Source organism: Paenibacillus sp. 19GGS1-52 (genome assembly GCF_022369515.1).
In the GTDB taxonomy this organism is placed as follows: Bacteria; Bacillota; Bacilli; order Paenibacillales; family Paenibacillaceae; genus Paenibacillus_AQ.
Genome location: NZ_CP059724.1, coordinates 5,824,468 through 5,882,138 on the forward strand (window position 1 = coordinate 5,824,468; position 57,671 = coordinate 5,882,138).

Consider the following 57,671-nt stretch of genomic DNA (forward strand, 5'->3'; position numbering starts at 1 on the left):
CGCGGCGTTCCCACGCATTACACCTTAGAGCTACCGCCGTACCGCCGTCCGCAAATTTGGAAGACCATTCTCATTTCCTCCAAGGAGAAATCTCTGAACGTCCTCACCCGAGCCATCGTCGTTGCAGCTCCGGCAGGTATTATCACCTGGATACTTGGCAACATCTTTGTTGGCGGAGAAAGTGTTCTAAACCACATGGCTGCCTTCTTCGATCCTTTCGCTCACTTGCTGGGCATGGATGGGTTTATTATTATGGCTTTTATCCTCGGACTGCCGGCCAATGAAATCGTATTGCCGATTCTGCTCATGGGCTATATGTCCTCCGGATCATTGGTTGATGTCGATAGCCTTGGCAGCATCAAGGACATCTTCCTGGAACATGGCTGGACGTGGTTAACCGCGCTTAATATGATGCTCTTCTCCCTGCTTCACTACCCGTGCGGCACAACGCTCGTGAACATTTATAAAGAAACCAAAAGCATGAAGTGGGCGGTGCTCTCAGCCGTCATTCCGCTAGGCATCGCCTTGGTTGTTACCTTTGCCGTCGCCCAGCTTGCCCGTATATTCGGGTGGGTATAACAAATGAGTGCCGTCCTTTTGTGGGCGGCACTCTTGTGTAGTCCAACTAGGGCGTGTCTGAAAACTATATAAGTTGAACTTAAGATTTCCTGAATCGGCTTTAATCGTAACTGCGGTGAATGTTTGGACTTCCGGCCGCTGTTGTCTCCCGATTTCTTGATTTATTCCGCTTTAGCGGATGAAATCCTGAGAAAAAGGCGGTCGCTATCGCTCCTACAGTTCCAAAATTCCCCTCCGTTACTTTTGCCTTTTGCTTAGTTTTCTAGTTTAACTTATATAGAGATTGCTTGAAAAGCGAAACCGTAGCATAATTTCACAAGAAAGAAATCACGAGGGGATTGTAAAAAGATGCTAAGACGCCACAAAATCAATGACGAAGAGAGAAGGCAGACCCTCGAAGTCCAATCGAGTCATGCTAAATGGAATGCTTTGGAAAGTAAAAACAGGCGCTCCTTGGCGTGAATTTCAAAAGGTGTTTGAGTCCTTGACCCGCGATGCGGACATGCAGGATGTCTCTCTGCACCTCCTGTAAAGTTCATTAGCACGCAGCGGGGGCTAAAAAGGGGCCGAAAACGCAACGTTCTGCATCCCGCCCAAGTCCAAGGCGACAGATCCATGGGCCTGTGATTTTTACCATTATAAAGAACGCCATGTGGTGGAATGTTTTTTCAACAAACTCAAACAATTCCGTGGGAAACGCAACACGCTATGACAAGCTTTTCCGAAATTTTTTGAGCTTTGCCTTTCTGGCTTCTGCGATGATTTTGTTGAAGTAGCTCCATTAAGATTAGTTTTCAGACACGCACTAATGTATCAAGAGTAAAACTTAATAGAACATTCAACGATAAGTCTTAACTTGACGCAATCGTCCAACCAACGCTAAGAATAGCAAAACAACCGTGGCTAGTAGATAATAACGATAGAAACCTCCATCAAGTGATTGTTGTGAAGTGCCCATGAAATCCAGAACATCCATTTTGTTAAGAGGACCCACATACCACATTAGCATAAATACCACTTGAAATAGCTTGCCACTTCCCGACCATATACCTAAGGTTACGGCTAGTGTTGGAATAAACAAACCCCCGACTGCCATAGCTCCTAAACTTCCCCATTCACCCGAGACAAGCAGATGAACAATAACCCCACTACCTGTCAAATAAGAAACAATAACACCCGCCAGCCATAATACAACGAATTGATTCCGAACCGGATGTATGGCTGTAAATATCAATTGATGAGTACGATAATACGTTTCATTTGTGCCCATTGCCGACCAAATCAACATAGGCCAAAACCAAGTGAGTGGTAAGATAATCTTTAATACAGAATCCATAGGTAGTAATAAACCTAATAGGATCATAGCAACTGCGACCAAATACCACCAAAGACGCAACCCTTTGAGCATAAGCCGCAATTCCATTACTAATGTTCGAACATAGTTGGATTGCCCTTTTGTATTAGAATAAGGAGTTAACTTCGTTTCAACGTAGTTTTTATTTACGGGCTTGATGTATGTCTCCACTTTTGCGAGATCATTGAATTCAGCTTTTTTATTATTTTTAACCGCGCGCGTTAGATCAAATCGATGAAAAAAGAAGGAGGCTATCACCACAATTATTAATGCCACAGCGATCCATATAAATCGCTCCACAAACATGGATAAATTCCAATCAATGCCGGTCCAGTTGTATGTAGATAATTCGCCCTTTAATGGGCTCATCCCAGAGACATGTCCTCCAGCATTTTGAGGGAGCCTTGCATTGGCCTCGCTTGACATCCTGGTAAGGATGGGTGAAATCCCAAATATGTCCTGACTTGAATGGATCGCCGTAGTCGAGAACTTAAGCGAAATAATCCACAACACAAAATAGATTAAGTTCCCGAACCCCTTACTCAATAGAGGGACAGATTCGAATAAAATCGCAATTGCCGCCACCAAAGCCATCGTCGGCAATGTGGAATAAATAAAGGGAAGCACTAATTTCACCAAATCAATCGTATAAACCTCTCCACGAATGAGCTGCATAACAAGGGCAGATACAATCAATACAACAACAATAGACATCAACAGAACGAAGTTACTCCACATTTTACCCATGGTGTACATCCATCGAGTAATCGGTGTTGTGGCTATAATTTGCCCTACCCCCGTCAACACATCTCTCTCAATCGCATTTTTTATTAGAAAGAACGCTGGAAGACTAAGCAGCATTGAGGCTAAGATAGCAACTGCACTACCTACCCAAGCCGAATTATAAATGCCTCGTATATCGCCTAGAGATAAGGTTAAATAGTGATCGTCACTTGAAGGGATGTACTTGTACACGATAAATATAGATACCATGATTGTCACCAAAAAGCTGTATCTCCGTATCCTTTCCAAATAATCGGCTTTCATCATATGGTATAAAATACGCAGCGATGTCATGCTGTCTCCACCTGCTTATTTGCCGAAATGTAATACAAATACGCATCCTCCAAAGTCGGAGTCACCCTACGACATTCTGCTGAAGGCTGTATATCGGCAATAACCCTAACACGCACCCCTTCATTACTTTGGATTGTATTGCTGATTAACAATTGCTTGCGTTTTTCCATCCAGATATCACTCAGCATCAACCATTCCCATACTTTCCCCTCTGTCGCTGCTAATATTTTGGTTGGTGCTGCCTGTATCACTAGTCGCCCTTGACTGACAATCGCAATATCGGTTGCGGTCGCTTCGACATCCGATACGATATGTGTGGACAAGATAACTATCCGCTCGCCTGACAATTCGGATAAAAGATTGCGAAAACGAATCCGTTCCTCAGGATCAAGCCCAACCGTTGGCTCATCTACGATTAATAGCTTGGGATCGTTTAATAACGCCTGTGCTATACCTACACGTTGCTTCATTCCACCTGAAAAACTATGTAACGGTTTATTGCGAACCTCATGAAGATTAACTAAATGAAGTAGCTCGTCAATTCTTTTTCTGGCAATTTTATAATCCAACCCCCGGATCGCTGCTAAATACTCCAAAAACTCAACTGCATTTAAATGAGGGTATACCCCGAAATCCTGCGGCAAATAACCTAATATGCTTCGTACAACATTGGGTGATTCCTTGATATCGACTCCGTTCCAGCTCACTTTACCCGCAGTAGGTTGTGTAATGGTTGATAAGATTCGCATCAATGTCGATTTACCTGCACCATTTGGCCCTAACAATCCCAAAATACCTGATTTGATCTCTAGTGATAAGTCGTGAAGCCCGTAAAAATCTCCTTTATATTTTTTACTTACGTTTTGAATTATAAGTTCCATAAAAACCTCCTGTTAATTTTATGATGTATTGAATTTATAATAAAATTTTAACTATATCATGACTTTCCATATTTTTGTATAAAGAATATGATTCATATCTATATTCTTTATATACGTGAATCCTTATATTCAAATCCCTCTACTCCAGCGTCCGCGCGAGTGTTGTCAGACGTTTCATTCCTTCACGCAGCACCGTTTCACTAGCGAACGAATAACTGAGGCGAATCCACGACTTCATCTCTCCCAGCGGGTCCAGAATCTCACCGGGGATAAACGCGATGGACTGCTCCATGCTTTTGCGAAAAAGGGCTTCCACAGAGAGCGTCGCAGGCAGCTTCACCCACAAATTCAGCCCGCCCTGCGGAGCTGTCCACTCCCAGCCTGCCGCCGCCAACTCCTCCTCCATAATTTCCTTATGTACCTGAAGTGCAGTGCGCAACTTACCTAGATGCTGCTGCAAGCGCGGTGAGGTGTAATAATGCAGAAATATTTTCTGATTGAGCAGCGGAGTGCCGTTATCCGCCAGTGATTTGGCTGTGATCAACCGCTCCATGAACGGGAAACGGCAGGCTACCGCACAGATCCGCAAGCCCGGAGCGACATATTTGCTGAAGCTGCTAATATAAATGACCCAGCCCTCCGTATCGTAGGCAAATAATGGCGTCGGCGGCTCCTCTACAAAATACATATCGCGAAAAGGATCATCCTCCACCAGCATACAGCGGTAGCGCTCGGCTAGTTCGACCAAGAGTTTGCGCTGACGCGCCGGAACCGAGTACCCGGTCGGATTATGGTGAGTAGGATTCATATAGAACATCCGCGGCTTATGCTTGCGCATTAAAGCTTCCACTTCCTCCAGATCATACCCCTGCGCAGTAATCTCAACTGGAACCAGCCGCGCACCCTCCCGCCGAAAAATATCCATAGCCACGCTGTAAGTCGGACGCTCCACCAGCACAGTGTCCATGGGTCCAAGCAGAATTCTGGCCACCAGATTAATCGCCTGCTGTGCGCCGGAGGTGATTAACAGCTCCGCGGCTGACAGCTGCAGCCGATGATGCTGCCTGAAATGCTGACTCAGCGTCTCCCGCAGCTCTTCATCTCCTTGTACACTCGAATACGTCCCCATCACCTTCGGATAGAGGTCGAATACCTTTTTCACATAATCCGACAGAAAAAGGTTGGGCAGCAAATTGGGATCAATCAGCGCCTGTGAGAACTGGTATTTGGCCGGAATTCGCTGGATATCGGACAGCGGATTAGTCAGTTGATAAGAGGCAACCACAGCGCCCTCACCAACATCTGCAGGTAGCAGGCTGTCTGGGGACACATAATAGCCGGATTTATCTTTTACATACACCTTCCCGTTCTCAGTCAGTGCTCTGTAAGCCTTAAATACCGTCAGCCGGTGCACCTTGGTTTCCTCAGCCAGCAATCGGATGGAAGGCAGCTTGTCATGCGCTCTCCACTCCCCCCGCTCGATACGGTTTAAGATAAACTCATACACTTGACGGAATAAGGGATGACTCTGCTCCATTCCAACGGCTTTTTTCATCAACTTAAGCTCCTCTGCGAATAACCTATTTATCGTATTGTACACGATTTCTGCGAGGATCTGTTCTACTCTATGTAATCTGTTCTGTCTTCTCCCCTATATGATTAAACGAATTACCAATGGACTTCCGGTCTCAACCACATCATAAAGGGGAAATGAACATGATTCTTGTTGCCTATGCTCTCGTATGTCTTATCTTCGGTACAACCTTTCTTGCGATCAAAATCGGCGTGGATGCCGGTGCGCCTCCCTTCTTCTCAGCGGGTCTGCGCTTTTTCGTGGCTGGTGCTGTTCTATTTCTCTGGATGGTCTGGAAACACAAAGCCAACTTTTCCCTACTGCTGCGCAAAGAACTGCTGTTTACCGGGGCTGCACTGACCTTCGGAACCTTCTCTGCTCTGTACTGGGCTGAACAATATGTATCTTCGGGGCTCGCTGCAGTGCTGTCGGCCACCGGTCCAATCATGATTTTGTTGATGCAAGCCACAGTTCTTCGGCAAAAAGCTTCGTCGATCTCGCTCTACGGCTGCATCATCGGCTTCATCGGTGTCCTGCTGCTAGTTCTGCCTAACCTAGCACTCGATGTTTCCCCGCTCTGGATTGTCGGCTGTGTTGTCGTTCTGATCGGAGAATGCTGCTATGCAGCAGGTGCCATCTATTCCAAAAAAGTAATTACCAGCATGCCCGAGGTGTCGCCCATCGCGCTCAATGCTGTTCAGATGATGTATGGTGGGTTGTTGCTGTCCATTTTGTCTATGGCTACAGAGAAGGTACACCCTGAGTTCCTCTTCTCGATCAAAACAGCGGGGTCGTTGCTCTATCTGACCGTGGTCGGTTCCATGGTTGGACATACACTATTCTATTGGCTCGTCGCCAAGACGAATCCGGTCTTCCCCTCTACGTGGCTCTATATTTCTCCTCCTATTGCTGTTGGCGTTGGCTTCCTGTTCTACTCGGAGACTGTCTCTTGGGTAACCCTGCTTGGAGTGTTCACGATCATTGGCGGAACCTTGCTGGTGAATGCTGCCGCCTTGAAGCAATTAATCCAGAAACCGCGGCCCAAGACAAAGACGGCTGATGCACTCCTTCCGAGGCAAGCAGAATAGAACTGTCGATAGTAAGCTGGAACGTGACTTCGGGTACGTGATGTCGGGCACGTGGCGTACTCTATTTGGTTTAACATGAATTTATGCCTCTAATTCTTCTATTTTCACGTTTTTCAAGAGATTATATTACAATTATGCTGTTAATTCTCTCCACTACGGCTGATTACTCTCATTCCCACCGATTTAGAGGCATAAATGTCAGCTAAATCAGTCTCGCAGCGCAAACAGCCATAATTAACGGCAAAAATGGATGTTAAATTTAAAGACATCCGCTCACCACGCTGAGGTATATGAGGATCTTAAGAACTATGTATAACAGTGCAAGCCACGGTCCTTTCCCGTAAAAGCACAGCGGAAGCATGCAAATTATTATATTTCTTAAAAACATTTGATATATGACGTACTATATCTTGCATTAATGACCACTATTGCGTATTATATAAGCATGCAAAGGGAAAAATATTCTAATATGACTCATATATGAAAGGAGGAATCGGCATCCGGCGCTCCTTTCCTAATGAGGGTCACCTTGCTGTATTCGGAAGTGGAGGGAAACTGTGATCGAACTGACATCCCGTCAATTGCAAATTATTGATATTGTAAAAAAAAGATCGCCGATTTCCGGCGAACAAATTGCCGAAAGCCTGCTTCTTAGCCGGCCCACGATCCGCTCCGATCTGTCGGTTCTGGTCATGCTTGAGTATATTGATGCCAAACCAAAGGTCGGGTATTTCCCCGGCAAAAAAGCCTCATCCGGCTTAGGCAGCAGTTATCTGCTGCAGGAAACCAAGGTCAAGGCTATTCAAAGCTTGCCTATTATTATCCGGGAGACCACAACGATTCAGGATGCGGTCGTTACCCTGTTTCTCCAGGATGTTGGCACTCTTATTATTTGTGACGTAGACGGCAAGCTGACTGGTGTCGCTTCCCGCAAGGATTTCTTAAAGGTCACGCTTGGCAACCCCGGTGCTGTTTCCATGCCTGTAAGTATGGTCATGACGCGTCAGCCCAAGGTAGTGACGATATTCCCTGATGACACGGTGCTTGATGCTGCGCATAAGATGATTTTTCACGAGGTAGACAGTTTGCCGGTGGTTGTTCCGAGCAGTGCAGAGGATGCCGGCACGAAGCTGGATGTGGTTGGGCGCCTAACGAAGACTTCCATCATAAAGCTTCTCCTCGAACTTGAACCCAAAGGATAACAGGAGGAATCAATGAGCATGGAGGAACCTTCTCACTTCATTACGATATGCTCGGATTCTTTAGGAGATACGGCGGAGGCTGTCGTGCAGGCCGTCTTACACCAATTCCAGAATCAGCGTGTCACGATTAGACGATATGGCAATGTAAGACATGAAGACGAGCTTAGAAAGCTGATGGAAGAAGCGGCTAAGCATCAAGGCTTTGTCGCTTACACCCTGGTACAACCAGAGCTTAGGGAGATGATTCGCGAGGAATCCGTTCGTCTCGACCTGCGCATCGTAGATATTATGGGCCCGATGATGCAGACCTTTATCGACACTTTCGATGATGCTCCGCAAGCAAGACCGGGCCTGCTGCACCAGCTCGACGAGAACTATTTCCGCCGGATTGAAGCGATTGAATTCACCGTCGCCTGCGATGACGGGCGTGATCTTGGCGCTATGCTGAAGGCGGATATCGTACTCTTGGGCATGTCCCGTACCTCCAAGACGCCGCTCAGCATCTTTTTGGCCCATCGGGGTAAGAAAGTGGTCAACTATCCGATCGTACCGGAAATCGGCCCGCCGCACCAGTTGTTCAGCCTGCCGCCGAACCGACTGATCGGACTGACGATGGACCCGGAGCATATGCTGAAGATCCGTTCCGAACGCCTGAAGGTGCTGGGCTTGCCAGTAGGCTCCCAGTACGCAAGTCTTGCACGGATCATGGAAGAAATGGAATATGCCGCAGTGCTGTTCACCAAGCTAGACTGTCCTATCATCGACATCACTGACAAAGCTATTGAAGAAACCGCTGGGATTATTATGGGTTACATTTAACCTCGGTAGAAATAATACAACATACAAGTGGAGGGATAAGCTATGGAACGCGAATTGGCTCTTGAAATTGTACGGGTAACAGAACTGGGTGCTTTGGCTTCAGCCCGCTGGATTGGCCGGGGCGATAAGAATGCAGCTGATGATGCGGCTACAACCGCTATCCGTTCCATGTTTGATTCCGTCTCCATTGATGGGACCGTAGTGATTGGCGAAGGCGAGATGGATGATGCGCCGATGCTCTATATCGGAGAAAGAGTTGGCAATAAGAAGGGTCCTTCGGTAGATGTCGCCGTTGATCCTCTAGAGGGCACAGAGGTAGTTGCTTGCGGACTGCATAACGCTCAATCTGTCATCGCTATTGCCGACAAAGGCAGCCTCCTCCATGCCCCTGATATTTATATGGAGAAGCTGGCCTGCGGCCCTGAACTGGCTGGCAAACTCCGTATTGAAGATTCTGTTGAGGTCACTCTGCAGAAAGCAAGTCTCATTACCGGCAAATCCCTCTCCGAGTTAACAGTGATGGTGCTGGACCGCAAGCGGCATGAAAAACTGATTGCCAGCCTGCGGCAGGCGGGTGTACGCATCAAACTGCTCGGACATGGCGACGTGGCCGGCGCAATTGCCGCAGCGCTGCCTGACAGTGATGTTGATCTGTACATGGGCTCGGGCGGAGCGCCTGAAGGCGTACTCGCCGCCGCTGCGCTGAAGTGCCTGGGCGGGGAAATGCAAGGAAAGCTGCTCCCTGAGGGTCCTTTCGAGATGCAGCGTTGCCTGCAGATGGGTATCGCCAATCCGACACGAGTGCTGTACATGGAGGACATGGTCGGCACTGGCGACGTCATCTTCGCCGCAACCGGAGTCACTTCAGGTGAGTTCTTAAGCGGTGTTCGCTTTATCGGCAAAGAGCGGGCCGAGACGCATTCAGTAATCATGCGCGCGCAGAGTCGCACCATCCGCTATATCCGCAGCATTCATTTTCTTCCCGGCAAAGAAATACCGGATACCTGGACAGGTAGACAAAACGTAGCCTCCTTATAGTTTAAGAGTCTTTCATAGGAAAGGGGATGTTCCGCCAGCCAGAATTATGGCCTGCGGGACATCCCCTTTCTTATAATCCATTCAGTCATCAGTCTCCTCAACCGCGCCTGTCATCCCCGGCCTGTGGATATCATGCTCTGCTCTGTCCCCAGTCAATTCAGGTTCAGGTGCGATACCGAGACCATCATCCTTTCTGTCTTCCAGTCCTGAGCCGTTAAAGGAAGCCTCTACTGTGTTCTTAACAGAATTGCCCGCAGCTACCTCTACCTGCACATTACGGTCGCCCTCTCCCCCTGCGGCGTTATCACTTTTGCCCTCAAAACGATCTCCATTCAGGGAATGATATTGCTTGAAAATACGATAGACATCCTGTTCATGCTCACCTTTCGCCTCCACCATTACAAGAATGTGGCCTTGGCCCACATACCGGTCATAACTTTCCGCCTCATCTTCTGGAATGCCTAGCCCGACCAGACCTCCGACCAAACCTCCAGTCCCCACACCCACGGCTACTCCAGCCAAAGTGGCTGCTATTGGCCCAGCGGCAATAATAGGCCCGATCCCGGGAATCGCCAAAGCGCCAATACCCACCAATAACCCTGTTAGTCCTCCCAGTAGACCGCCTGTTGTAGCTCCTGAAGCCATTCCTTCAGGTGCCTTTGTCCCTGTATCCTCATGGATGGAGTTAGAATCTTTTTTATTTTTGGTGATTACGGAGATATCATCTGAGCGGAACCCATGACGCTTTAATTCCTCAATCGCCCGTGAAGCATCAGGTTCTGCAGTGAAAACACCCACAATTTTCTTATCCATATCGTTTGCCTCCTGATTTAGTGATTGAATTAGTTTGCCCTGTTTCATTGCAAAATTAACCAAGGAATTCAACACTAAAATTCGCCATTATTCACCTAACTACGTTAAGTTGAAGTCATCTTAGCTTTCATCAATTTCGCCTAAAATGCCTCTTTGTTAATCCTTTGAGAACATTTGCCTTAAGCGCATTACAGATATTCTAAAAGGAGCTATACTCCCATTAGATATGTGAACAAAAGCAACATATATAAGGAGGCATAATCATGAATATGCGTTTGAAGGTTCTGAAGAAGCATCTCTTCTTCTGCTGTAGTGAACACTGTAATAATCAAGATGTCGAGGAAGTTATGCAGACGTTCAAGGAACAACTTGTGGAGAAAGGCATCAATAAAACAGTCAAAATCAACAAAAGCAGCTGTCTTGGCCTTTGCGGCAACGGTCCTTTTGTTATTGTGTACCCAGATGGTATTTGGTATTACAACGTAACTACTGATGATGTTGAGCGAATTGTAGAAGAGCATTTGATCAATGGAGTGCCTGTGGAGGAACTGGTTATGTTGAAGATGGAAGCCTGATATTCGCTAATTCATTTATGCTACCCAGGAAATTATGGAAGTCCCTTCTCTATTTTAGAGGATGGGGCTTTTTGCATGTTATCCGTCTTTTAAAGGTATAATGGAGATTACTCTTGAACAACCTTGTTCAGAAAAGAGGCTGAAGCAGCCATGGCTATATTTCATTATAATTCCGAACGTCCTTTCCGTGGCAATCCCGATTTACACCTTCATTATTGGGGTCAGGAGCAGTGTGCTCCAGGGCACTCGGTTGGACCCGGTGTACGTGACTTATACAAAATTCATTTTATTCATGGAGGAACCGGCACCGTTTCTGTCGGAGAACATTCCTATACCCTGCGGGCTGGTCAGGCTTTTCTGACCTATCCCCATATCGTTACTTTCTATGCAGCAGACCACTCTGATCCCTGGAATTATTCATGGGTGGCTTTTACTGGCGAACAGGTCGAATTTATGTTGTCCAAAACCTCTTTGTCGCCGGAGCAACCCGTCTTTCCAATGGACGAACACTTGATGCCAAGTCTGTACGAACGACTAATCCAAGCGGCAGAGCCAACAGATTGTCTTGATTTGCCATTAAAAGCGCTTATGTATGAGTTCTTTTCTCTATTACTGCAGACCGTGCCAGCCGCACCTGATATCCTTCCTTTACCAAAGCAAAAAAGTATTTACGTTGAGCAATGTCTCCACTTCCTGCATGCCCATTATTGCGAGAACGTTACGGTAGAGATGATGTCTGCAACGCTAAAACTGGATCGAAAATATTTATCAACCCTCTTCAAACGGACCATTGGCCTGCCTCCGCAGCAGTATTTATTGAACTTTCGGGTCGCCAAAGCCTGCGAGTTGCTGACAGAAACCACATGTACGATTGGTGAGATTTCACGCTCTGTCGGCTATCAGGACCCCTTGCTATTCTCGCGTATGTTTAAGAAGGTACGAGGCTGCTCACCCAAGGAATATCGTCTCCGTCATCTCCACAAAGAAGACATTGTTCTATAAAAAGCTTCCTTGCTGACATACGCTTCACTCTGTTCTTTCGCTACAATTAGAACGTAGCAACCGCTCACAAAACTTAAGCCCGTGCTTACGAAGTAGTTTTGCGAAGTAATCCATGTAGCGTATGCTACAAAACTAAGCCTATGCTTTCGAAGCGAGTTTTATTGCGATGCGTCTCAAGTAGTGAAGCTTCATAAAACTTTTAGGAGGAAACATAATGTACAATGCAAGTGCTACTAGATATGACAATATGACATATAACCGCACAGGCAAAAGTGGTTTGCTGCTTCCGGCAATTTCGCTCGGACTATGGCATAACTTCGGCGGAAATGATGTCTTTGAGAATGGTAGAGCGATGGTCAGAAGAGCCTTTGATCTCGGGATCACCCATTTTGATCTTGCCAACAACTACGGTCCACCCGCAGGTTCTGCGGAAGAGACTTTCGGGACTATTCTGAACAAGGATCTTACTGCCTACCGCGATGAATTGGTCATCTCCACTAAGGCCGGATATTATATGTGGCCAGGGCCTTATGGCGAATGGGGCTCCAAGAAATATCTGGTCTCGAGTCTGGATCAGAGCCTGAAACGGTTGGGACTTGATTATGTCGATATTTTCTACCACCACCGTCCAGATCCAAACACACCATTGGAAGAAACGATGGCTGCGCTGGATCTTATTGTCCGTCAAGGTAAGGCTCTTTATGTCGGCATATCCAACTATAAACCCGAAGAAGCGCGTGAAGCGGCCCAGATCCTGCGCCGGTTAGGAACACCATGCCTTATTCATCAGCCAAACTATTCTATGATGTCGCGTTGGATCGAAGATGGACTTCAGGATGTATTGGCTGAAGAAGGAATCGGCACCATCGCATTCTCACCGCTGCAAAAAGGTATTCTGACCGATCGTTATCTGAACGGCATCGCTGCCGATTCCCGTGCTGCCGGACCTAGCGTGTTCCTGTCCGAGAAAGAAATTACTGCAGAGGTTATTGGCAAGGTACAGAAGCTGAATGAGATTGCCGCCGCACGTGGACAGAAAATGTCGCAGCTAGCCTTATCGTGGGTACTCCGCGGGGGTAAAGTCACCTCAGCGCTTATCGGGGCCAGCAAAGTAAGCCAGATTGAGGATGCGGTAGCATCATTGAATGCACCAGAACTTAGTGCAGAAGAGCTGGAACAAATCGAGACTATTTTGCGGGGATAATTGAAGTATAGACTTAATTAGCAAAGACGACACATCAGACCGGGTCAGCATTAAGGCTGGCTCAGGTACTTACGTGCCGTCTTTTTTTCAATTTACTGCCCTCACCCAAATCTCTGCGTAATACATACCATAATTAGCAATCCCAGAACAAAGGAATAGGTTGAGGGTCGTTCATAGCCATGGCCATGGCTTTCCGGAATCAGCTCCTTATAGACAATGAAGAGCATGGCCCCTGCAGCAAAGGCTAGGCCGTAGCCCACAATATTCTGTATGGAGCTGGCGGTAAAATAACCGATCACTGCCGCTACTATTTCTATCAAGCCGGTTAGCGCAGCTAACGTCAGTGCCTTTAGTCTGGATGTCCGGGAATTCATTAGAAAGACGGCCAGAATTAATCCTTCCGGGATGTTTTGCGCACCGATGGCAATGGCAACCATAGGTCCCAGATTCCCCTGCTGGCTGGCATAGCTAAAGCCTGTACTCAGTCCTTCCGGAATGTTATGAATAAACAGAGCGATCATCACCAACAGCGCCTTCGAATCCATGTCGGTGTAGCCGGGTTTATTCTCCACATCCATATGGGGCAGATTATTCCCAATCAAATCAAGTAGCAGAACACCGGTAATCAAGCCTAAGAATAAAGCAATAAGACCTGACTCTATAATTGCTTGCGGGATTAATCCGAACATGGAAGCTGACACCATGATGCCTGCTGTGAACGCAACGAGAACGTCCTTCCATTTCTCCGATAACCTTTTTATGAACAAAATAGGAATCGCGCCAAGCACAGTCGCCATTGCTGATAATAAACTGCCAAGCAGCGCATTTGCCAAGTCTTCAACTCCCTTTGGGACAGGTCTGATAGACCAAGCATATGCTAAAGATCTGAAACCCAGTACCGAAAACACAGTTTATATAAGATCAAGTGTCTTCAGACTCCTGCTTCAGTATCACGTTTACATCAGGTAGCTGATATCTATAGAAGCTGAATGCACCTTCTCCTTTTTTCTCCAGTATATTTATTTTACATAGTATAGAAAGAACCTCTTCTAGTTGGCCTACGGACCTGCCTAGCTTCAGGGATAAGCCTTCAATGCTCTCGAAAGCACCTGAATTCTGTTGGAAGAATTGTGTGCATTTCATTTGCAATAAGATATGTATTTTCCCCTTCATATTCTCCCCTTCTTTGCTATAGTCGTTTTCTATTAATCCTATTATAATCCGTTTATATTAGCTAAGAAATCCCCGTATAGTCTTAATTATATTTCAAGTAAAACAATATGTAATAAGTAACTATTACTACAAAAAAAATAAAACAACTCCTACGAGCTGTTTTATTGTATACCGTATATTTGTTTGTAAAGTGCCGCGGTCGCTTTATTTCTATCCTTTATATCTAATTTTTGGAATATACTACTGATATGGTTTTTAACTGTATGTTCACTTATAAATAACTTCATCGCTATTTCCCTATTTCCATATCCTTTTGCAACCAGTCGAAGAACCTCATTTTCCCTTTTGGACAATTGCTCCATATTCTCTTTCACTTTATGGTTAGCTGCTTCATCTTCTTTCTCTTTAATAGAAAAGTCAGCTTCCAGAAAGATAGCTTTCTGATTATATTTGTCAAAAGCATGGATTAAAGCATTTGAATATCCCGACTTGGAATCCGTTTGTGATTCATCATCCTTTTGTTGTATGTAGGTAAGCGCCAATACTTGTCCAACTATAGAAACAGGAATGGCCCCTCCTTTGTTCCATATTTGGAATTCCTCAATGATACCTATAGTATCCTTCGCAAAAGAATGAGAAATGAGTATTTCTGTATCATAAAAAAGGATAGGACAGATTAATAAGGCCTGATGCTGCTCATCTTCTGTTAACGGTAACTGTGGCAATATGTCTGATAGATCCTTCTCCAGCACTTGTAATTCCTTAAATAATTCAGGATTCCACTGCTGTAGCGCACTTTGCAGCAACTTAATACGAGCAAGTTCTTCCAGTTCATTAATCATTAACTTTTGAATCAGCAACGTGTACAGCAGCCTGAAGGCATCTGCATAATAACTTGCTAGCCCATATTTATCGCGCATAACCTCAACACATAATACTGAAACCAAAGAATTATTGTACATAATAGGAACTTCAAGAACCGCGCGTCCTTGCTCCCAATGACATACTTGTTCTTCTCCAGTCGAAGTGACTTCCTCATCAAAATATTTACTGATTAGCTTTGAGGTTACGTCATGTAATTCCGGTTGTTGAATACCCCGAGACAGAAAATGCAGCTTGCCTGTTCTAAACTTATCACGGTATAACAAACAAACCAATGTAGTTTCCGTTATATTTAAAGTTGCGTCCAGCAGCAGATAGAAGAGCTGTTTCACTTGATTCGTTTCCTTAATACTTTTGAACAACTCAAATACAATGGTCATTAAAGCATTCATTTCACTATGTTCGGCTCTTAATCGTGTATTCGATAAGTGCAGTTGCAATAAATCCGCGCTTATCTTAATAAATGGCTGAGACTGAAGCTCCGGAAGATAGGAATACATCCCGCCAAAATACACACCATCCACAGCAGATTCATTAAAAATGGGATAGCAGAATAACTGCTTAATGGGCAGATTGAGCTTTTTGAAAAAATCATTCCTTGGATCTTTGTCTGTATGCCTCCAAATTTCACATTTAGAGGTTGCAGCAACTTTTCCCAGAATCCCCTCCCCTGGAAGAAATTTATGCTCTCTAAGGGCCTCACTCTGTTTACCACTGGTATAAAGGATTTGGAAAGAATCATCTTTATTTTTAATGGCGTACGCTAAAAAGTCGACTTCAGGCAAAAAATCATGAAGACTTTCAAGAAATTCAGCCTGTGCATTTCTCTGCGTATGCATGTCCCCCAGGATCTGATTCAATTGCCCCAGATGCTTCTCCCGCTTCTCTACTTCCATTTGGCTAGTTAATATAGTAGTCAACAGACTTGAGTACATATCAAAATAATGAATAACTTGTCGAACCTCATCAGGAGATTTCTGTATCATTTCACCGTACACTTTAAATGGCCTGTCATTCACATCAACAGTTACAGCTTCTTCAGTAAAAAATCCAGACCAAATATAGTAATCCGGATAATCTGCTAGTGTCACCGGATAAAGCATCAGCTTTGTACCAAAAAAGGCAGTAGACTGTCCTTCAATGACTCGTGGACTCTTCGAAGCTCCGTAAGTCAATATTGTCCTTTTCATATATTCTTTAATCTCATAGTGCTGAGTAACATGATCTGTGATGGGATCTATAATGGTTGGCGGTATAATACACTCCCCATCTATATTGGTGATGAATATCGATAACTGTACTTTGTTTGATAATCCATCCTGAATTATCCCAAACCCATCCATACAGTGTTTCATAGCTCTAACCCGCCCATCTGGTTGTAATATACTTTCTCTTACCATTTCAGTTTGTTATTGATAATATTTTTCTTCTTTTTGTAATAATCAAGGAAGTAACGCTTCCTCGCTGTTCAACTTTCATACTATCACATAAATTCCTAATAATGTATAATCCACGACCTCTAGAAGCTTCTGTCTGCAATTCTATGTCTGAATTTATACTGTACGGAGAGCCTATCTGACTGATCATCAGATCCATTCCGTCTTTATATAGCTCCCATTTAAGCCAGAAAGTACTATACATTCTCCCATGATCTACCACATTCATACAGGCTTCTTCAGTCATCAGCTTGAGAAAGATGGTTTCCTTGGAATCGAATCCTATATCCTCTGCATAAGAGCCCGTCAAGTCCATCGCTAATTCAATATCTGTTTTTCCTCTTAGCAGCAAGCAATGTTCCGCGCTCGTAGTCATCATAGTTTGTCCTCTTTCTGGTCATCTTCATTCGAGTTTATCCGATACTTACTAGACATATCCTTCAAGCTAAACGACATATGGGTGAGATGACCCACTAAGGTAGACGTTTTAGTAATATGAGACTGGTTCTCTTCCGCTAGCCTAGAAATTTGATTCACTGAAGCCATCACTTCCTTGGTATGAACCTCCTGTTCATCACTTGCTTGCAGGATATCAGCAATACGATTTCCCATATCACCAATGGCATGAAGAATCCGCTGGAATACTTGTTCCGCCTCCATATTCTGCTCAACACCGACCTTGATCGCCTCTTCAGCATGCCGCATATATTCATTCACCCCAAGAATCAAAGCATTGATAACTTGTGTAGATTGAGAGGTTCTATCCGCAAGCTTCTGAATTTCCTCGGCTACAACAGCAAACCCTCTTCCTGAATCTCCTGCTCTAGCGGCTTCAATAGCTGCATTAAGCGCCAAAAGGTTAGTTTGACTGGAAATATCACTAATAATCGAAACAGTGTCGGAAATTTTCGCAGTATTTACAATGAGCTCATTAGTCGTAGACCGGATATGGAACATACTTTCTCTAGAGCTATTCACTACTATTCCACCTTGCTTCCCCAGGTGAACTGCTTCTTCTGATGAAGCACTAGCCATGGAGGCAAATTTGACTACGGATTGAACTCCCTGCTCCATTACATACATTTTATTGGATACTTGAAGCACGGAATCAAATTGACCTGATGATCCTTGCGTCAGATATTCAAAGGCTTGATTGATTTGTTTACTATGAGAATCCAACTGGCCGGCATGCTGAGATATTTCATGAATATCCTTAGTTAGGCTCAAGACCAAATAGCGGTACGATTCCCAGAGTTCTCCCAAATCATCCTTTCTGGTAGTAGCTTCTATATTCTCCGTCAGATCTCCCGTTGCGACCTTTTTCATTAACTGGGTGAGATCCTTGATTGGCTTAGTTAATCGCTTAGCCATGATCCAACCCACTAAACCTGCAAGGATCGGAAAGATTCCTCCAATCTTAAAGGTAAAAGCCAGCATTTCCTTGGTACGCTGCGTAATAATGTTGGCATCAAACTCTACCATCATTAATCCAACAATCTGGGAATCTGCGGTCATGATGGGGGCATAACCAGCTTTTCGTTTGAGGCCATTGTAATTATAGAGTTCCGAATAAACGGGGTGATGCATCTGAATAAGACTATCACGCAGGGATGCAGCTATAGGCACGGTGTCTCCCGTCTTTATTCCACTTTCTCTCATGCGACTATCTGCAACCAGGATTGTTCCATCAACAGTTATAATAGCTGCATCTAGAAAAATAGGTTTATGGTCCACAATGCCATCCACCTTAGCCTGCAGAGTGGGAAGTACTGTAGTATCCCCTTTAGCAAGTTGCAGAAGTTGGTTGGGATCAATCAATGTAGTCGTAATATTGGCGCACCCGACCAATTCTTCACCGGCAGCTTTATCAATCTGGTTGTAATTCACATAATAGCCAGCGGTCAAGATGGACATCACACTAAAGAGGACAAGTGAAATTGATAACAGAGACAGTTTGCCCGTAATGCCTAATCTAAGCTTCATACAGCGCCCCCTTAATATGGATCTCATCACCATGACTCTTCCCGCTTGGGATAAGGTAGGCTATCCCCTGCTCTGTCTGAACTTTACAGTGAATTGTGCCTTTTCCTGTTACTTCAATCTTGCCTCCTGTATAGATCTCAGAATAAGAAGCAGAAGCAAAGCTAATATCACACGGTTGGGTAGACAATGCTTCGACCCGTTCCACTGCAGTTTGGAGATATATACTAATTCCTTTCATCTGTCCTTCATCTTTTTGCAGGGCGATTCGTTCTTCATTCATAAACGCACTTAAGCGAATTTTTAAGATTTGTATATATTCAGGCAATCCAGTTTTCACTTTGTCCAATTTTTGCAGGAATTCAGTTACCTCTTCAAAAAACTTCTTATGTTTTACTTGAATGAGAATATTTAAAAGTGTGCCATATCCGTACCCTTTGTTATTGGCCATTTCACTAAATTTCTGCATAGCTATGATCAGGGTTTCAAAGGATTTATTCAGTTGAAAAAGTTCTTTGTAAAACATACTAGCGAGCATAGAGGGCTTGCCCGCACTTAATGTCGTGTTCAGAACTGTACCGGTGATTGAAATACTGCCTGCAGCAATTATTGAACCTTTAAATACATTTCCTTTCACCATTACTTTGCCCAATGCTTCAACATGCACACCGTCATGAACGTCGCCATGAATAGTTATATCTCCGGTAAAATAGATGTTTCCCTTTTCATAAGTGGCATCCCCATAATGTTCATATACGGCTATAATCCTCAATAAATAACTATTCTTATTGGTTACTAGTATCGGTCTTCCAGGTATCAGTGCGTACCAAACATTAGATCTGAATTCAACCGAAGGGTCAAAGGGGATCTGGATATCCTTAACCGGTTCTGATCCTATAGAATTCCCCTTAAGGTTCATCCCAGGTTCACCTGGTTCAGAAGGATGATACACAGCAATTTTTGTCCCTTTGTCCACAGTAGGAATTACCAGCTCAGATGTAAAATCAACTACACCATTGTTCTCATTGACACCTCTATGAAAGGTTTCATCCGAAAAGAAGGTTTCGATCCAAGCGTCAGAACCCTTTGTGCTCGCTATACCTTTACCTATTAGTATTTCTTTACCCGTGGGCAATTCCAGCTCCTGTTTCAATACATCCTTATTCACAAACTGGGGTGCAACACCTATCTGTTCAATTCTATCCATAAGCCCTTCTAGCGCTAATCTCCTCTTGAGATCGGGTTTATAAGCAATCCCTACAGAAATATTATCATTTTGGAGTCTAACAGCGGGAACTGCTTCTAGTTCAAACTTATGATGTATGAGTATATACAACTCCATGTCCTGCGCTCTTAGGCTTAACGTGTAGCCAGAGTTTTGCTCCCCTATGTATGTCCATATCACATTATCTTTTGAAGAGACTCTCATTCTTTCTGTCAAAGTAACTTCGTTTATACTAATAACGAAGTCTTTAAAGGGAGGATCGATGCTATAGGCTTGATTGGAGGCAATCTTAATATTATTGCCCTGAATACTGACAATACCCAATAGTTGTTCTCCTTCTAAAGAGTAGCCCACAATAATCACCTCTTTGTTCACAGTAAGGCTATTTTAATCATAAATTATATACAAATTATGATTAGAATATATATACATATATATAATTTCACTTACAATCGGGCTAATTCCAGAAAATCCATATTTCTCTTTTCATGGAATCTACTTTGCCCCTTGTTTTTGGTGTGATACATAGCGATATCAGCATTACTAATTAATGACTCTGCATCCTCGCAACATAATCCCTAGAACTGAACAGTTCTCTGTGGAATCATCAATGATTAAGATCCTTTTCAATATCATATTTAACCAGCCCCCCCACTAGTAAATTAATTACAAGACAGTGTATCTAAATCCGACTGTATTGAATTATCGATTTCAACACTGCTAATAGGTTGCTGTTTAGGCAATTGAATATTAACAATAGTGCCTTTTTCGATATCTGTGTAATAGATGAGCGTACCATAATGTTTCTGGATAATACTTCTGCACAGCATTCCCCCCATTCCAATCCCCTTCTCCTTAGTTGAAAAGAAGGGCTGCCCCAGGTAAGGAACTCGCTCCGCCGAAATGCCCGTACCTTTATCCTCTATTTGGATATTCACATAATCCTGATCATAGTCAACGATTCGGATCGAAATAACTCCACCTTCAGTCATGGACTCGGCAGCATTTATGAGTTGATTATTCAGCAGCATGCTAATTAATCTCTGCTCACATTCGATATCCCGATGGTATCCGCATTTGATCTCCACCTGTATTCCTGCCTCCTGTAAAACAGGATACAGATCGTCCAGACAATTGTGGACCACATTCTTTAGCTTAACGTTTCTAAAGTTCAGGTTGTCGATGTCATCGACCCTTGCTAAGAACTCTAAGCCATCCATTAATTTCTCCAATATTACGATTTGTGAATGAATGAGAGTAGAATGTTTAGGGCTTATGGAATCCCTCAGCAGTGTTGTATACCCTTTTATAACAGTAATTGGATTTCTTACTTCATGAACAATACCCGCTGCCATCCGCTTCACAATATCCATATCATCGGTCATTTCAAGCCCACCTTCCGTGCATTATACTGCAACATTTGCTGATTTCAGTATTAATACAAATACATGAACAGAAAATGACAAGATAAGATGATATTATGAAGGCATAAATCGGTTCTTTAGTCCTATTGAGTACCATTAATATGCGGTAGCGCAAGAATATTGTTATAATTTGTATCTTCCAGCTGATTTCCTAATTTTACAGCTTAATTACATCTATTGGTAATCACTCTTGTTTCCTATTTATGATTCCACGAGAATAAGAAACTGTTCCTATAGCGCTACAAAAAAAGGCCTCTCCCGAGTTCAAAGAACTCAAGAGAAACCTCTAGTCTAATAGGAATTTGTTGGTGATACTCCTATACTCTACTAATAAACTCGGCGATATCTGTCTTAATCAGCTGCAGCGCGTTTCTCCAGAAATCAATGGAATGTACATCTACTCCCATAATAGCAGCTGCATCAACGATATTATTCTTGCTTGTTGCACTCAGGAACAGGCGGTATTGGCTGATGAATTCCGCTCCCCTTTTTAAATATTCAGCATACAGCCCTTTAGAGAATAGCAGTCCGAAGGAATATGGAAAATTCAAAAACTCATTACCAGCCATAAAATAACCAGCCTTGTTCATCCACATATAAGCATGGAGTGTAGTCTCGTCTATACTTTCACCATATGCCTCTACCATACAGGAATGCATTAATTCATTCAGTTCCTGAACGGATAACGGCCCTGACGCTCTTCTTGTAAATAATTGAAGTTCAAATAAATAGCGGGCATAGAAGTCCACCAGATAATAACCGGCATCGGAAATGCTTCTTTCCAGAATCGGGAGAGCCTCCTTCCCTGAGGCATTGCTGATTAAGACCTGATTCACCAAGGTCTCGCAGAATATCGAGGCCGTCTCAGCAATTGGTATCGGATAATCCGTGTTCAGCATCGTTTCATGGCTCAGACAGGAACTATGATAGGCATGGCCAATTTCATGGGCAAGCACGCTAATATCCAATGAAGTTCCGGTAAAGCAAGTCATAATTCTACTCTCTTGAATAGGAAAGATATCGATGCATAATCCATATCCAGCCTTGCCTGCTCGTGGCTCTGCATCAATCCAGCACTGGTCGAAGACCTTCTCGGCAAATTCAGCCAGCTCCCGGCTAAAGGTTGCGAAGCTGGATATAATGATGTCCTTCGCCTCCGTGTAGGTTGCTGGTACCGTCTCCTCACCGATCGGTGCAAAGATATCATAAAAAGGAAGAGCATCCTGATGCCCCAAAATTCCAGCCTTCTTCCGATAGTAGGTATGAAAGCTTGGCAGACTTTCCTTAAGCGCATTAAGCATGGCATCCAAGGTTTCACTATCCATTCTCGAAGCCTCAAGCACCTTCTCCAGTGAAGAAGAGTAACCTCTCATTCCATAGATGGTTAACGCCTCACCACTAATACCGTTGATGCTGGCTGCACAGACTGGCGCAAGCTGTTGACAGGCTTCAATCTCTGCAGTATAAGCAGCGAGTCTTAATTCCGCCTTACTCTCATAAGCCATACTTCTCAGTTTAGAGAGTGTAACCTGTCTAGATTCGCCTTCAATAGAGATCACTGTACGCACATTTGAAGCACGCTCCATGTAGAGCCTTTCCCACGCTTTGGAGCCTGTGCTCTGCATGCTGGCTATAGCTACTTCAACTTCTGCACTTAACACATGACGAGATTGCGCCAACAGCTCTTGCAGATAAAATCGATGCTCCAGCAAATAGGGTGAACTCCCGATAAACTCATCGATATTCTCACAGCCGGCAAGCCAAAGCTTAAAGCTAGCAACTGTCCCGGCAATTTCAGAATTCACCTGCTCCATATCATCTGCAAGATTCATAGCTTCCATATGGTCACTATCCGCACTGAGAATTAATTCTGCATAAGCCAACAAACACACATATACGCTTTTATATTGGTTATACAGCCTTAGAAAGGCTTCGATTGCTGCTGCAGGACCCTGAGTGTTCTCTAGCACACTCTTAGTCCACTGGTTTAAAGCCTTGCTATGTTGATCAAGCAGCTCCCGGTCTGCGCTTAGCTTTGGGGAATCAAAGGAAGGATACAAAGTATCCAGATTCCAGGTCATATCCATTTGTGAATCACTCCAATGTATAGGGCAATGTTATTTCAACCATGGTACCTTGTAGATTATTGTTACTAAACTGAATCGTCCCCTGATGATCATGGATAATTTTTTGACTAATCATAATTCCTAATCCAGTGCCACCGGACTTCGTTGTGAAAAAAGGTGTACCAATTTGACTAAGAATATCAGTAGGTATGCCTTTACCCTGATCTATAAATCGGATTAATACATGCTGCTTCTGTCTGCATACCTGAACTCTAATCTCCGTTCCCGGGGACTAGCTTCTATGGCGTTTTTTAGGATATTAATAAAAACTTGCTTCAGCTTATTCTCAGCACATCTTATGTATAAACTAGCCTCTTGCTCGAATATTTCTAAATTAATCTCATTCTCCGACAAATGAGCTTGGCCATTAAGTAGGGTTACCGTTTGTTTCAATAAGGTTATAAGATCTTTATTAAGAAATTCTGAACTTGTTGGTTTCGCAAGCAGCAGTAGCTCCCCAATAATAGAATTAATGCGATCGACCTCAGAGATAACCAAATCACTATATTTCTCACTTAATTGGGATTGGGCAAATAATAATTGTACAAAGCCTCTAATACTAGTTAAGGGATTGCGTATCTCATGGGCTATTCCAGCCGAAAGCTCTCCGATTAACGAGATGCTCTCGGTCTTCCTCAATAATTCTTCCGTTATTCTCCGTTCCGAAATATCACGAACTATAGAAACTACCATTGTCTTATTGTTAAGTTTAAATGTCCTCGAACTAATTTCCACGGGTTTGGTCGATCCATCCTTGGTGATATGAATCCACTCTGTAAAAGTGGATCTTCCTTGAATAATAGTTGAGAAGGTATCCTTAATTTTATGCTTAAGACTTGGGTGGGCAATATCATTTACTGATCTCGAGAGAAGTTCAAGCTTAGTATAACCAAGCATTTGGCAAGCCATATCGTTTACATCGATAAACTTCGAAGGTTTTCCTTGATGATCCTGCTGGTAGAAATAGATAGCATCATTGACTTGGTTAAACAATTTGAAATATTTCATTTCCGATAGTTTCGTTTCTGTAACGTCTCTGGATAGACACACGTAAGAAATAATCTTCCCAGTAGGCTCTTTTACCGAAGTAATAGACAGACTGACGCTGATAAGTTCACCATCCTTTTTTAACCTGAACGTATCCAGTGAGAAAACCTCATGCCCCTGGTCAATATACTGAGAGAGTCTGTCTCGTTCCTCGATTAACTCAGGGGGGATGTGGGGGAGTTTCAAACTTTTCAAATCATCTTTAGTCCAACCATACATTTTAGTGAAAGATGAATTAACATATACCACCTTTTTATTAGTGTCTAAAATATAGATAGCATCCGGGCTGTTCTCAACATAAGAATATAAGGAATACTGCGGAATTTCGGTCTGATATACATTTGGCATAATAGACTCCCATAGTCAGTTTATTCAATAGTAACAAAATTTATCAAAATGTTCATTATATTATGAGACAGCTTATCCCTTATATTTTCCTATTAAAAAAGAGGCCTTCCCCCAAGTTTGAACACTCGCGAAAGACCTCTTGTTATCAGACTATTATATTAGATCATTCTTAATCTTCAGACCCTGTTCTCAGGTACAATGCTTGATCAATCACGGGTTGATCACTAAATCTTTCGAGTTCATTATAGGCAGGAATACCATGCATCGCCATATCCAAGCCCTCTTCTTCTTCTTCATCCTTAACCCGCAGACCGACCGTTGCTTGGATCAGCTTGGCTGCACCATAGCTTAACGAATAGCCCCAGATAACCACAGTAATTACTCCAAGCAGTTGAACACCCAGCAAATGAAAGTGCCCTGTAGTCAGAAGGCCGGCCTTTTGATCCAAGAGCCCCACAGCCAAGGCACCAAATGATCCGTTAATCCCGTGAACAGCAACTGCTCCTACAGGATCATCAACCTGCAGCTTATCAATAGCGAGTGTCCCCCAAATTACAAGAACACCAGCAACCAGACCAATTAGAATAGATGAATAAGGAGTTACAAACGCACAGCCTGCTGTTATAGCAACCAGACCTGCTAGCGCACCATTCATCGTCATACTGGGATCTGCTTTTCCATAGCGGAACATGGTGTAGATCATAGCGGAAGTCCCGCCCGCAGCAGCGGCCAGCATCGTATTCAGAGCGATTAGCGAAAGGTTAACATCAGCGGCGTTCAAGGTGCTACCGGCATTAAATCCAAACCAGCCAAACCACAGAATAAATGTACCGGCAGAGGCCAGTGGAATGTTACTCGGGGCAAACACATTCACACTTCCATCCGTATTGAATCTGCCACGGCGGGGCCCCAGCACTTTCGCAAAAGCAAAAGCGGCAGAGCCTCCCAAAGCATGAATCGCAGCCGACCCAGCAAAGTCCTTCATGCCCAACTGCGCAAGCCATCCTTCAGGATTCCACACCCAGTGGCCTGAGATCGGATATAAAATAGCGGCTACAAAAAAAGCGATTAGGATATACGCCTTAAAAGACATACGTTCAGCAACAGCACCGGATATGATGGAAATTGTCGCGATGGCAAAACCAATCTGAAACAGCACATAGGCTGACAAAGGTAGATTCAAGTTGATATGTAAAGTCTGGGAGGCACCCCAAAAATCAAAACTTATGATTCCGGCAAAATCTTTTCCAAACATCACTCCAAAACCTACTAAGAAAAAGGCTAACACCCCAATGGTGAGATCGACAAAAATTTTCATAGTCACATTGACCGCATTCTTTGTACGCACAAATCCCGCTTCGAGCAAGCTAAAGCCGCCCTCCATAAACAAAACCATCGCAGCAGCAAGCACTACCCAAACCGTATTTAAAGCGATATCACTTCCGGCATTCATGGTATTACCCTCCCTGATACTTTATATAACATAAGTTATATTATAGGTAGAGCGGGTAAATTGTCAACATCCAGTGTAATGTTTCCTTACACAAAAAGAGGACAAAGTATGTCTTCGCCCCCTGTTGTGATCTATTTCATTTCGTTTTTATTTCGTTTTTATTTCGTTTTTATTTCGTTTTTCATTTCAATTCATCTATTGTTTCATCAGTCTGGCCTGTTCTAATATTATACATTTCTAGTAGAGGTAGAACGAAGATTTTCCCATCGCCCATTTCTCCAGTCTGCGCTGTCTTAATAAGCGTCTGAATGGTTTCTTGGACTTTATTGTCAGATACGACGATTTCAATCTTTATTTTGTGGTGCAAATTAACTGTATAAGACTTCCCTCTATACACTCCTGTTGTATTCTTCTGCTGGCCACGCCCCTGTGCCTGAGTAACTGTAAAGCCTGTTACTTCAATAATTCGCAATGCATCAATGACTTCCCTAAGCTTCTCTGGGCGAATAATCGCTTCTACTTTTTTCATATGTATCCTCCAAATTATATAAGATGAACTTGAGATTTTCCCATACCAGGTGTCGATCGTAACTACGAGAAATATTTGGACTTCCGGCCGCTGTTGTCTCCAAATTTCTTGATTTATTCCGCTATTTGCGGATGAAATCTGGAGACTGCCCATGCTTCCGAAGCGAGCTTTCCTACGGAAAGCTTTCAGGCGGTCGCTATCGCTCCTACAGTTCCAAAATTCCCCTCCGTTACTTCCCCTGTTCTTCTTTTTCCAGTTCATCTTACATAGTGTATCTGCAAATAAATTGTACCATAAATTTGGTACACTCGACCTAAAAAAACGCACCGAAGGAAGAAATCGGTACGCGCTTTTTTAATAGTTCATTATAATGTTATTTCCCTTGGGAAGCTGCTTGATACACCAGTTTGCCTCCGTAATGGCCTGTTAATACTACCAATGTTCCACCTGTCAGAGATAAGACAATCAGAACTGGAATAAATACTTTGGAAAAACTAAATTTCGCATATTTCTTTAATTGTGGGATCACCGGGAACAATTGATACAGTTTAATTGCGACGATTATTCCAAACACAATTAAGGTGAACATGGCAAAGGTCTCATGCGTATGAACGGCTGCTTCTTGCGTCCCGAACACTTGTTTAGCAAAATGCTCCCCACCGTCGCCAGTTAGATAAGCCACAATAGCAGAGACAAATCCAATCATCAGGCAGAAGTTGGCGATTGTATTCCAGACATTCGGCTTCCACAAGGCAATTAATTGAAGAACCGCACCTAACGATAATAAGGCGATTGGGAAATGGACAATAAGGGGATGAAGAGGTGTGCTCATAATAAATTTCTCCTTTGGGATTGGTTTGGGCTAGCACTATAATTACGCTGATCTATCAGGTTGTTGCCAGGTGTGAAACAATCGGCAAAGCAATGAAAAATGTACTTCCAATACCTACTTCGCTTTCGACCCAGATGGTACCTCCATGCGATTCTACAATCCACTTTGCAATCGACAACCCTAATCCTGTGTGGCCCTGCGTACGATTGCGTGATTCATCAACCCTACTGAAACGCTCGAACACTTCCTGCAGCTTAGCTTCCGGAATTCCAATTCCTGTGTCCTGGATCTGTAGAGTCAACAGGTTGCCCTTCACTGTCGCCTTTATCATGATACGATCTCCTGCAGCTGTATATTGTACTGCATTATCCAAAAGGATCACGAACAGCTGTTGAAGACGTTCCTGATCAGCCCTCACAATAACTTGTGTATTGGCATTTAGCACAAGCTCAATCGCTTGCTGCTGTGCAATAGGCTGAAAATTGCGAAACGCCCGTTCTAATTCTCCATCCAACGAGAATTCGTCATATGTAAGCTCCACATCAGCTCCGTCAGCTTGTGCCAGGCTCAATAAATTCGAGACGAGACTCGTCATTCGTCGAACCTCATCCTTCATATCATCCATCACCTGCTTGCCAAAAGGGGAAAGTATATCCTCAGTCTCACTCTCCAATACCTCAATAGACGAATGCAGCACTGTAAGCGGCGTGCGCAACTCATGAGAGGCATCCGCGGTAAACTTCTGCTGCCTAGCAAAGGAATGAATGATCGGCTTCATCGCACGACGCGACATCACATAGGCAAAAATAATTGAAACGACAAGAAATAAAACTGAGATGACTATTTGAGTATAAGTTACTTGTTCCAACAATCTCTGCTGTTCTGTGATATCAATCCCTGCTATTATGCTTCCCACGTAGAGACCCTCTCGATAGACGGCTCTTCCCGCCAGGAACAGGTGGACATTCTCTTTATCAATATCATAGATATGATGAAGGGTCTGTTTCTCTTGAGGAATCCAATCCTTAACATTCTCCTTGATATCATTAGCCAGATCCTCATCTACCGCATCTGTTCTAATGATCTGTCCTTCATAATCAATCAGCATGTAAAAGGGCCGCAGGGGCGTTTCGATCCCGCCGGTTGGACTGTTCGTCTCCTCCTTGCCTATATAATATTTGCTAGAACTTGCCTTATGGTTATAAGTAAGCATTTCATTTGAATGCTCCTGTATTTCACTAGTTACAACGGCTTCCAGCTTTGTTTTCTGTTCCTTATAGATAATAGAAGATAATAAAAGGTAGCTTGTCACATTCATTGACAACAAGAATACGATCATTAAGCCAGCAAAAAAAGTGGTCAGCCTTTTATTCGTTCGTGCAAACAACAGCTACCTCCACTTTGTACCCCATACCGCGTACATTGTTAATATGCATCTGCCCTTTTGTGCAATCAAGCTTCTTCCGCAGTTGCTTAACCAATGCATCCAAGGTATTACTATTCACTTCGGAATCGTATCCCCATATTCGCTCGATAAGCAAGGATCGCGGGAGTACCTTGCCCTCATTCCTCATTAAGAGCTCCATTAGCTGGAATTCCCGGGTAGTTAGTGTAACCTGTTCATCATTGCACTGTAGACTTCTTTCATTTAATAGCAACCGATAAGGCGACAGCCCAATCCATTCGTCCTGAATCGGTTGCACCATACGCCGAGAGATGCAGCGGATTCTAGCGAATAGCTCTGAGAATTCAAAAGGTTTAATGACATAATCATCTGCGCCTGCATCCAACCCACTGATCCGGTCATTCAAGGTATCTTTTGCAGTAAGTAAAATGATCCCGCCGGTGTACGCATCTTTTCTCAAATCCTTGCAGAGCGTAACACCATCCATTAGCGGCATCATCCAATCCAGAAGCAGCAGGTCATAGCTTGTAACACTAATATAATCCAATGCTTCAAGACCATTCTGTACCCAGTCCGTCGTATGCCCTTCCTTGTTCAGCATATGCACAATGAGCGGCCCTAATCGAATATCATCTTCCGCTAACAGAATACGCATTGCCCTCTCCTCTATACATACATTTTTTTGATGTTGATGTTCACTACAAGTGTATATAGTATCTCCAGAAGAGCATATATCACACTGGTCAGCTTGAATAGCTATAATTATTAGTATAAACTCCATTTCTGACAAATAAATGAGAAACAAGAGCTATCTCTGATCCCATTTCGCAAACAGCTGATCCACCCGTCCGCCGATGGAAGATTCGGTTATAGTTTGTAGCTTTCCATGATCAAATACGATCCGACCTCCAATGACTACTGTGGAGACAGCTCCAGACTGCATAGCATAGATCATGTTGGCAAACAGTTCTTTTTTCGGTGCCAGGGAAAGATCGTTAATATCGAGTGCGACGAAATCGGCGTGTTGTCCTGCTTGGAGAGAACCAATGGGCATTCGCAATATTTCACCGGCGTTTCTGGTACTTCCAACATGACCCTCACCTGCTTTACGAGTAATAGAAAAAGCCCATACCCTATAATGTTGTTGTTCTTCGCAGCCGTTTCGATCGCCGCAATTACCTTAATCATATCCATTGCGCCCACCCTGCCAATCGTATAGCGGAAATCCTGAGACTTCAACTCTTGCTCCACGACCTTTTTCCATTCATGCTCCTGCAGAACGGCCAGCAGAATAGCTAATTTACCAATAGGAAAAGTTGTTGAACCTGATGCTTCCTGCATGTTGGAGCGCTCCTCTATTCTTGGAATCCGACTAATGCGACGACTGGGCTTACGTTAATGTATGCCGATTGCTTCCTGAAGTGCTTGCTTGTATAGGCATAAAAAAAATGCAACCGAAACAAGGAAACGTTCGTTCCCTAAATTCTCAGCTACATTCTGTTGACTAATCACTAATTATCGCTGAGTAGAATATATACTCGCCTCAGCGGTTTGTCAATATGAGTGTGATCTTTTATGACATGTCCCTTTTTAATATCTACCGCCATGCGCGGCATTTTTCGGATTAACGAGTTCTAAGCGTGCTAAATCCTCAGAAGTTAATTTAAGTTCAACAGCTCCGGCATTTTCCTCCAAATACTTCACACGTTTTGTGCCTGGAATGGGCAGTGCACCGTTTGCCATGACCCAAGCTAACGCTAGTTGTGAAGCAGTTGCGTTCTTTTCTGCAGCCATATCTTGGATCTTGTTTACCAGATCCACATTTCTCTGGAAGTTCTCACCTTGAAAGCGCGGTAAATGCCTGCGAATGTCATTCGCTGCGAAGTCCTCAAACTTTTGCAATTCACCCGTAATAAAACCTCGGCTTAATGGGCTGTACGCCACAAAAGTAATACCCAGTTCATTTACAACAGGCAGTATGTCATCCTCAACGTCCCGACTCCAAAGAGAATATTCCGTCTGCAAGGCAGAGATCGGATGTACCGCATGGGCACGGCGAATGGTAGGAGCGTCTGCTTCGGATAACCCCAAGTAACGAACCTTTCCGGCAGCAACCAGTTCAGCCATTGCACCTACTGTATCTTCAATAGGAACATTAGGATCAACCCGATGCTGGTAATAAAGATCTATATAATCAAGGCCCAAGCGACGGAGGCTATCATCCACTGATTTCCGCACATAGTCCGGATGACCATTAATCCCCTGGAAATTAGGCCCGAAAGCAAACTTCGTAGCTACTACAGCCTGATCGCGGCGACCTTTCAAAGCTTGACCCAGCAACTCTTCATTATGCCCATTTCCATATACATCTGCAGTATCCAACAAGGTAACCCCTAATTCCAAAGCACGGTGAATCGTATCGAGGGAATTCTCGTCATTAGTTTCACCATACAGCCCTGGAGACATTCCCATCAAACCTAAACCAATGGATGAAACAATTAATTCACTATTACCCAGTTTACGAGTCTCCATTATAAGTAACCTCTCTTTCGTTTCTCAGAAATAATATTTGCTGTTTCCGGCCTCACAAGCCCATTGTAGTCCTTAAAGTGCACTTTAAGGCAAGTGTTTTATTTACGCCCTTTTGAGGTTACTCGTTTGGGTAAGAGTCTAGACAAGATGGAACGGCTTCGCCGTCCTTTTATGGGCGGCACCCGCTTCTTCGAGAAATATAAGGATAAATTATTGCGTGAAGCAAATTCTTATATTTCAAAAAAAGTGACCCTGCCAACGTTCGGCAGGGTCCAGATATATATTATAAGGGGGTTATGTGTTTAATATATACCTCTTATCTTAACCTAGTATGAAGGCACTATGAAGATTGGCTTAATTATTGAAAGATTACTATTCATTCAAATAGACAGCCTTGCCTGTGCGGGCAGATTCATAGAGGGCTTCCAAGATTTGCGAAACGACATAAGCCTGTTCGGGAGTTACCACAGGTTCCTTGTCCTGCTCTATAGCTTCAATCCATTTTCTCATTTCTATATCTGGAGCACTTTCTTCGATACCCTCGTAGAAGGCAACACCGCCCGCACTGAGTTCAATTTCTTTGGTATATAAGCGACTATGTGCTTCTCCGTTGATGCGCAGCCCGTTCTTCATATCAGCTCCTGCCGCAGTACCACTTAAGCTGCATTTCGCTTCATCTACATCCAGCGAATTAAGCGCCCAGCTGGATTCGAGCATGATGGTCGCCCCATTCTCCATGACAATCATCCCGAAGGCTGAATCCTCAACGGTAAATTGTTTGGGGTCCCAAGGGCCCCAAGCATTGGCAGCGTTCTCTTTTTGCGAAAGCTCGTGATGTGTAGTGCCCAGAACAACCTTGGGCTGATAGTTATCCATCATCCACAACGTTAGATCCAGCGCGTGAGTACCAATATCAATTAGCGGGCCTCCACCTTGCTTCTCCTCATCGAGGAAGACTCCCCAAGTCGGTACGGCTCTTCGTCTGATCGCATGTGCCTTGGCAAAATATATAGATCCAAGCTCGCCAGCCTCACAAAGTTTCTTCAGGTACAAGCTGTCTTCTCTAAAGCGGTTATTATAGCCAATTGTTAGCTTCTTCCCTGTACGTTTCGCAGCCTCAACCATACTTTTGGCCTCGGCAGCGCTCTTGGCCATCGGTTTTTCGCACATGACATGCTTGCCTGCTTCCAAGGCAGCGATGGAAATCTCTGCATGAGAGATATTTGGCGTGAGTACATGCACTATATCAATGGAAGTATCCTGCAGAAGCTCTGTATAATCTGCATAGACCTTAGCCTCAGTACTATCATACTTCTTCGCGGCTTCTTCGGCTCGTTCCACGACAATGTCGCAAAACGCCACAAGCTGAACATTCTTCAGCTTGCTTAAACTTGGTAAATGCTTTCCGTTTGCTATTCCACCACAGCCAATAATTCCAATACGATAACCTTTACTCATCTAAGTTCACCCTCACTTTTTATTTGCTGCTGCTTGTTGCGAAATGTAGCTGGAGTCATGCCCAGACGCTTGCGAAACACAGTATGTAAGTAATTCGCATTCGTAAACCCCGCTGATAAGGCAATTTGCTCAAGTGGGAAGGAATTCTCTTCCAGACTGTGGCATACCGCCTGCAAGCGAAAGTCCTCAAGCACCCGGCTGAATGGTCGTTCAGGATTGATATGCTTAAAAATTCTTTGCAGCTGTCTGGTGCTGATATGCAGCTTCTCCGCCACATTCTCTATAGTCACCACTGCCGAGTGATTCGCCTCCATGTACTGCAAAGCATACTCATACCGATAAGTTGACATATCCCGGACCGGTGCTTCTGCGCGAATCCCACCTGTATCATAAGCTCTGGCTGTCTTCAATAAAATACTGATCACCAGCTGTTTAATAGAGGTGTAATACCCAATCAGCTTGCTGTCATAGGCTATATAAGCTTCCAAAAAGCACTTCATCGCTTGATGGTAATCTTGTGCAGGAATCAAAGGCAGTCGTTGAAGTTTCCCAATGACCTCCTCTGCTTCAGCTACCTCCCAAGGATCAACGCTCTCCCGGTGCTTTTCCACAATATCGACATGAAGGCACAGTTCGTCCATGGACTCTGCAGAGTCAGCCTCCTGATAATGCACAACGCCAGGTCCCGTTAAATAGAGCATTCCTTCAGACAAGGAGTACATATCTCCATCAAGAATAACCTTGCCTTTGCCTCGCGGAATAAAATGAAACTCAAATTCGGCATGATTATGGAAGTCAACGATCCGCCCCGCCGGGAAAGACGTCAAATGGAACCTCAGCACCCGAATCTCATAATGTCCCCAGAGGATGGAAATATCTAGCCTCTCCAAAATATCCCATTTCTCGAACATAATCTCGAAAGGAAATCTACTCAAGGGCCAACCGAACCCTCCGACCTTCGGTGGCCGAGATATTCGCTGCCTCCATTAATCGGGTAAGCTCCACAGCGGCTTCAATATTATCAACGGCTGACGTGTTGTTCTGAATATGGCTGACCCATTGATGAAAGGCGCTTTCCCGATTCCCAAGCAGAGGTTGTTCAGTCCAGACATCCGCGTTCTCCGGTATTAGCTTAGTTCTGAGCAGCAGCTTCGGCTCTGGTGTACCGAATAATAGCGTACCTTCGGTTCCATGAACCTCAATCGCAAACGGAGAATGACTATTCACAAAACCGGCTTCCACCACGCCAATCGCCCCAGAGTCCGTATGCAAAGTGACAACCGCATTATCTTCGACTTCCTTGCCTGTTACATAGCCGAAGTTTGCGCTTACACCTGTTACTGCTTGACCTAAAAAGAGTTTAGCCAAATACATTGGGTGGCAGCCCAGATCAATTAGAGCGCCTCCCTGGCATTGCTCCAGATTATAGAAATGAGCAGGCAGCCAATCGGCGATAGCCCCATCATGAGACAAGCGAACTCTAACGTAAGTGATTTGGCCAAGCAAGCCTTGCTTTAAAATATCCTGAATCGTTAAGGTATACCCATCATTCAAACGTGGTAAGGAGACGGTCAGCTTGACCTGTTTCTCCGCAACAACAGCCATAATATCATTCACATCCTGCGATGTTGAAGCTATAACTTTTTCCGTGAAAATGTGTTTGCCTGCTTGGGCGGCCGCAATGATAACCTCTTTATGCCGGTTGGTGGGTGCATCTACAATCACAGCATCTACTTGTGCCAGCATATCTTCGAGAGAATCATAAAAAGGGACATGCAGGCTCTCTGCCGCTTTAGTTCCACGTTCGCTATCTTCATCCCAGACTGCAGATATCTCTGTATCTTCATGCTCCTGAGCTTGCTTGGTGTAATCCCAGGCATGGACATGCCAAAAGCTGATCTTGCCTATTCTAATGCTCACCGGTCTTAGCCTCCAATATATATTATTCTGACATCCTTCTATAAGGTAACACATCACAAGGGCAATTTTTAGTAGAAATATGCGACAATTAGTGTGTACTATTACGACATCTTTTGGTTATCCAGATAAGAAAGTTTGTGCAGATTTGGACAAAAAAGTGACCCCACCAACGTTCGGCAGGGTCCAGTTATATATTATAAGGGGGTTATGTGTTTAATATATACCCCTTAGCTTAAGCCAGTATGAAAGCCTTATGAAAGTTTGCTTAATTTATCAAATAACTTCAAATACCGTTCAAGCCCGCTCTGCTCCAGCTCTTCTTTTGCGATAAACCGCAATGCAGCAGAGTTCAGCCGGTAGTGCAGCTTCGTGGGTTCTGGACCATCGTAGAAGACGTAACCGAGATGAGCTTGGCTTAATCGGCTGCGCACAGCCGTCCGCACCTGGCCCTGGCTATAATCCGCTTCCTTGCGGATCAGACCCTCCTCGATTGGCTTCTTGAAGCTGGGCCAGCCGGTGCCTGAATCGAATTGATCTGTTGAACTGAACAGCGGATCTCCATTTACTACATCCACATATAGCCCTTCACGCTTGTTATCCCAATACTCATTCTGGAACGCGGGCTCCGTCCCCTTGTTCTGGGTGACCTCATATTGCAGTTCTGTCAACTGCTGACGCAGCCGCTTCTTATCCTCTTTGTTATTCCAGACTTGTTCCTTAAACTCGTCACGACCCGAGCCCTTCTGATAGAGCTTGTAATTCGCAACATGAGTCTTATAGTAATTCTGATGAACCTCTTCAGCCGAATAAAATGGCCCTGCTGGAATGATCTCCGTCACAATGGGACCCTTGAACCTCTTACTGGCCTTCTGCGCCTGCTTGGAAGCTTCAGCCTTCACCCGTTGCTCCTCATTGTGAACAAATATCACGGTCCGGTAGGAATAACCCCGATCCAGAAATTGTCCCCCTTTATCGGTAGGATCAATCTGCTGCCAATAGAGCTCTAACAGACGATCATAAGGAAAAACATCCGGCTGAAACGTAATCTGTACCGCCTCAACATGCCCTGTTGTTTCCGTGCCGACCTCCTCATAAGTCGGATTCACCGTGTGTCCACCTGTATAGCCTGAAATGATGGAGACAATGCCTGGCAGTTCGTCGAACGGCTTGACCATACACCAGAAGCATCCTCCGGCAAAGGTGGCTAGTTGTTCACCAGAATCTTTTTCATTCGCGTGCTGCTCATTCATCAAGCTTATCCAACTCGTTCTCTAGTTCAGTAATTCTTTTATGGGCTGCGTCGATCCATGCCTGCTTCCCAGCCATTTTGTCCAATAGCTGCTTCGCCTCCTCAGAGTGAATCTCTAGATTAAAGCCTGGAGAAGTTTGCAGAGCAATCAGCATGGACTCGTAACCCTCGGATACGCTTTTGGCCTGGTCAATTTCTTCATGTGTGGCCTTTATTTGATATTCAAGATAAGAGATATCGGATGCGGCCGATGCACTGGTTGAACGCTGTGAGTAGGTCATAATCCTCTTCCCTTCTATAGTTAATTCTTATCATACATGTTACTACCAAGCGTAAAAAGAAAAAAGCCCCCCATGAGTTCATTGAACTCATGGGGGGCTACATAGGTGATTAGCATAGCTCGATGTTTAGCATTTACTCCTAAACGACCTTCACTTTCCAGCATTGACTTACATAATCATGATGAAATAGTGGTAGATGGAGGCCAGCCTGCATGAGCCGATCACCCCTGTAGAGTATTTCCAAATCCTCAATGCAGTAGGTCCATTCGGGATTCAGCCCTTTCAAGGCCAGCCGTTTAAGAGGAGCATTCGGAATAGCAAGCACTTGGAAATAGAATACCAATGCTTCTCTGCGGTCTTCGGAAACAAACATCCATGCGGTTTCATTTCTGCTGCCCTCAAAGGGACTTCTTAACCGATATAAATCACCTTGCTGCACCAGGGACCGTATATCCTTATATATAGATACCTGCTGCCGAACAACGGCTTTCTCTTCCTCGGTAAACACAGTCAAATCAAGCTCATAGCCTAGGTTGCCTGACATAGCTACGTCTCCACGGGTCTTAAGTGGGGTAACCCGCCCTACCTGATGGTTCGGCACGGCCGACACATGGGCGCCCATCGTGCTGATCGGATACACAAGGCTGGTGCCGTATTGGATCTTAAGTCGCTCCACCGCATCGGTATCGTCGCTCGTCCAGGTCTGCGGCATGTAATACAACATTCCCGGATCGAAGCGACCTCCTCCACCAGAACAGCTCTCGAACAAAATTTCCGGGAATCTTTCCGTCAACCGTTCCAGCAACTCGTAAAGTCCAAGTATATATCGGTGTGCTGTCTCAGACTGCCGTTCCGCACTTGCCAACACCGATCCGATCTCTGTCATGTTCCGATTCATGTCCCACTTGATGTACGTAATAGGAGCCGCTGTAAGAATCCCGCTCAAACGTTCAAACAGATAGTCGCGCACATCTTGGCGCGACATATCCAGAACCAGTTGCTTCCTGGCCTCCGTCCGCCGCCGCTCTGGAGCGTGCAGACACCAGTCCGGGTGCTTCCGGTACAGGTCGCTGTCGGGAGAGATCATCTCTGGCTCGAACCAAAGGCCGAACTGCAGCCCTTGACGTATGACCCGATCTGCCAGATCTGCCAGACCCTTAGGCAGTTTGTTCTGGTCTACCATCCAATCTCCCAAAGAGCTGGTATCATCATCCCGTTTGCCAAACCAGCCGTCATCCAAGACGAAGAGTTCAATCCCGAGCTCTGCGGCGCTCGTTGCGATAGCTTCAACTTTCTCTGCGTTAAAGTCGAAGTAAGTCGCTTCCCAGTTATTGACCAGAATGGGACGCTCTCGATCGCGGTGGATCCCTCGGCACAGACGGGTCCGGTACAGCTTATGGTAGGTACGTGACATGCCGCCCAAGCCTTCCGACGAATACACCATTACAGCTTCAGGCGTTTGAAAGCTCTCCCCAGGCAACAGGAGCCAGGAGAAATCAAAGCCGTTAATCCCGATGGATACCCGTGTCGTATCGAATTGATCCACTTGGGCCTCCGCTTCGAAATTGCCGCTGTACACCAGACTGAATCCATATACATCACCTTGGTCCTCATCTGTATTCGGCCGGAGCAATGCAATAAAGGGATTCATTTGATGACTGCTGGAGCCCCGGCGGCTCGCGGCAGATGTTCCTCCATGCCCTATGGCTCGTCTTTCAATATGCCGCTCTCTAACCCACGAACCGTGCAAGCATAACCATTCGAAATCTGCATCCTGAAAATCTACGCTGGCACTTAATGCTTTCAAGAGACGACAAGCTTCCTTGCCGCGGTTGATGAACTTCACGGATCTTGCAATGGCATTAAATGTCTCGAACATCGTGTAGCTCAGAACGACCGTAAGCCCAGAGTTGTTATCACTCAACTCTAGTTCAAGCGTCTGCACCTCATCTCCATCTTCAGCATAGACCGCTGGCAACCCTTCGAGCGACTGCTTCCCCTTAATTATGCGATGGGTAACATATTTTAGCTCGGTCACCCGTGTACCGTCGTTTAGCTGAACCTGATAAGCCGGAGTTCGGAAGTCACCTGTTCCATACTGCGGGTATTCCTGAGGCAAGGTATCCAAGGAGATGCTGTTGTCCTCCGGCACCGAATTAGGGATGAAGGAGCAGCGTTCTACGTGTTGAATCAGCCCTGACAGATTCCCTTGTTCGCTTAATCTTTTTCCCCAATACGCATGGGCCGGGTAACCATGAGCCAACTGAATTACGTAGCTCATATCCCTGGACTGCAGATGAAACAACCCTTCTTGTTCATGATAAAAGATAGCCATAGTGAAATCTCCTTAATGTCATATGATAATAAATCTTGTGTTGTTATTTCACCGCGCCTCGTGTAACACCACTTATGATCCATTTCTGCGCTAGTATATAGACAATCAACAAAGGGGCCATTGCCATTAAATAGGAAGCGAACGCCAAGTTCGTGTCCTGCCCAAATTTTGATTGGAATATAAATTGAGCTAGTGGCAACGTAGTTTGCGACTCTTGGTCCAACATAATCAGTGGCAGCAAAAAGTCATTCCAAGCCCAGACCGTTGTAATAATGGCCACCGTAGCATTAATAGGCGCCAACAGTGGAAATATGATCTTCCAGAACGTTTGCCATACTGAAGCCCCATCCACTATTGCTGCTTCATCCAGCTCTTGAGGCAAGCTTCTTAAATATCCAACATACAGCAGGACATTAAAGGACAAGCCATAGACGATATACAGCAAGATAAGACCATACAAATTATCCAAGCCTAATCTGGCAGTCAATTTCACTACAGGCAACATGATAATCGGAAATGGCACAAACATCGCACTTATAAAGTAAAAATACAAACCTTTGAAAAACTTATGATCAAATTTCTTCTTGATTGCATAGGCAACAAAAGAATTAGTGAATAGTGTAAAAGTAACCGTTAGCACGGTAATGATGGAACTATTTCGAAATTTCTGCCAGTAATTCACCTTTTCTGCGGCCGTAATGAAATTCTCCCATCTCCACACTTTTGGAAAGGCAAGGATGCTATCGGCAATTTCCTTATTGTTTTTTATGGACAGCATAAAGGTCATGTACAAGGGAAATAGCAAAAATACGGATCCAGCAATCAGAAAACAAGTGGCTAACCAGTTTGTCCGTTTTGTACGCATTATAAATTCATCTCCCTCTTCTGAAGATAACGAAGCTGGATTAACGAAATCGCCACAATGACCACAAAGTAAATAACCGCGTTAGCCGATTGGTAAGCAAATTCATTACCCGAAAATCCATTCTTGTAAATCAACAGCGCGATCGAACGGGTAACTCCAAAGGGACCGCCGCCCGTCAATGCAAGAACCTGATCGAAGACCTGCAGGAACCCCTTCAAAGAGAGCACCATATTTATGGTGAAGAATGGAGCGATCATCGGAAACGTTATGCCCCAGAATTCTTTCCATTTATTGGCCCCATCCAGAGCCGAGGCTTCGTACAGATCTTCAGAAATGGTTTGTAGTCCTGCCAGGTATAATACCGTGTTAAACGCTGCGGACTGCCATACTGTAACGAACACAATGGCTAACCAAGCGCCTTTCTCATTTCCAAGCGGATTGACCATCCATTTCTCAATTCCCAGGTAGCCCATAATATCGATCCAAAAGTTTGCAAAGAAATAGTTGAAAATATAGGCCACAATCAACATGCTTAAGATATAAGGCATAAAATAAAGCCCTTTAAAAAAGTTTTTTAATTTGATATTGCTGTTTAGTGCCAGCGCTATGCATAAACTTACAACATTCACAATGACCGTCGTTAAGATAGCGAATTTGAACGTAAATAAATAGGCGTCCAGCACATCCTTGTCCTTAAATACATTTAGGTAGTTTATAAACCCGACCATTTTATAAGTAGGCTTAAGTCCGTTCCAATCTGTAAAGCTATAAAATATCCCCATCACTGCCGGTATGGTATGGAAGATAAAAAATAGAATCGTGGCGGGCAGAACCAGCAACAAGTAGATTCCTAAATTATTTTTTTTCACCGTATAACTTCCTTCTCCCCATTAAATTAGGGATGAAAAGCGAAATTATGCTTTTCATCCCTTTTTCACAATATTATTTAGGCATCGGTATTAACGACTGGCCATTTTGTCATACTGTGTATCCATTTCCGCCAAGGCATTATCGACATTTTTCTTCTGCATCAGTTCCTGCAAGATAACGTCAACCGCCATTCCGTTAATATAATGATCTGGAAAGTCTGCTACCCGGCCTTCCGCAAATATAGGTTTGAGGTCAGAATATACTTCATCATTCTGGAAAATATTATTTATTGTCGAGAATGACTTTTGCTCATCTATATATTGTTGGGCGTTATCCGCCTCCATCATGAAGTCGATGAATTTCGTCGCTTCCGCAGTAACCTTAGATGTTGCAGAGAGAGAAAATAACACATCAACACCAGATACAAGATAGTTCTTAGAGGTATCATTGCTTAATGGATAAGCGAATACGCCAAGTTTAATATCGGGATTCGCCTTCAGGATTTCAGGAATTGCCCAAACCCCTTGAAGGTACATTACGGACGAGCCTTTAGCGAATTCAGCATTTCCGTCATTATATCCATTGGTAAACCGGTCCCCGGATTGACCATTCTGCATAAACTCAATATATTGATTCATCAGGTCTTTATGAGCAGCAGCGAAAGTTGTAGTTCCTGCTTTACGATCCGCAAAGAACGACGCAGGCTGCAAGTCTGCTACAAATACATTCCAGGCAGGAACCGCAGTCCAGGCATCTTTGAAAGCAAAATAGAATGGCACTTTACCTGCTGCTTTAATGGTCTCCAAAACCTTATCCATTTCATCCTTAGTAGTTGGGACCGTTAAACCCAAGGCTTTGAACTCATCTTTATTGTAGATAATACCGTCTGCATTAGCAGCAAAAGGAACACCATAGAGCTCTTCGGTACCTGTAATCGCTTGCAGTGTTTTCTTGTAATTCTCAATTACGTTAGAATTCCTGTAAACTGAATAATTTGGAGTTTGAACAAAAACGAGCGCCTCTGTAACATGGGAGTTGGATACGGGTCTACAGCCCTTTTAATCTCACCATATAGGAGGTCGCTCTACTATGAAGTTTAAAGCTCAAGAAAAGCAAAATCAACTCATTGAAAACATTTCCTCATCCCATCTTGTCGTCGGCGTAGATATAGCACAAGAAGCACATGTCGCTCGTGCAGTAAGCTACCGGGGAATTGCTTTGGGATCGCCGCTCGAGTTCGGCAGCCATGACGAGGGCTTTCGCCTGTTCGGACGCTGGATTCAAGATCTGCTCAAATCTTACAAGCTGAGCAAAATCATTGTGGGTATGGAACCCACCGGACATTACTGGCTGAGCCTGGCTCGCTGGCTCTCAGACCAAGGCATTGAGGCTGTTCTGGTGAATCCACACCTCGTTAAAAAGAACAAGGAAAATCGCGACAATACCCCATCCAAAAGCGATCGTAAGGACGCGCTTGTTATTGCAGATATGATTAAGAACGGATACTACTCTCCTGTACGTTTTAATCCAGAAGCCTACGAGGAACTGCGAATTCTCATGTCAAACCGGGGCACCGTCACCAAACGGCTCAACAGTGCTGTTAACCAGATTCATCGTTGGGTAGATATTGTGTTCCCCGAGTTGCGACAGGTCTTTAAGATTCTTACCTGCACCAGTGCCATCGCTACACTTAGGCTCTTCCCTCTACCGAACGAAATTAGTCGACTAACGACTGAACAGGTCCTTACCGGCTGGAAGCAATACGTAAAGCGTCATTCCGGAGTTAAACGAGCTGAGCAACTCATTATGCTAGCTAAATGCAGTGTTGGTGCAACTCAGGCGCTCCACGCTTACAAGCTTCATCTGGGCCAACTACTTGAGGAATATGACTTAGCACAGCGCCAGCTGGAACAGATTGAGACTGAACTCCATCTCATCCTCGAACGTATTCCCTACGCGCAGAAGCTGCTTCAAATCCGAGGCATTAATGCAACGAGCTTAGCTGGCATACTAGGCGAAGCCGGTGATCTGAGCGGCTATGCACACGGAAATGCCTTGCTACGACATGCTGGTCTAAATCTAGCTGAAGCAAGTTCGGGGAAGTGGCGTGGAAAAATGGTGCTCAGCAAACGAGGCCGTCCACGTCTGCGACACTTTCTCTATTTAATGACGATGTGCATGGTAATGACCAATCCGGACGTCAGGGCCTTACATCACCATAACGTCGAGGTAAAGAAGTTAAAGAAGATGAAGTCCATTATGAAATTATGCGGTAAAGTTGCCCGAATGCTTGTTGGCCTGGCTAAGAGCAGCGAAGCTTACGACTCCATAAAAGTCTTTCCACAAGCCGCATAACACCTGTCGACTTCACCAGTTCATGTATTCGCAGGATGTAAGAAGCACGGAGTATCGGGAGACGTTACGCAAAAGGGCTCGGACCCATTCCGTTAGAAAGACCGACCTCCACCCCTTAGTAAGATGTGACGAAGGAATGAAAGGGCTTAGACCCGTTGAGACGTGGGAGCGAAAATCGCTAGGGGAGAGTGGAGACGTGCTTGTATGGAATAATGTAGGTGATGAACACCTCACCTCTGTTTCCGCATGCCCTTTCTGATATCCCCCAGCCACTGCCTCCACCATGTGCTCTTCCCTTACACTTACCACAGGGTGAAATCCTGCGAATCCATGAGCTAGAGTGAGGATACTGAATCATTTCGAGGGAGCTTGACCAGGATAATCCGTAAGATCAGCCAGCACGCCATTTGTGGCAAGGTCTTCGAATTGAGCATCTCCACCCACCGAAATAATATCAGGCACATCACCTTTGGCAATACGTGTCTTCAATACCGTAGCCGCCTCAGGAACGTTAGTCTGAACAACGTCAATGCCCGGGTTTGCTGCTTCGAACTTCGCAATCAATTTGTCATACGTAGCAACCGCTTCTGATTTATATTGAAAAAACTCAACTTTTACTTTTTCACCACTTTTAGTGGTCTCTCCATTTGTACTGCTGTCAGAGCTCTTGTTGCTGCCGCATGCGCTTAACACGGATATAGATATAAGCAATGCTAGTGCAAGAGATAATGGTTTCTTCATTGAAGTGCCCCCTGATATTTAAGTTGATTGCAAACTGCATTTCCGTTACAATAACATTGGTGTTTTTCCAAACCGGCCTAGTCATGAGCGTGACTAGGTTTTTTTTATTACTTCTTTCATGCATCACCTCCCTATAGAATTCACACCTTTATTTCTGTGTGCCCCCGCAGCTTTCCCGAACTACTAATTCGGTTTCAATCGCAACATGCACCGCTGTTTCTCTTCCTTCCAGACGTTCCATTAGAAGTTGCACAGCAGTTCTGCCGATTTGCTCCGGAAACACTCGAACACTTGTTAGAGGAGGATTCATAAATGCCGAAACCTCAATATCATCAAAGCCTATAATGGCCATCTCCTCCGGCACTTTCACCTGCTGATCTTTTAATGCCGCGAGCGCACCAATGGCCATCGGATCACTAGCAATAAAACAAGCCCGCGGGCGGTTAGGTCTTCCGAGCAATTCTTTCATTTGCGCATAACCACTCGCTGTACTCCAATCCCCAAAGAACATAAACTCTTCGTTGTACAGTCCCTTTTCCTTCATCAGTTCCTCAAAATAAACCTGACGTTTATCTATCAAAACATCGTCTTGATGCTTAATCCATAGCTTGTAAAGATAATCCTGGCCGCCAATCATCCCAATATCCCGGTATCCCAGAGTTATAAAATGTTCGACCACATCCTTTACAGCCTGTTTAAAGCTGATTTTGACAGAATCATACCCTCTTAAATCCTCAACGATATGGTTGACCAGCACAATGGACTTGTGGTTAGGAAAAATCTTACTGATGTCATCCGTGTCAATAGAACCCATTACAATCAAACCGTCCATTTGCTGACAAAGTATCGGATCTACTTCATTTCCTCTGACCACTCGACCTATCGGAATCCCCAGTTCATCACAGCGTTTTTCAACACTAAGACGGATCTTGGCGAAATATGGATCCTCTTTCTCATCAACAGCAGAGGCCCATATAAGCAAACCTATCTGCTTGTTTGATAAATCACTTTCATGCTTCAATCGTTTCACACGACTTGGTTTATAATGCATCATTTCTGCAATTTGAAATATTCGCTCACGCGTCCCTTCACTTACAGAAAGAGTGGCATCATTGTTTAATACACGGGACACAGTTGCCGGAGAGACATTGGCTTCTTTCGCAATATCTTTTAACGTAGCCATTTCATCACCACGCCTTTTAGTTAATATATTTACTTAATATAAAAATTTTATCATGCATTTCTGTATATTGCAACCCCTTTCATTCATGGTTATCACATATTTGGAGGGTATTTTTTGGCTTATCTCACTATAATAGTGATTTAATTTTATTTAAGTGAGATGTTTTACTAATTTATTTACTTAATATATTGCAGGGAATTGCAGATTTATGTGCAATCATTTACCTAATAATAAAAAGGCTTCTCAAAAAGTTCAAATTGAACTCATGAGAAGCCTTTTTAATATATTGTCACACGTGGGGTCAAACCGAGTGAAAAGTGTGATGGGTGGCAGACACCACAAATGTATCTGTCGCTCACACAATTGATTCTGTGCATCAATCGAAAAAAAATGATACTATGTATGATGGGTATAAGACTTTGCTATCGCTTATATCGTTTTTATAAGTTGCAACAGGAGAAGATAATATGAGTAACGAACCAAATTTTTGGCTGGATTTACCGAAACCGTTTTTTATATTAGCACCAATGGAAGATGTCACAGATATTGTATTTCGTCACGTCATTAGCGAAGCGGCAAAACCTGACGTATTTTTCACGGAATTCACAAATACAGAAAGTTATTGTCACCCTGTAGGAAATGAAAGTGTTCGTGGTCGACTAACGTTCACAGAAGATGAGCAACCGATTGTCGCCCATATTTGGGGCAATAAACCGGCATTTTTTGAACAGATGAGTATTGATTTGAAGAAACTTGGTTTTCGTGGTATCGATTTAAACATGGGATGCCCCGTACAAAACGTCGCCGCCAATGGAAAAGGGGCTGGATTAATACATCATCCTGAAATTGCAGCAGAAATTATTCAAGCAGCAAAAGCAGGTGGATTGCCAGTCAGTGTTAAGACAAGATTGGGTTACTCTGATATTGACGAGTGGCGCGACTGGTTAGGACATGTATTGAAACAAGATATTGCGAATCTTTCCATTCACCTTCGTACAAAAAAAGAGATGAGTAAAGTACCTGCACACTGGGAACTAATCCCTGAAATAAAAAAATTACGCGATGAAATTGCTCCAAATACGTTGTTAACCATTAATGGAGATATTCCTGACCGCGCAACAGGATTGCAATTGGTCGAACAATACGGCGTGGATGGTGTCATGATTGGCCGCGGTATTTTCACCAATCCATTTGCTTTTGAACAAGAACCTAAAGAACACAGCGCGAAGGATTTTCTCCATTTACTTCTGTTACAGTTGGATCTTCACGATAAATATTCAACAGAAATCCTGCCGCGTTTATTTAAACCCCTTCTTCGCTTTATCAAAATCTATGTGCGTGGATTTAAAGGTGCAGGCGAACTAAGAAACCAATTAATGGATACCACGTCAACCGATGAAGTACGTCGTTTAGTAAAGCCTTTTGTAGATCAAGAATTAGATTGAAGCATAGCTACCTGTGCATGATTAAAAAAAATGAGAGACCTCCCAAAAGTTCATAGAACTTTTGAAAGGTCTCTCATTTTTGTACTATGGGGTCAAGCAGGGTTTCCTCTCAAGAAAACCCTCGATGCATAAGGGTTTGTCACCCTTATTACATCATGCCGCCCATACCGCCCATGCCGCCCATATCAGGCATTCCGCCCTTGTCTGGTTCTGGCTTGTCAGCGATTACCGCTTCAGTAGTCAGGAACATCGCAGCTACGGAAGCTGCGTTTTGCAGCGCGTAACGTGTTACCTTTGCAGGGTCAACGATACCAGCTTCAAACATGTTTACCCATTCATCAGTAGCAGCGTTGTAGCCGATGCCGATTGCTTCTTTTTTCAGACGGTCCACGATAACGGAACCTTCTTGACCTGCGTTAGCAGCGATTGTACGTACAGGCTCTTCAAGAGCGCGCAGTACGATGTTAACGCCTGTTCTTTCGTCTCCAACTGCATCTACAGCAGCTACAGCGGCATATACGTTCACAAGAGCTGTACCACCACCGGAAACGATACCTTCTTCAACCGCAGCGCGGGTTGCATTCAGGGCATCTTCGATGCGCAGCTTGCGTTCTTTAAGTTCAGTTTCAGTTGCAGCGCCTACTTTGATAACGGCTACGCCGCCAGCAAGTTTAGCCAGACGTTCTTGCAATTTCTCTTTGTCGAACTCGGAAGTTGTATCTTCCAATTGGGAGCGGATTTGGCTAACGCGTGCAGTGATGTCTGCTTTGTCGCCGCTGCCGTCGATGATTGTTGTGTTTTCTTTGGTTACGCGCACTTGACGGGCGTTACCCAATTGTTCAATGGTAGTGCTTTTCAGATCAAGTCCAAGCTTCTCAGTGATCACTTGGCCACCAGTCAGAGCAGCGATATCCTGCAGCATAGCTTCGCGACGGTCGCCAAAGCCAGGAGCTTTAACAGCAACAGCGTTGAACGTTCCGCGCAGTTTATTCACGATCAACATCGCTTGTGCTTCGCCTTCGATATCTTCAGCGATGATTACAAGCGGTCTAGCTTGTTGAACGATTTTTTCAAGCAGTGGCAAGATTTCTTGCGTGCTGGAGATTTTTTTGTCAGTGATCAGAATGTATGGGTTCTCCAGAACAGCTTCCATTTTGTCCGTATCAGTAATCATGTACGGGGAAATGTAACCGCGATCGAACTGCATACCTTCTACTACTTCAAGCTCAGTAAGGAATCCACGGGATTCTTCAACGGTGATAACGCCGTCTTTACCGACTTTTTCCATAGCTTCTGCAATCAGTTGGCCTACTTCTTCGTCAGCAGCGGAGATTGCAGCTACTTGAGCGATAGATTGTTTGCCTTCGATTGGTTTAGAAATTCTTTTCAATTCGATGACTGCAGCTTTAACTGCTTTGTCGATCCCTTTGCGGATAACCATTGGGTTAGCGCCTGCAGTTACATTCTTCAGACCTTCGCGGATCATGGCTTGTGCCAGAACTGTTGCAGTTGTAGTACCGTCGCCGGCTACATCATTAGTCTTGGTAGCAACTTCTTTAACAAGTTGTGCGCCCATGTTCTCAAATGCATCTTCCAGTTCGATTTCCTTAGCAATGGTAACACCATCGTTAGTGATTAGCGGACTTCCGAATTTCTTCTCCAATACCACGTTGCGGCCTTTCGGTCCAAGTGTTACCTTTACTGCGTTTGCCAAAGCATCTACACCGCGGAGCATTGCCCGGCGAGCGTCTTCACTAAATTTAATTTCTTTAGCCATTATGGAATTAACCTCCTAAATTTTTTGTGAGCATTTCGTAAGTAATTGAGTTACCACTTATGAGAAGCGCTTAGCCCAAGATTGCGTGAATGTCGCTTTCTTTCATAATCAAATATTCTTTACCTTCGTATTTGATTTCTGTTCCGGCATATTTCGAGAAAAGAACGCGATCGCCTTCTTTAACTTCCAATGGAATACGTACGCCATCCTTCAAAGCTCCGCTACCGATTGCGATAACTTTACCTTCTTGTGGTTTCTCCTTGGAGGAGTCTGGAAGTACGATACCGAAAGAGGTCGTTTCCTCCGCTTCGTTTGCTTCCACTAATACGCGTTCACCTAATGGTTTGATCATGAAAAAATAGCCTCCTTTAGAATTATGTTGTTTATCTTGAAAACAGAGATTAGAAACACCGTCGATCCTTAGGATACAGCGGTATTTATGGAAAATATCGACTTAACGCAGCAAACACCGGCTAATTCCATATTTTCCAAGCTCATTAGCACTCGACAGCTTGTAGTGCTAACAACAATTTTTATGATACTCAACTTGAGGCAGGATTTCAAGTCCTTTTACACAAATTCGTATTTGTTTTCGGAAAAATATGGTTTCAGAGGGTCGTCCGACACATACTCTATACCATTTTATCCACTCACGGACAAAATATGCCTTATAAAGACTTCGCACGATTCATTCAACCCTATGAATCCTCTTTCCTAACATAAGACGCCTCACGCGCCATATCCGCAGCTAGCTGCTTGCGAAAAACAAAGGCCGACAAGAGCACGCTGAACTCATACAGCACCAGCAATGGAATGGTTACCAGAAAATCCGAAATGAAATCTGGCGGTGTGATTACCACGGCAATGAAGACCAGCACGAAATAGGCATACCGGCGTATTTTACGCAACCGCAGTGGATTAAGAATTCTGAGCTTGGTCAGAAACATCACTAACAGCGGCAGTTCAAACAGCAGCGCCAGTGGCAGGACCAAACTAAACATGAAGCTGAAGTACTGGGCGATCCCATACGTTTCTTCAAGCCCCATACTTCTGGTAACCGAAATAGTAAAAGAAAGTGCCATAGGGAATACAATATAATAGGCAAAAGCGATACCAAGCAGAAAAAGAATAAACACATAAGGAACATAACGCAGTGCCGCGCTTCGCTCCGCTTGGCGAAGTCCGGGACTAATGAATGCCCAGAGCTGATAGACGATAAAAGGTACAGTTACCACCAGTGATACTGCCATGGAGATCTTCATGTACATACCGATTCCGTCCCAGAAGGAAAAAGCATGCAATACAAAGCCCTCGGCCAAATCGGCGTGGATCAAATAGTTATAGATTGGCTTGGCAACGAAGAGTCCGACCACCAATCCCGCTACAAAGACAATCAGCACATAAATAATCCGTTTACGCAGTTCAGTTAAATGATCAACCACCGACATTTCTTCCGATTCCAGAGACATGCTGACACCATCCCGTGACATTTCAATTTTCTTAATGAACAATTCCTGCTAACTAGAAAAAGGGGGTATCCTCAAAGTCTGGTACAGACTTGAGAAATAGCCCCCGCATGTATTGGTTCTATTTATTCTGGTAACCGTCTATCCTGTGGAACTTCCGCAACGACTTTCTGAGGGGCCGGCGGTACAGGAGCTTCACTCTTCTTCACCGATTCAGGTTCACTCATAACATCACGTGCGCCTTCTTTGAATTCACGGAAAGTCCGTCCAACTGCACGGCCCAGCTCCGGAAGCTTGTTTGGACCAAAGAGCAATAGCGCCAATATGACCAGCATAATAATTCCGGGAGTACCAATTCCACTTAGCATTGTTGTTATTCCTCCTTGTCACATTTGTCCGTTCATGATATTTTGTCGATAATTTAATAATACCATAACTTATATCACACATCCATCGACTATCTTTGGCTGCTACGATGATATGACAAGGACAATCAACTTACTGGCGGTACTGACCTGTGACCATGAGTAGAGCCTCAGGAAGCTGATCCATAATCGCAGCCAGATTCTCATGAACACCTTTAGGCGTGCCAGGTAAATTAACGATTAGCGTGCGTCCACGAATACCACAAATACCACGGAATAACATTACTGCACGATTCTTCTGCATCACCGTGTTCCGCATGGCCTCAGACAATCCCGGTACCTCCCGTTCGATTACTCGCCGGGTTGCTTCCGGAGTCACATCGCGAATCGCCAGATCTGTTCCTCCCGTTGTAAGCACCAGATCCGCCTGAAAATAATCAGTAAGCTCAATCAATGCCGCAATAATCTCATCTTGCTCATCGGGTACGATCCGATATTCGACAATTTCGCCCCCAAGTTCTTCTTCCACAAGCTCCCGAATAACCTGGGCGCTCGTGTCTTCCCGTTCGCCTCTGGCCCCTTTATCACTGGCCGTCAGGATTGCTGTTCTCCACGCCATAGGCTTACCCTCCCCTTTATGTACTATGTATGATTGGCTATAAGTTGCAGCCTTCGCGCTTAAGTGTATAAAGCTCAAGCTGTTATGATTCTTCCCGCGCGTAATCTCCGTTCTTCCCGCCGCTCTTGGAAATCAATTGCGTAGGTCCGATCATCATATCCTTCTGCAAAGCCTTGCACATGTCATATACGGTCAATGCTGCAACCGAAACGGCGGTCAGCGCCTCCATTTCTACACCGGTCTTTCCGGTAGTCTTGACAGTTGCTTCTATATATAGTTCATCTTCGCTGTTATCTGAGAAGCGGATATCAATCCCTGTAAGCGGCAGCGGGTGACACATTGGAATCCAGTCGGAAGTCTTCTTCGCGGCCATAATTCCGGCGACCTGCGCTACGGCAAGCACATCGCCTTTGCTGATCTTGCCCTCCTTGATGGCACTCATTGTCCCTGAATCCATCGTAACCATACTGCGCGCAACAGCGATCCGCTTGGTAATCTCCTTATCGCTGACATCCACCATGCGTGCTCTGCCCTCTTCATTGAAATGCGTCAATTCCAAGCTTCATTCTCCTTTACGGCAATGTAGTATGCCATTCTCCGTAATTAGCAAGTCCATAAATGCATCATGGTCAGCCATTGGCACCTCTGGAACGATTTGCATACCATAAGCCACACCAATCCATATAGGCGGCTTCGCGTGCTCACGCGGATTAGTCTCCCAGGCGGCTCGCAAGCGGTCGTAATACCCGCGGCCATAGCCAAGACGACCACCCCGAAGGTCGAAAGCCAGTCCCGGGACAAATATGGTCGTAGGTAGCGGTAGTACCTCTGATTCTTGTTGTGCTCCAGTTGAAAGTACAGGCTCGAGAATACCATATGCTCCCGGGGCCAGCTCGTTCCACGAGTGGACCTTGTGCAAAGTCATTGCTCCGCTTCCCGGAAGCACGCGGGGCAGCAGCACTTCACACTGCTCCTCCCACGCCCGCGTGATAAGCGGGCGGGTGTCCAGTTCAGAGCGGAACGGTACATAAGCCAGCAGTGATGCTGCGCCAACCGTCTTCATCCACTCCCATGCATGCCTGCAGACCAGAGAAGAGAGTTGCTCTCTCTGGTCTGCAGGCAGCTTGTCTCGGGCGGCAGACCTCTGAATACGCAGCTCCCGCTTTACTTCGGCGAGCAATGCACGCTTGCCCGTCATCGTCGGCTGCCTCCTTATCTAATCATTATTTATTTTTACTTATCTTTAGCTTTCTTTGCTGTTTGTAAATTCAGTTTACCACTCTTCTCCCCCGTTCGCCAAGATGGCTCTGGGCAAGATGTTCCCCCACTCTTCCCTTACATCCCACACCTGCCTAATGACAGACTCTCGCGCCGGAAACGCTTTTCATGTAAACTATAGATTAAGTTGTTCAGAACGGCGGCGGCGATTGGTGCCAAAGCGAAAAATGCAAGGGTGGAGGTTTCATCGTTATGCTTCTTCAAGCGACAGGAATTAGTAAATCATATGGTATACAGAGCGTGCTGGACGGCATAAGCCTACAGGTTAATGAGAAAGAACGGGTCGGTCTCGTTGGTGTCAACGGTGCTGGTAAGTCAACCTTCCTGCAAATTCTCGCGGGTGAAATGTCTTTTGACAGCGGGCAAATTCATAAAGCAAAAGAAACTACGATCGGGTATCTGGCCCAGAACAGCGGCCTGCAATCGGATAAGACGATTCATGAAGAAATGCTGGCCGTTTTTGCACCACTGATCGAGGCCGAGGCAGAGCTGCGGCGGATGGAAGCCAGTATTGCCGATCCCAGAGTGGCGGAGGATTCGAAACGTTATGAAGAACTGTTAGAACGATATGCGGTCCGATCGGACTGGTTCAAGGATCATGGCGGTTATGAAATGAATACGCGTATCCGTAGTGTCCTGCATGGTATGGGCTTTGGTGAATTCGCACCGGAAACGCCAATTTCCACACTGAGCGGAGGACAAAAAACACGGCTCGCCCTAGCCCGCATCCTGCTTCAAGCCCCTGATCTTCTGATGCTGGATGAGCCGACCAACCATCTCGATATCGAAACGCTCACCTGGCTGGAGGATTATCTGCGCGGTTATGCCGGCGGAATTCTGGTTGTCTCCCATGACCGTTACTTTCTAGACCGGCTAGTTACTGCCATTGTAGAGATTGAACGGCATGAGTCCCGGCGTTATACGGGCAATTACACCCGTTATATGGAACTGAAGGCGGCCGAGTATGAAATCAGAATGAAGCAGTTTGAGAAGCAGCAGGACGAGATTTCGCGGATGGAGGATTTCGTGCAGCGCAACATTGTGCGGGCATCTACTACCAAGCGAGCTCAGAGCAGACGTAAAGCACTGGACAAAATGGAGCGTATTGATCGGCCGATGGGCGACATGAAGAAAGCCAACTTTTCCTTCGAGCCAGATTTTATGTCCGGTAAAGAGGTGCTCCAGGTTCGCCAGGTCTCCGTTTCCTTTAATGAAGGCCAGCCCTTATTCAAGAATGCCTCCTTCGAACTACGTCGGGGTGAAACCGCTGCACTTATTGGCCCAAATGGGATCGGTAAATCGACGCTGCTGCAATGTATGATTGGAAGCCGTGAGCCCTCTGTCGGATCTGTGAATTGGGGTACCAAAGTAAAAATTGCTTATTACGATCAGGAACAGACTCATCTGAATCCACGCAATACCGTTCTTGAAGAGCTATGGAGCGAATATCCAATGCTGGAGGAGGCGCGAATCCGCACCATTCTTGGTAATTTCCTGTTCAGTGGCGAGGATGTTCAGAAAAGAATAGCCGCCTTAAGTGGTGGTGAGAAAGCACGTGTGTCACTGTCCAAGCTCATGCTGCGCGGTGCCAATATGCTTATTCTGGATGAGCCAACCAACCATTTGGACCTTGTCAGCCGTGAGGTTCTGGAAGCGGCCTTAATGGATTTTGAGGGCACACTGCTCTTCATTTCCCATGACCGTTATTTCCTTAACAAAATGGCCGAGCGTATTCTGGAGCTGCATCCCAGCGGCATCGATCAATACCTTGGCAATTACGACGACTATGTCGATAAAAAGCGGGAATTGGAGGAAATTGCAAACGAAGCTGCGGAATTAGCTTTGGCAACGGCCTCCAAAAACACCAATAATGAAGCAGCTGTACAGGATAAAGGTGCCATTTCCACCTTTGAAGCAGACAAGCAAACCAAACGCGAGGAACGCAACCGCCAACGACGTATTGCCGAACTTGAGAAGAATATTTCCGAGTTGGAGGAAAAAGTTGCTTTTATAGAGAATGAAATGACGAAACCTGAAATTTATCAGGATTATTTGGCACTTCAGGGCTATGAAGCAGATCTAAAGGACAAAAAAGCGTCTCTAAGCGGTTTTTTTAGCGAATGGGAAATTCTTGCTGACGAATAATGTAAGTGCTGTTTAAAAATATTTATTAACTGTTCCTGATTTGTTCATAAATAGTTATCCACAGCTCTATCCACAGATTTCGTGCATAACTCTCTCTCTAAAAAGGCCCTTCGGGCCTTTTTTTAGGCTTAAAATCGCTATTTGTGCTGTCAAGCATTTTTTATCCACCGAACTATCCACACTATCCACAATTTCCACTAAAATTTACTTATCGTAAAATCGACTTTTGGAAGAGCCAAAAAAGAGGCGTTATTGTTGATTTTACATGGTTTTTACACAATTACAGAGGAATATGTGGATAACTTTGTCCACAACTTGACAAAAGATGTGACGCGCTTTTTTCACAACCTTATTACAGTAAAAAAGAACCCGCCAGCTCCAAAGAAGACGGCGGGTACATTATTTTTACATTGTCGAATCGTTTAGAGCCTGCGTGGAGAGAAGTGCCGCATTGCAGGCCGCAATATAAGCAATGCCAGCTGCCATTACAATATCCTGATGGGTAGCTGTTCCTCTAAATTTAAGACCTTCCCACTCCACCATGACGGCTGCCTCAGCCTGGGCGTTCTCTCCGCTGCCCAAGGAATGCAGCTCTAGTCCTACAAAATCAATATTTTCAGCAATACCCTGCCCAATAGCAGCGATGATCGCTTCCAACGGTCCATCACCAGTGCTTGTATGAGAGGTTTCCAAACCACTCTTCAAGTGATGGACGGTCACTGCAGCAACACGGCGTTGTGCGCTGCCTGCCAACACTTGAACCTCACCCAGCTCGTAGACCTGAGCCTGCTGCCCGGTTGCCTGGCTCACCATTTGCAGCAGTTGGTCATCACTGACAACCTTTTGGCGGTCAGCCGTTTCCTTGAATGTCTCATACAATGCATCCAGTTCCGTTGGGGCCAGCGTTATACCATACTTTGCAGTCCGATCCTTCAGCGCATGCCTGCCGGAATGCTTACCCAGAATGATCATACTACGCGGAATGCCCAAACGCTCCGGGTCCATAATCTCATAGGTGCTGCGGTCTTTCAGCAGACCATCCTGATGGATGCCTGACTCATGCTGAAAGGCATTCCTTCCGACCACTGGCTTGTTATACGCAATGGGAAAATGCATCGCCCCGCTGATCAACCGCGAGGTTTCATACAGCTTATCCAGCACGATCCCCGTCTCTGCGTCAAGCACATCGCCACGTGTTTCCAGTGCCATCACCAGCTCCTCCAGCGCGCAGTTGCCGGTTCGTTCTCCGACACCATTGACGGTGACCTCAATCTGGGTGGCACCTCCAGCAATAGCCGCCAGACTGTTGGCTACAGCCAGCCCCAAGTCATTGTGACAGTGTGCGCTGTAACTCACCGTCTCTCCTCCTCTAGCCCCCAGCCGTACACGCCGGAACATTTCTCCGTATTCCTGCGGCAGCGCGTATCCGACGGTGTCAGGTAAATTAATGATCGAAGCTCCCTCTGCTATAACCGCTTCAACCATTTCGATCAGATCATCAATACCTGTCCGCGCTGCGTCCATAGCTGTGAATTCTACAACCTCACAGAATTGGCGCGCATATGCCGTCATCTCACGGGCGGCAGCAACGACCTCGGGTCTGCTCTTGCGCAGCTGATGGCGCAGGTGAATATCCGAAGAGGAGATGAACAGATGAATCCGCCGCCGATTCGCATCCTGCGTAGCCCGAACAGCAGCATCGATATCTCCTTTTACAGCCCGGGCAAAACCACAGATCTCCAAGCCCTGCACCTTGCGCGAAATCGTCTCCACCGCAGCAAAATCACCGGGGCTTGAAACCGGGAAGCCCGGCTCAAGCACATCAACACCCAATTCCGCGAGCTTGTAAGCCAGAACTATTTTTTGCTCAGGGGTCAGACTTGCACCGGGAGCCTGTTCACCATCACGCAGCGTGGTATCAAAAATCTGTATACGTTTCTTTACTGGAATAATCATGAGGTAACCTCCTAGTTTTTGAATATCCTTAACGTTGATTTCAATGCAGGACCGCACGTCGACTTGCGGCTCTGCAACTTATCCCACCCACTGCTGCCGGCAGCATCTTCTACAACAACGCAAAAAACCCGCCGTCTCTATATAAAGAGACGGCGGGTCACCCCTCCGCGGTACCACTCTTTTTGACGCATAAGCTACACATAGGTAGCCACTAGCTGCGTCCAGCTCTTCTTCCGGGACTCTCACAACAATAATAGTGTGAGCATTCTCCAAAAGGTCCGGTAACGGGGACATCCGTAGGCGGTGTATCACTTCTATTCCACCGCTCCGCTCCCGGGCGAGATTCAAGAGTTCTTGGTGACTGCGTTGCACCACCCCGCAGCTCTCTGTTCACCATCACTCTCTACTACTCCCGTTCATTGCGTTTATCTTATAACTTGCTCTCTGCTGTTCTCTTAAAAATGGACACAAAAAAGCCTGCCATCTCATGCAAGAGACGACAGGCTGTTAACCTTCGCGGTACCACTCTTGTTGACATCCTTCTATACCGGCTGGATTGCTGCCGATACCAAGAACATCCACTTTACAGCCGGTAAGTGGAGACGGATATTCCCATCCTTCCCTTACTCGACCACCCTCTCACGGAGGTAACCCGTAACGATGTACGAAAGGCCCAGCGTACTGCTTGCCGGTCAACGCTCTCTTAGCTTCCAGAGCATCCTGCTTCCACCGCTCCGCTCCCGGACGAGTTCAGGGCTCCTTCGACTGCGTCGCACCTGCCCGCAGCTCTCTTATCCCGGAGTATCCTTACTACTTCCATTCATCGCGTTTGATCCTTGTATAATTGGTCTGATTATACCTGCATCAATCAAAGGCTGTCAATAGGCAGCTACGGACCAATTCTCTAGCGAGAATCCGGGGTCAGCCACCATGTCCAGCGGTGTACCTCCGTCATGCTGCCACTTCACGTAGGCAGCCGCGCCAATCATGGCGGCATTGTCCGTACAATATATGGGTGGCGGAATGATAAGTTCGATACCTTCTGCTTTGCAGCGGGAGGTCAACGCTGTACGCAACCCGACGTTTGCCGCAACACCACCGCAGAGCAGCAACTGTTTGGAATCACAAGATCTTACGGCACGCACCGCCTTCTCAACCAGTACTTCGACCACTGATTCTTGGAAGCCGCGGGCGATGCCTGCTACATCTGGCGTCAGACCTTTCATCTTACTCTGATTCACTACATTCAGCACAGCCGACTTCAATCCGCTGAAGCTGAAATCATAGGAATCATGCTCCAGCCAGACACGCGGCAGCGGAACAGCTGCTGTCGCCTCACGCGCCAGACGGTCTACATGGGGACCGCCCGGATAAGGGAAGCCTAACGCGCGGGCTACTTTATCGTAAGCTTCGCCCACAGCATCGTCACGGGTGCGGCCAATAATCCGAAACTCACCTTCCCGTTCCATATGAACCAGTTCCGTGTGTCCACCGGACACGACTAAGGTCATATTGGGATACTGCAACTCCGCAACAAGCCGGTTGGCATAAATATGCCCGGCGATATGATGGGTGCCGATTAACGGCTTTCCCCAAGCTAGAGCCAAGCTCTTGGCAGCTACCACACCGACCAGCAATGCTCCAACCAGCCCCGGTCCTTGAGTAACTGCTACTGCCGTTAATTGCTCAGGCTTAATGCCCGCAACAGACAGAGCCTCCTCTATAATCAGAGTAATAACCTCCACATGCTTACGGGAGGCCACTTC

53 protein-coding genes and 1 other annotated feature (2 of these 54 only partly in view) are annotated in these 57,671 nt (G+C 45.2%); of the genes, 11 read left to right on the top strand and 42 right to left on the bottom strand.

What is annotated here, in order from left to right; all coding sequences use genetic code 11:
• Positions 1–579: the end of a nucleoside recognition domain-containing protein gene (locus H1230_RS27010; RefSeq protein WP_239712896.1), read on the top strand. 831 nt of this gene lie to the left of the window's left edge; only the last 579 of its 1,410 coding nucleotides appear in the window; its start codon lies off the left edge, out of view; the stop codon is at positions 577–579.
• A gap of 838 nt (positions 580–1,417) precedes the next feature.
• On the opposite strand, the gene H1230_RS27020 is transcribed toward H1230_RS27010, so the two are convergent.
• The 3 genes from H1230_RS27020 to H1230_RS27030 all read right to left on the bottom strand — a co-directional run bounded on the left by H1230_RS27020 (position 1,418) and on the right by H1230_RS27030 (position 5,446).
• Entirely contained in the window at positions 1,418–3,010 is a 1,593-nt protein-coding gene (locus H1230_RS27020) for a hypothetical protein (protein WP_239712897.1), read from the bottom strand.
• Positions 3,007–3,891, bottom strand: a complete 885-nt coding sequence (locus tag H1230_RS27025; RefSeq protein ID WP_239712898.1) for an ABC transporter ATP-binding protein — start codon at positions 3,889–3,891, stop codon at positions 3,007–3,009. Before H1230_RS27025 ends, H1230_RS27020 begins: the two co-directional genes overlap by 4 nt.
• 139 nt (positions 3,892–4,030) lie before the next feature.
• A complete protein-coding gene (locus tag H1230_RS27030) occupies positions 4,031–5,446 on the bottom strand; it encodes an aminotransferase-like domain-containing protein (RefSeq protein WP_239712899.1) in 1,416 nt (471 codons plus the stop codon).
• 161 nt (positions 5,447–5,607) lie between these two features.
• Here H1230_RS27030 and H1230_RS27035 point away from each other — a divergent pair, with 161 nt between their 5' ends.
• The 4 genes from H1230_RS27035 (at position 5,608) to glpX (ending at position 9,611) form a co-directional block, all read left to right on the top strand.
• Positions 5,608–6,552, top strand: coding sequence for a DMT family transporter (locus tag H1230_RS27035; RefSeq protein ID WP_239712900.1), 945 nt, complete (start codon positions 5,608–5,610; stop codon positions 6,550–6,552).
• 557 nt (positions 6,553–7,109) lie between these two features.
• Positions 7,110–7,754, top strand: coding sequence for a helix-turn-helix transcriptional regulator (locus H1230_RS27040; RefSeq protein WP_239712901.1), 645 nt, complete (start codon positions 7,110–7,112; stop codon positions 7,752–7,754).
• 18 nt (positions 7,755–7,772) lie between these two features.
• On the top strand, positions 7,773–8,573 hold the full coding sequence (locus H1230_RS27045) for a pyruvate, water dikinase regulatory protein (protein ID WP_239712902.1): 801 nt from the start codon (positions 7,773–7,775) through the stop codon (positions 8,571–8,573).
• 42 nt (positions 8,574–8,615) lie between these two features.
• The gene (gene glpX, locus H1230_RS27050; RefSeq protein WP_239712903.1) at positions 8,616–9,611 is read left to right on the top strand and encodes a class II fructose-bisphosphatase; all 996 of its coding nucleotides are present in this window, start codon (positions 8,616–8,618) and stop codon (positions 9,609–9,611) included.
• Positions 9,612–9,692: 81 nt separating this feature from the next.
• Here glpX and H1230_RS27055 read toward each other — a convergent pair whose 3' ends face one another.
• Positions 9,693–10,424, bottom strand: a complete 732-nt coding sequence (locus H1230_RS27055) for a general stress protein (protein WP_239712904.1) — start codon at positions 10,422–10,424, stop codon at positions 9,693–9,695.
• A 263-nt stretch (positions 10,425–10,687) separates the two neighbouring features.
• On the opposite strand from H1230_RS27055, the gene H1230_RS27060 reads away from it, so the two are divergent.
• The 3 genes from H1230_RS27060 to H1230_RS27070 all read left to right on the top strand — a co-directional run bounded on the left by H1230_RS27060 (position 10,688) and on the right by H1230_RS27070 (position 13,205).
• Positions 10,688–10,999 (top strand): (2Fe-2S) ferredoxin domain-containing protein, encoded by a 312-nt coding sequence (locus H1230_RS27060; protein ID WP_239712905.1) that lies wholly within the window; start codon positions 10,688–10,690, stop codon positions 10,997–10,999.
• Positions 11,000–11,149: 150 nt separating this feature from the next.
• A complete protein-coding gene (locus H1230_RS27065) occupies positions 11,150–12,001 on the top strand; it encodes an AraC family transcriptional regulator (protein ID WP_239712906.1) in 852 nt (283 codons plus the stop codon).
• Positions 12,002–12,215: 214 nt separating this feature from the next.
• Complete coding sequence (locus tag H1230_RS27070; RefSeq protein WP_481857097.1) at positions 12,216–13,205, top strand: aldo/keto reductase; 990 nt, start codon at positions 12,216–12,218, stop codon at positions 13,203–13,205.
• 101 nt (positions 13,206–13,306) lie between these two features.
• On the opposite strand, the gene H1230_RS27075 is transcribed toward H1230_RS27070, so the two are convergent.
• From H1230_RS27075 to H1230_RS27200, 27 genes are all read right to left on the bottom strand, one after another.
• Positions 13,307–14,038, bottom strand: a complete 732-nt coding sequence (locus H1230_RS27075) for a ZIP family metal transporter (protein WP_239712907.1) — start codon at positions 14,036–14,038, stop codon at positions 13,307–13,309.
• 88 nt (positions 14,039–14,126) lie between these two features.
• A complete protein-coding gene (locus H1230_RS27080) occupies positions 14,127–14,378 on the bottom strand; it encodes a hypothetical protein (protein ID WP_239712908.1) in 252 nt (83 codons plus the stop codon).
• Between the two features lie 161 nt (positions 14,379–14,539).
• Positions 14,540–16,615, bottom strand: a complete 2,076-nt coding sequence (locus H1230_RS27085) for a helix-turn-helix domain-containing protein (protein WP_239712909.1) — start codon at positions 16,613–16,615, stop codon at positions 14,540–14,542.
• Between the two features lie 46 nt (positions 16,616–16,661).
• A complete protein-coding gene (locus H1230_RS27090; RefSeq protein ID WP_239712910.1) occupies positions 16,662–17,075 on the bottom strand; it encodes an ATP-binding protein in 414 nt (137 codons plus the stop codon).
• Positions 17,072–18,679: a methyl-accepting chemotaxis protein gene (locus H1230_RS27095; protein ID WP_239712911.1), complete on the bottom strand. Its 1,608-nt coding sequence runs from the start codon at positions 18,677–18,679 to the stop codon at positions 17,072–17,074. The genes H1230_RS27090 and H1230_RS27095 overlap by 4 nt, the downstream gene beginning before the upstream one ends.
• Positions 18,669–20,225 (bottom strand): FapA family protein, encoded by a 1,557-nt coding sequence (locus tag H1230_RS27100; RefSeq protein ID WP_239712912.1) that lies wholly within the window; start codon positions 20,223–20,225, stop codon positions 18,669–18,671. The genes H1230_RS27095 and H1230_RS27100 overlap by 11 nt, the downstream gene beginning before the upstream one ends.
• Before the next feature lie 338 nt (positions 20,226–20,563).
• Positions 20,564–21,286, bottom strand: coding sequence for a sensor histidine kinase (locus tag H1230_RS27105; protein WP_239712913.1), 723 nt, complete (start codon positions 21,284–21,286; stop codon positions 20,564–20,566).
• A 356-nt stretch (positions 21,287–21,642) separates the two neighbouring features.
• The gene (locus H1230_RS27110) at positions 21,643–23,412 is read right to left on the bottom strand and encodes a M3 family oligoendopeptidase (RefSeq protein WP_239712914.1); all 1,770 of its coding nucleotides are present in this window, start codon (positions 23,410–23,412) and stop codon (positions 21,643–21,645) included.
• Positions 23,413–23,419: 7 nt separating this feature from the next.
• Positions 23,420–23,668: an ATP-binding protein gene (locus tag H1230_RS31785; protein WP_481857192.1), complete on the bottom strand. Its 249-nt coding sequence runs from the start codon at positions 23,666–23,668 to the stop codon at positions 23,420–23,422.
• A complete protein-coding gene (locus H1230_RS27115; RefSeq protein ID WP_239712915.1) occupies positions 23,629–24,846 on the bottom strand; it encodes a PAS domain S-box protein in 1,218 nt (405 codons plus the stop codon). The genes H1230_RS31785 and H1230_RS27115 overlap by 40 nt, the downstream gene beginning before the upstream one ends.
• Before the next feature lie 169 nt (positions 24,847–25,015).
• On the bottom strand, positions 25,016–26,299 hold the full coding sequence (locus H1230_RS27120; protein ID WP_239712916.1) for an ammonium transporter: 1,284 nt from the start codon (positions 26,297–26,299) through the stop codon (positions 25,016–25,018).
• 181 nt (positions 26,300–26,480) lie between these two features.
• Positions 26,481–26,828, bottom strand: coding sequence for a P-II family nitrogen regulator (locus H1230_RS27125; protein ID WP_154116357.1), 348 nt, complete (start codon positions 26,826–26,828; stop codon positions 26,481–26,483).
• A gap of 373 nt (positions 26,829–27,201) precedes the next feature.
• Entirely contained in the window at positions 27,202–27,660 is a 459-nt protein-coding gene (locus H1230_RS27130) for a DUF2231 domain-containing protein (protein ID WP_239712917.1), read from the bottom strand.
• A gap of 55 nt (positions 27,661–27,715) precedes the next feature.
• Positions 27,716–29,047 (bottom strand): sensor histidine kinase, encoded by a 1,332-nt coding sequence (locus H1230_RS27135; RefSeq protein WP_239712918.1) that lies wholly within the window; start codon positions 29,045–29,047, stop codon positions 27,716–27,718.
• Positions 29,028–29,720, bottom strand: a complete 693-nt coding sequence (locus tag H1230_RS27140) for a response regulator transcription factor (RefSeq protein ID WP_239712919.1) — start codon at positions 29,718–29,720, stop codon at positions 29,028–29,030. The genes H1230_RS27135 and H1230_RS27140 overlap by 20 nt, the downstream gene beginning before the upstream one ends.
• A 153-nt stretch (positions 29,721–29,873) precedes the next feature.
• The gene (locus H1230_RS31555; protein WP_345773379.1) at positions 29,874–30,020 is read right to left on the bottom strand and encodes a hypothetical protein; all 147 of its coding nucleotides are present in this window, start codon (positions 30,018–30,020) and stop codon (positions 29,874–29,876) included.
• The gene (locus H1230_RS27150; protein ID WP_239712921.1) at positions 30,017–30,406 is read right to left on the bottom strand and encodes a HutP family protein; all 390 of its coding nucleotides are present in this window, start codon (positions 30,404–30,406) and stop codon (positions 30,017–30,019) included. The genes H1230_RS31555 and H1230_RS27150 overlap by 4 nt, the downstream gene beginning before the upstream one ends.
• A gap of 249 nt (positions 30,407–30,655) precedes the next feature.
• Positions 30,656–31,597, bottom strand: coding sequence for an aldo/keto reductase (locus H1230_RS27155; RefSeq protein ID WP_239712922.1), 942 nt, complete (start codon positions 31,595–31,597; stop codon positions 30,656–30,658).
• A gap of 372 nt (positions 31,598–31,969) precedes the next feature.
• Positions 31,970–33,055: a Gfo/Idh/MocA family protein gene (locus tag H1230_RS27160; RefSeq protein ID WP_239712923.1), complete on the bottom strand. Its 1,086-nt coding sequence runs from the start codon at positions 33,053–33,055 to the stop codon at positions 31,970–31,972.
• Complete coding sequence (locus H1230_RS27165; RefSeq protein WP_239712924.1) at positions 33,052–33,990, bottom strand: AraC family transcriptional regulator; 939 nt, start codon at positions 33,988–33,990, stop codon at positions 33,052–33,054. The genes H1230_RS27160 and H1230_RS27165 overlap by 4 nt, the downstream gene beginning before the upstream one ends.
• Positions 33,983–35,029 carry a Gfo/Idh/MocA family protein gene (locus H1230_RS27170; protein WP_481857193.1) on the bottom strand — a complete coding sequence of 349 codons (1,047 nt, stop codon included), beginning with the start codon at positions 35,027–35,029 and terminating at the stop codon, positions 33,983–33,985. Before H1230_RS27170 ends, H1230_RS27165 begins: the two co-directional genes overlap by 8 nt.
• A 197-nt stretch (positions 35,030–35,226) precedes the next feature.
• The gene (msrA, locus tag H1230_RS27175; protein WP_239712926.1) at positions 35,227–36,225 is read right to left on the bottom strand and encodes a peptide-methionine (S)-S-oxide reductase MsrA; all 999 of its coding nucleotides are present in this window, start codon (positions 36,223–36,225) and stop codon (positions 35,227–35,229) included.
• Positions 36,218–36,505 carry a hypothetical protein gene (locus tag H1230_RS27180; protein ID WP_239712927.1) on the bottom strand — a complete coding sequence of 96 codons (288 nt, stop codon included), beginning with the start codon at positions 36,503–36,505 and terminating at the stop codon, positions 36,218–36,220. Before H1230_RS27180 ends, msrA begins: the two co-directional genes overlap by 8 nt.
• Positions 36,506–36,644: 139 nt before the next feature.
• Positions 36,645–38,840, bottom strand: a complete 2,196-nt coding sequence (locus H1230_RS27185) for an alpha-galactosidase (protein ID WP_239712928.1) — start codon at positions 38,838–38,840, stop codon at positions 36,645–36,647.
• Positions 38,841–38,883: 43 nt separating this feature from the next.
• On the bottom strand, positions 38,884–39,705 hold the full coding sequence (locus H1230_RS27190) for a carbohydrate ABC transporter permease (protein WP_239712929.1): 822 nt from the start codon (positions 39,703–39,705) through the stop codon (positions 38,884–38,886).
• A complete protein-coding gene (locus tag H1230_RS27195; protein ID WP_239712930.1) occupies positions 39,705–40,574 on the bottom strand; it encodes a carbohydrate ABC transporter permease in 870 nt (289 codons plus the stop codon). The genes H1230_RS27190 and H1230_RS27195 overlap by 1 nt, the downstream gene beginning before the upstream one ends.
• Positions 40,575–40,664: 90 nt before the next feature.
• Positions 40,665–41,540 (bottom strand): ABC transporter substrate-binding protein, encoded by an 876-nt coding sequence (locus H1230_RS27200; RefSeq protein WP_275591267.1) that lies wholly within the window; start codon positions 41,538–41,540, stop codon positions 40,665–40,667.
• Between the two features lie 124 nt (positions 41,541–41,664).
• Between H1230_RS27200 and H1230_RS27205 the strand changes: the two genes are divergently transcribed.
• Positions 41,665–42,930, top strand: coding sequence for an IS110 family RNA-guided transposase (locus H1230_RS27205; RefSeq protein ID WP_239712931.1), 1,266 nt, complete (start codon positions 41,665–41,667; stop codon positions 42,928–42,930).
• A gap of 354 nt (positions 42,931–43,284) precedes the next feature.
• Here the strand turns inward: H1230_RS27205 and H1230_RS27210 are convergent, their stop codons facing one another.
• Both H1230_RS27210 and H1230_RS27215 read right to left on the bottom strand, forming a co-directional pair.
• Entirely contained in the window at positions 43,285–43,671 is a 387-nt protein-coding gene (locus tag H1230_RS27210; protein ID WP_239712932.1) for an extracellular solute-binding protein, read from the bottom strand.
• A 148-nt stretch (positions 43,672–43,819) separates the two neighbouring features.
• Positions 43,820–44,854: a LacI family DNA-binding transcriptional regulator gene (locus H1230_RS27215; RefSeq protein WP_239712933.1), complete on the bottom strand. Its 1,035-nt coding sequence runs from the start codon at positions 44,852–44,854 to the stop codon at positions 43,820–43,822.
• Positions 44,855–45,321: 467 nt separating this feature from the next.
• On the opposite strand from H1230_RS27215, the gene H1230_RS27220 reads away from it, so the two are divergent.
• Positions 45,322–46,299: a tRNA dihydrouridine synthase gene (locus H1230_RS27220; RefSeq protein WP_239712934.1), complete on the top strand. Its 978-nt coding sequence runs from the start codon at positions 45,322–45,324 to the stop codon at positions 46,297–46,299.
• A 148-nt stretch (positions 46,300–46,447) separates the two neighbouring features.
• Here the strand turns inward: H1230_RS27220 and groL are convergent, their stop codons facing one another.
• From groL to H1230_RS27255, 7 genes are all read right to left on the bottom strand, one after another.
• Positions 46,448–48,076: a chaperonin GroEL gene (gene groL / locus H1230_RS27225; RefSeq protein ID WP_239712935.1), complete on the bottom strand. Its 1,629-nt coding sequence runs from the start codon at positions 48,074–48,076 to the stop codon at positions 46,448–46,450.
• Between the two features lie 70 nt (positions 48,077–48,146).
• Entirely contained in the window at positions 48,147–48,428 is a 282-nt protein-coding gene (gene groES / locus H1230_RS27230; RefSeq protein WP_154116313.1) for a co-chaperone GroES, read from the bottom strand.
• Between the two features lie 346 nt (positions 48,429–48,774).
• Positions 48,775–49,545, bottom strand: coding sequence for a twin-arginine translocase subunit TatC (tatC, locus tag H1230_RS27235; protein WP_239712936.1), 771 nt, complete (start codon positions 49,543–49,545; stop codon positions 48,775–48,777).
• A gap of 122 nt (positions 49,546–49,667) precedes the next feature.
• Positions 49,668–49,910, bottom strand: coding sequence for a twin-arginine translocase TatA/TatE family subunit (locus H1230_RS27240; protein WP_154116309.1), 243 nt, complete (start codon positions 49,908–49,910; stop codon positions 49,668–49,670).
• A 130-nt stretch (positions 49,911–50,040) separates the two neighbouring features.
• A complete protein-coding gene (locus H1230_RS27245; RefSeq protein ID WP_154116307.1) occupies positions 50,041–50,526 on the bottom strand; it encodes a MogA/MoaB family molybdenum cofactor biosynthesis protein in 486 nt (161 codons plus the stop codon).
• A gap of 82 nt (positions 50,527–50,608) precedes the next feature.
• Complete coding sequence (moaC, locus tag H1230_RS27250) at positions 50,609–51,085, bottom strand: cyclic pyranopterin monophosphate synthase MoaC (protein WP_275590997.1); 477 nt, start codon at positions 51,083–51,085, stop codon at positions 50,609–50,611.
• Between the two features lie 3 nt (positions 51,086–51,088).
• Positions 51,089–51,724: a 5-formyltetrahydrofolate cyclo-ligase gene (locus H1230_RS27255; RefSeq protein WP_239712937.1), complete on the bottom strand. Its 636-nt coding sequence runs from the start codon at positions 51,722–51,724 to the stop codon at positions 51,089–51,091.
• A gap of 272 nt (positions 51,725–51,996) precedes the next feature.
• On the opposite strand from H1230_RS27255, the gene H1230_RS27260 reads away from it, so the two are divergent.
• Positions 51,997–53,949 (top strand): ABC-F family ATP-binding cassette domain-containing protein, encoded by a 1,953-nt coding sequence (locus tag H1230_RS27260; protein WP_239712938.1) that lies wholly within the window; start codon positions 51,997–51,999, stop codon positions 53,947–53,949.
• 405 nt (positions 53,950–54,354) lie between these two features.
• Here the strand turns inward: H1230_RS27260 and H1230_RS27265 are convergent, their stop codons facing one another.
• Both H1230_RS27265 and tsaD read right to left on the bottom strand, forming a co-directional pair.
• Positions 54,355–55,905: a 2-isopropylmalate synthase gene (locus H1230_RS27265; protein ID WP_239712939.1), complete on the bottom strand. Its 1,551-nt coding sequence runs from the start codon at positions 55,903–55,905 to the stop codon at positions 54,355–54,357.
• Between the two features lie 142 nt (positions 55,906–56,047).
• Positions 56,048–56,334 (bottom strand) — a binding site (T-box leader).
• Between the two features lie 449 nt (positions 56,335–56,783).
• A protein-coding gene (gene tsaD, locus H1230_RS27270; protein ID WP_239712940.1) for a tRNA (adenosine(37)-N6)-threonylcarbamoyltransferase complex transferase subunit TsaD crosses the window boundary here: on the bottom strand, positions 56,784–57,671 show its 3' portion. Its footprint extends 162 nt past the window's final position; the window shows 888 of its 1,050 coding nt (coding positions 163–1,050); the start codon falls outside the window, past its right edge; its stop codon occupies positions 56,784–56,786.

Excerpts from the sequence above, each read along its gene's own strand:
- H1230_RS27095 (WP_239712911.1), bottom strand. The coding sequence starts at position 18,679 with ATGAAGCTTAGATTAGGCATTACGGGCAAACTGTCTCTGTTATCAATT.
- H1230_RS27255 (WP_239712937.1), bottom strand. The coding sequence starts at position 51,724 with ATGACGGGCAAGCGTGCATTGCTCGCCGAAGTAAAGCGGGAGCTGCGT.
- H1230_RS27110 (WP_239712914.1), bottom strand. The coding sequence starts at position 23,412 with ATGGATATGACCTGGAATCTGGATACTTTGTATCCTTCCTTTGATTCC.
- H1230_RS27210 (WP_239712932.1), bottom strand. The coding sequence starts at position 43,671 with ATGAAGAAACCATTATCTCTTGCACTAGCATTGCTTATATCTATATCC.
- H1230_RS27060 (WP_239712905.1), top strand. The coding sequence starts at position 10,688 with ATGAATATGCGTTTGAAGGTTCTGAAGAAGCATCTCTTCTTCTGCTGT.
- H1230_RS27150 (WP_239712921.1), bottom strand. The coding sequence starts at position 30,406 with ATGCAGGAAGCATCAGGTTCAACAACTTTTCCTATTGGTAAATTAGCT.
- H1230_RS31555 (WP_345773379.1), bottom strand. The coding sequence starts at position 30,020 with ATGATCTATGCTATGCAGTCTGGAGCTGTCTCCACAGTAGTCATTGGA.
- H1230_RS27045 (WP_239712902.1), top strand. The coding sequence starts at position 7,773 with ATGGAGGAACCTTCTCACTTCATTACGATATGCTCGGATTCTTTAGGA.
- H1230_RS27080 (WP_239712908.1), bottom strand. The coding sequence starts at position 14,378 with ATGAAGGGGAAAATACATATCTTATTGCAAATGAAATGCACACAATTC.
- H1230_RS27035 (WP_239712900.1), top strand. The coding sequence starts at position 5,608 with ATGATTCTTGTTGCCTATGCTCTCGTATGTCTTATCTTCGGTACAACC.
- groES (WP_154116313.1), bottom strand. The coding sequence starts at position 48,428 with ATGATCAAACCATTAGGTGAACGCGTATTAGTGGAAGCAAACGAAGCG.
- H1230_RS27155 (WP_239712922.1), bottom strand. The coding sequence starts at position 31,597 with ATGGAGACTCGTAAACTGGGTAATAGTGAATTAATTGTTTCATCCATT.
- H1230_RS27020 (WP_239712897.1), bottom strand. The coding sequence starts at position 3,010 with ATGACATCGCTGCGTATTTTATACCATATGATGAAAGCCGATTATTTG.
- H1230_RS27180 (WP_239712927.1), bottom strand. The coding sequence starts at position 36,505 with ATGACCTACTCACAGCGTTCAACCAGTGCATCGGCCGCATCCGATATC.
- H1230_RS27130 (WP_239712917.1), bottom strand. The coding sequence starts at position 27,660 with ATGAGCACACCTCTTCATCCCCTTATTGTCCATTTCCCAATCGCCTTA.
- H1230_RS27105 (WP_239712913.1), bottom strand. The coding sequence starts at position 21,286 with ATGACCGATGATATGGATATTGTGAAGCGGATGGCAGCGGGTATTGTT.
- H1230_RS27240 (WP_154116309.1), bottom strand. The coding sequence starts at position 49,910 with ATGCTAAGTGGAATTGGTACTCCCGGAATTATTATGCTGGTCATATTG.
- H1230_RS27030 (WP_239712899.1), bottom strand. The coding sequence starts at position 5,446 with ATGAAAAAAGCCGTTGGAATGGAGCAGAGTCATCCCTTATTCCGTCAA.
- glpX (WP_239712903.1), top strand. The coding sequence starts at position 8,616 with ATGGAACGCGAATTGGCTCTTGAAATTGTACGGGTAACAGAACTGGGT.
- H1230_RS27245 (WP_154116307.1), bottom strand. The coding sequence starts at position 50,526 with ATGGCGTGGAGAACAGCAATCCTGACGGCCAGTGATAAAGGGGCCAGA.
- H1230_RS27120 (WP_239712916.1), bottom strand. The coding sequence starts at position 26,299 with ATGAATGCCGGAAGTGATATCGCTTTAAATACGGTTTGGGTAGTGCTT.
- H1230_RS27185 (WP_239712928.1), bottom strand. The coding sequence starts at position 38,840 with ATGGCTATCTTTTATCATGAACAAGAAGGGTTGTTTCATCTGCAGTCC.
- H1230_RS27220 (WP_239712934.1), top strand. The coding sequence starts at position 45,322 with ATGAGTAACGAACCAAATTTTTGGCTGGATTTACCGAAACCGTTTTTT.
- tatC (WP_239712936.1), bottom strand. The coding sequence starts at position 49,545 with ATGTCTCTGGAATCGGAAGAAATGTCGGTGGTTGATCATTTAACTGAA.
- H1230_RS27190 (WP_239712929.1), bottom strand. The coding sequence starts at position 39,705 with ATGCGTACAAAACGGACAAACTGGTTAGCCACTTGTTTTCTGATTGCT.
- H1230_RS27205 (WP_239712931.1), top strand. The coding sequence starts at position 41,665 with ATGAAGTTTAAAGCTCAAGAAAAGCAAAATCAACTCATTGAAAACATT.
- H1230_RS27215 (WP_239712933.1), bottom strand. The coding sequence starts at position 44,854 with ATGGCTACGTTAAAAGATATTGCGAAAGAAGCCAATGTCTCTCCGGCA.
- H1230_RS27055 (WP_239712904.1), bottom strand. The coding sequence starts at position 10,424 with ATGGATAAGAAAATTGTGGGTGTTTTCACTGCAGAACCTGATGCTTCA.
- H1230_RS27265 (WP_239712939.1), bottom strand. The coding sequence starts at position 55,905 with ATGATTATTCCAGTAAAGAAACGTATACAGATTTTTGATACCACGCTG.
- H1230_RS27125 (WP_154116357.1), bottom strand. The coding sequence starts at position 26,828 with ATGAAAAAAGTAGAAGCGATTATTCGCCCAGAGAAGCTTAGGGAAGTC.
- H1230_RS27070 (WP_481857097.1), top strand. The coding sequence starts at position 12,216 with ATGTACAATGCAAGTGCTACTAGATATGACAATATGACATATAACCGC.
- H1230_RS27025 (WP_239712898.1), bottom strand. The coding sequence starts at position 3,891 with ATGGAACTTATAATTCAAAACGTAAGTAAAAAATATAAAGGAGATTTT.
- H1230_RS27160 (WP_239712923.1), bottom strand. The coding sequence starts at position 33,055 with ATGAGTAAAGGTTATCGTATTGGAATTATTGGCTGTGGTGGAATAGCA.
- H1230_RS27140 (WP_239712919.1), bottom strand. The coding sequence starts at position 29,720 with ATGCGTATTCTGTTAGCGGAAGATGATATTCGATTAGGGCCGCTCATT.
- H1230_RS27170 (WP_481857193.1), bottom strand. The coding sequence starts at position 35,029 with ATGTGTTACCTTATAGAAGGATGTCAGAATAATATATATTGGAGGCTA.
- H1230_RS27260 (WP_239712938.1), top strand. The coding sequence starts at position 51,997 with ATGCTTCTTCAAGCGACAGGAATTAGTAAATCATATGGTATACAGAGC.
- msrA (WP_239712926.1), bottom strand. The coding sequence starts at position 36,225 with ATGAATGAGCAGCACGCGAATGAAAAAGATTCTGGTGAACAACTAGCC.
- H1230_RS27085 (WP_239712909.1), bottom strand. The coding sequence starts at position 16,615 with ATGAAACACTGTATGGATGGGTTTGGGATAATTCAGGATGGATTATCA.
- groL (WP_239712935.1), bottom strand. The coding sequence starts at position 48,076 with ATGGCTAAAGAAATTAAATTTAGTGAAGACGCTCGCCGGGCAATGCTC.
- H1230_RS27115 (WP_239712915.1), bottom strand. The coding sequence starts at position 24,846 with ATGCCAAATGTATATCAGACCGAAATTCCGCAGTATTCCTTATATTCT.
- H1230_RS27090 (WP_239712910.1), bottom strand. The coding sequence starts at position 17,075 with ATGATGACTACGAGCGCGGAACATTGCTTGCTGCTAAGAGGAAAAACA.
- H1230_RS27065 (WP_239712906.1), top strand. The coding sequence starts at position 11,150 with ATGGCTATATTTCATTATAATTCCGAACGTCCTTTCCGTGGCAATCCC.